Raw genomic sequence first — 49,448 nt, 5'->3', positions numbered from 1 at the left:
CCGTGCGGGGGCCCGTGCGGGGCCTGTGTGGGGGCCGTGTGGGGGCCGTGTGGCGCAAGCCTCACCCTTGCGTGCAGGAGGCCGGAACCGCGCGCGGCGCGGGTCGCGTCTAGGGGGGCGTGCAGCGTCATGGGTTCCTCGGCGGCAGCGCCGTGCTCCGCATCCGTGCGACAGGAAGTGTGCTCCTGGTCGCGCATCTCGCTTTCGTCGCCTGGTACACGCTGCGTCCGCTGGACGTGCCCTGGGTACTGCCGCCCAATCTGCAGCCGTTCGCCGGCATCCGCGCCGACCTGGCGCTGGGCTGGCCCGAGGCGGCCCGCTCGCTCGGCGGGTCGCTCGCCCTGCTGGCGCCGCTCGGGGTCCTGCTGCCGATGGCCGGCGGACGGCCGGTCGTCTCGCCGCTGGCCTCCCTGCTGCGCACCCTCGCCGCCACCGCGCTGCTGTCCCTGGGTATCGAGATGCTCCAGACCGGGGTTCCCGGGCAGGTCGTCGACGTCGACTCGCTGCTGCTGAACACGGTCGGCGCGGCCCTCGTGCACCTCGCCGTCGTCCCCGCCGGCCGGGCCCGGCTACACCGCAGGTACCAGCAGGACATCCCCCAGGAGGAGCCCTCTCAGGGACGGACCCCGACGATTACCAGGGTCGGTGTAGCTCCCTAGGGCGACGTAATGTCCGGCTCGTCCTCGTAGCGTGGAGGGCAGATGAAGGGGAAGCCGAACGGCGACCCGTCCACACGCTCACGAAGGAGCCGCGATGTCCAGCCTCGCCCGCCCCACCCACGGCCGCATGATCGGCGGAGTGTGCGCCGCGCTGGCACGGCGCTTCGGCACCTCCGCCGGCACGATGCGGGTGATCTTCCTGGTCTCCTGCCTGCTGCCCGGCCCGCAGTTCCTGCTCTACCTGGCCCTGTGGATCCTCCTCCCCTCCGAGGAGAAGGCGGCCCGCACGGCCTGGTGACACCCGTACCTCCCCCTCTGGTACGACGGCGGGGCGCACCCGGCGACACCGGGTGCGCCCCGTCGGCGCGTGGGAGGGGTGGGGCGGGGCTCAGCCGCCGAGCGGGAGGCCGTTGACCCCGAGGCCCTGGGTGGGCAGTCCCTGCGTGGGCAGGCCGCCGAGCAGCTTGGCGGCCGGCTCGGTCGGCCCCTCGTTCAGCTGCTCCGCGACCAGCTGCTCGACGACCGGCTGGGCGGCGGTCAGACCCGTGTGGGAGATGCGACGGCCCTGCTCCAGCACGTTGCCCGCGCCGGGCGCCACCTGGGAGACCGTCTCCGCGGGGAGCGTCCGCGCGACGGAGTCCACCGTCTGCGCGGTGTCGGGGAGCTCGGGGGCCGCGGAGGCCGCGCCCGCACCGGCGGCGGCGAAGGCTGCGCCGAGGGCGGCGACACCGAGGGTCTTGGCAGCAGAGTGCTTCATGGAAATGCGTCCTCGTAATGGGGTGAGGGGGATGTGAGCGGTGCTCGACCGTAAACACGCCCCGCCCTCCGCGGCAAACATCGAAATGCGGACGGATTGTGAAAGCCGACCCGCACCACGTATTACCGTCACACCTCACTCACTCCTTGCCGCCCGCATCACCGCTGGTGGAAGCCGTCTGCTGGAACAGCCATTCGGACTTCAGCTCGGCATATCCGGGTTTGATCACGTCATTGATCATGGCGAGTCTTTCATCGAAAGGAATGAACGCTGATTTCATCGCATTGACAGAGAACCACTGCATGTCGTCGAGCGTGTAACCGAACGCCTCGACAAGGTGCTCGAATTCCCGGCTCATGCCGGTGTGGGACATCAGGCGGTTGTCGGTGTTGACGGTGGCCCGGAAGTGCAGCCGGCGCAGCAGCCCGATGGGGTGCTCGGCGTAGGAGTCGGCGGCGCCGGTCTGGAGGTTGGAGCTGGGGCACAGTTCCAGCGGGATCCGCTTGTCCCGGACGTACGAGGCGAGCCGGCCGAGCTTGACCGTGCCGTCCTCCTGGACCTGGATGTCGTCGATGATGCGCACCCCGTGCCCGAGCCGGTCGGCGCCGCACCACTGCAGGGCCTGCCAGATGGACGGGAGGCCGAAGGCTTCACCGGCGTGGATCGTGAAGTGGTTGTTCTCCCGCTTCAGGTACTCGAAGGCGTCCAGGTGGCGGGTGGGCGGGTACCCGGCCTCGGCGCCCGCGATGTCGAAGCCGACCACGCCGAGGTCGCGGTAGCGGTTGGCGAGTTCGGCGATCTCCAGGGCGCGGGCGGCGTGCCGCATGGCGGTGAGCAGGGCGCCGACCCGGATGCGGTGGCCGTTCTCCCGGGCGCGCCGCTCGCCTTCCCGGAAGCCCTCGTTGACGGCCTCGACGACCTCTTCGAGGGTGAGCCCCTTCTCGAGGTGCTGCTCGGGGGCGTACCGCACCTCGGCGTAGACGACGCCGTCCTCGGCGAGGTCCTCGGCGCACTCGGCGGCGACCCGGACGAGCGCCTCGCGGGTCTGCATGACGCCGACGGTGTGGGAGAAGGTCTCCAGGTAGCGCTCCAGCGACCCCGAGTCGGCGGCCTGCCGGAACCAGGCGCCGAGCCGGTCGGCGTCGGCCGCGGGCAGTCCCGCGTAGCCGGTCTCACGGGCGAGTTCCACGACCGTGCCCGGGCGCAGTCCGCCGTCGAGGTGGTCATGCAGCAGGACCTTCGGCGCCCGGCGGATCCGGTCGGGCGTCAGGGCCCTCGCGGAGTTCGTCATGGTGCTCGGGGTGCTCGGGGTGTTGGGGGTGTTGGGGGTGTTCGTCGTGGTGCTCCGGCTCGTCGTCTCCGCTGGGCTCGTCATTTCCGCACTCTAACTCCTACGCGCGTAGAACACCGGGCGAACGCACGAATCCGCAGCCGTGGCCGCGACCGCGGAGGGACGGCCGCACGGTTCGGCGGGAGCGCGGCGGTGTACGGATCCGCCGATATGTAACGGTGATTGCGCGGACAGGTGGCGTACACCCGGTCTTCTGAGAATGTTCTGCCATGGCACAGCAAGCGACGCCGGTCCGTCGGGCCCGGCTGGGGCGAACGCTCGGTCCGGAGGGGACGGCGGTGAGCGGCGTGGTGCTGCTGCTCCCCGGCGGCGACGAGGTGTCCAGCCGCAGACCGTCGCCGCTGCTGGCGACCGGGTCCGTACGGGCGCTGGGTCGCCGGATGGCGCGCGCGGGGCGGGACGAGGGGCTGGCGGCGCATGTCGTGCACTACCGCTACCGCGGCTGGAACGGCTCCGAGGCGCACCTCGCGCGGGACGCCGAGTGGGCGGCCGACGAGGCGGTACGGCGCTACGGCGACGTACCCGTCTGCCTGGCCGGCACCGGCATGGGCGGGCGGGCCGCGCTGCGCGCCGCCGGGCACGAGGCCGTCAACTCCGTGCTGGCGATCGCTCCCTGGCTGCCGGAGGACGACGTGGCGGCGCCGACCGAACCGGTGCGGCAGCTCGCCGGGCGGCAGGTGCTGATCGTGCACGGCACGAACGACGAGCGCAGCGACCCGGAGTTGTCGTTCCGGCTGGCGGCACGGGCGAAGAAGGCGAACCGCGCCGTGTGCCGCTTCGAAGTGCACTCGGACGGCCACGGGTTACGGCAGTACCGGGAGGAAGTCACCGCGCTGGCCGAGGATTTCGTGATGGGCGCGCTGTTCGGGCAGTCCTTCTCGCGCCCGGTGGAGGACGCGCTGGCCGCGCCGCCGCCGCTGGGACTGCGGATGCCGCTGGCGGCGGGGTTCGGTAAGTCGCTGCGGCGGTAACGACGCGAGGGGGACACGGGGTGCCGGGGGCAATGGGCGCCAGGGACCCGGGACGCGGGGACCCGAGGGCCCGGGGACGCGAGGGCCCGGGGACGCGAGGGCCCGGGGACGCGAGGGCCCGGGAGCCCGGGAACCCGCGGGGGGGGACGTGAGGGCCCGGGAGCCCAGCGATGCGCGGGTCAGGACGGCAGCAGGCTCCCCCTCCTCGACAGCAGGAACCTCTTGAACGCCGCCACGGGCGGCGTGTCCGTCCGCCCCGCGAGCCAGGCGACGCCGATCTCCCGGGCCGCGCGCGGGGCGGTGACCGTCAGTTCGACTACGCCGGGGCGGGGCACGGCGGGCGGGGGCAGCAGGGCGACACCGAGTCCCGCGGCGACCAGGCCGCGCAGGGTCTCCGCCTCCTCCCCCTCGAAGGCGACCCTGGGCCGGAACCCGGCCTGCCGGCACAGGGCGTCGGTGATGCGGCGCAGCCCGTAACCCGGCTCCAGGGTCACGAAGTTCTCGTCGGCGGCCTCGGCGAGGCGGATGCGTCTGCGCCCGGCCAGGGGGTGGTCGGCCGGAACGACCAGGCGCAGCTTCTGCTCGTCGAGCCGGCGGGCGACCAGGTCGGGGGCGTCGGGGACCGGCGAGGTCAGGCAGAGGTCGAGCTCGCCGGCGCGCAGGCGTTCCAGCATGGCCTCGCCGTAGTTCTGGACGAGACTGAAGCGGACGCGGGGGTGGTCGGCGCGGAAGGCGTGCAGCAGACCGGGGACGGTCTCGGCACCCATGGTGTGCAGGAACCCGAAGGCGACCTTGCCGGTGGTCGGGTCGGCGTCGGCGCGGACCTCGTCGGCGGCCCGCTCGACCTCGGCGAGGGCGCGTTCGACGGAGCCGAGGAAGGTGCGTCCGGCGACGGTCAGCGCGAGGGTCCGGCCGCGGCGCACGAACAGGTCGACGCCGAGGTCCTCCTCCAGGCGGACCAGGGCGCGCGAGAGGGTCGACTGGGGGACGTTCATCTCCTGGGCGGCCCGGGTGACGTGCTCGGTGCGGGCCACGCCGGCGAAGTGCGCGAGGCGGGGGGCGAGCAGCGCGACGATGTCTTCCGTGTCACCGGACGGTGACAGGCGGGGCCGTGAGCTTGACTGATGCACCATGGGAACGATTATGGCCATTCCATGCATTGGACGGATGAGTAAGGGGCTCCGTACCTTCGAGACATGACTCCCGCCGATACCGGGGCGTCCACGACCGTGGACGCCGCCCCAGCCGCTCCCTCGGACCCCTCGGACCCCTCGGACGCCGCGGACCCCTCGGCCCCCTCCGCCCTCCCGGCCCCTTCCGTCCCCGAGCCCTCCGACTCGCGCATGGCCCCGGGCGGCCCCGGTTACCGCCGGATGAGCCTCGCCCTCTTCCTGGCGGGCGTCGCGACCTTCGCGCTCCTCTACTCCACCCAGGCCCTGCTGCCGCTGATCTCGGGCGACATGGGCGGCACGGCGAGCGACGCGAGCTGGACGGTGGCCGCGGCGACCGGTGGCCTCGCGGTGTTCGTGCTGCCGATGAGCGCGCTGTCGGAGCGCTTCGGACGGCGTACGGTCATGACGGCGTCGCTGGCGGTCGCGGTGACCGTCGGGCTGCTGGTGCCCTTCGCGCCGTCGCTGCCGGTGCTGGTCGCGCTGCGGGCGGTCCAGGGCGCGGCACTGGCCGGGCTGCCGGCCTCGGCGACGGCCTACCTCGCGGAGGAGGTCACACCGCGGGCGCTGGTCACGGCGATCGGTCTGTTCGTGGCGGGCAACAGTGTCGGCGGCATGAGTGGCCGGGTCATCACCGGCTGGGTCGCCCAGGAGTGGGGCTGGCGGGTCGCCGTCGGGGTGATCGGCCTCGTGGCGGTCGGGTGCGCGGTGGCCTTCCGGCTGCTGCTGCCCGCGCCGACGCACTTCACGGCGGGCTCGCTGCGGCCGCGCGTCCTGGTCCGCACGGTCCGCGACCACCTGGCCAACCCGCTGCTGCGCCGCCTGTACGCGATCGGCGCGCTGTTCATGACGGTCTTCGGCGGCGTCTACACGGTGATCGGCTACCGGCTGTCCGAGGCGCCGTTCTCGCTGCCGCAGGGTCTCATCGGCTCGATCTTCCTGGTGTACCTGGTCGGCACGGTCTCGTCGGCGACGGCGGGCCGGCTGGTGAGCCGCCTCGGCCGCCGCGGCGCGCTCTACCTGGGCGCCGGTACGACGGCGGCGGGCCTGCTGCTCTCCCTGGCCCCCTCGCTGCCGACGGTCCTGCTGGGCCTGGTGCTGATCACGGCGGGCTTCTTCGCCGGACACGCGGTGGCGTCGTCGGCGGTCGGCAAGACCGCGCAGCACGGCCGTGCCCAGGCCGCGGCGCTGTACCAGTCCGCCTACTACGTCGGCTCCAGCGCGGGCAGCACGGTCGGCGCGGTGGCCTTCCACTCCGGCGGCTGGGCGAGCACGGTCGGGGTCGGGCTGCTGGCGGTGGCGGGAGTCGTGACGATCACGGTGGCCGGCACCCTGGCCGCCGCCCGCCACCGGGCCGACGACGCCCCGGCGCGGACGCCGGGCGTGTCCCACTGACGGGGCGTACGGGCGTACGGGCGTACAGGCGTACGGGCGCCGGGCCCGGCGTTCCGCCGACGGCACGGGGCCGGTGTCCCGCCAACGGCACGGGGCCGGTGTCCCGCCGACATCGGGAGGGCCGGTGTCCGACCGACGGCGCGGGGGCCGGTCCGCCAACGCCACGGGGCGACGTCCCACCGACGGCCCACGACCCGCATCCCACCGACGCGCGAGCGACGTCCCACCGACGGCGAGGGCCGGTGTCCCACCGACGGCGCGAGGCCGGAAGGGCGCCCCTGACCTGCGCCTTTTTTGACTGCACAGGCCATTGTCAGTCCCCTGCGGTAGCTTCCGAAGTGCGGGGTGCGAAGACGCGCCCGACGGGACGGCCACAGGGGTGGGTGGACGATGACCAACGGCACCGTGACGACGGAGCTGGACGCGGCGCTGGAGAAGCACCGGACCGAGCTGACGGGGTACTGCTACCGGATGCTCGGCTCCTCCTTCGAGGCCGAGGACGCGGTGCAGGACACCCTGGTCCGCGCCTGGCGGAGCTACGAGAAGTTCGAGGGCCGCTCCAGTCTCCGCTCCTGGCTCTACCGCATCGCGACCAACGTCTGCCTGGACATGTTGTCCGCGGGCAACAAACGGGCCCGTCCGATGGATCTCACCGAGGCGACGCCGCTCGCCCGGGCCGCCCTGTCGCCCCGCCCGGACCACACCTGGCTGGAGCCGATGCCGGACGCCCGTGTGCTGCCCTCGACCGCCGACCCCGCCGAGGCCGCGGTCGCCAAGGAGTCGGTGCGGCTCGCCTTCATGGCCGCCCTGCAGCAGCTGCCGCCCAAGCAGCGGGCGGTGCTGATCCTGCGCGAGGTGCTGGCCTGGCGGGCGAGCGAGGTCGCCGAGCTGCTCGGCACATCGGTCGCGTCGGTCAACAGCGCCCTGCAGCGCGCCCGCGCCACCCTGGCGGAGCGGTCGGACCGGGGCGAGGACGCGGCGGTGTCGGACCCGCTGGACGAGGAGCAGCAGAAGCTCCTGGAGCGCTACGTCGCGGCCTTCGAGGGCTACGACATGACGGCGCTGACCGCGCTGCTGCACGAGGACGCGATCATGACGATGCCGCCGTTCGACCTGTGGCTGGCGGGCCCGGCCGACATCACGGGCTTCATGACGACGCTCGGCGCGGGGTGCGCGGGATCCCGGCTGCGGCGGGTGGAGGCCAACGGGCTGCCGGCCTTCGCGCACTACAAGCCGGACCCGGAGGCGGGCGGTTTCGCGCCGTGGGCGGTCCAGGTGCTGGAGATCTCAGACGGCCGCATCACCGGGTTCCACTGCTTCCTCGACACCAAGCGGTGGTTCCCGCTGTTCGACCTGCCGCTCCGTCTCGAAGCGGAGGCCGACTAGGTCGAGCAGCGCGTGCAGGGCGGGGTCGGGGTCGCGCAGCCGGATGCGGCCACCGGCCCGCCGGGCGGCCAGCTCCAGCCGGGCCAGCAGGTCGACGACGGCGAGCCCCGGCGGTCCCAGACCGCCGACGTCGCACACGACCACCCCGGCCCGGGTGGTTTCCAGCAGCGCGCGCACCTCGTCGCAGAGCCGGGGCGTCTCCCCGCGGGAGACGGGCCCCGGCAGCACGAGTACAGCGGGTGTCACGGCGTCCACGTGCGGTAGACCCGGTGCGCGGCGGGAACTCATCGGTGTCCGCGTCATCGGTGTCTGCGTCATCGGTGTCCGCGATCAGAGATCACATTGACCTGCGCATGCCCTCCACCGGAGGGTTTGCTGTATGCCCCACCTACCGTCTCCTCCCTCCGTGCGGCCGCACATCACCGACCTCACCGGGGAGGCGACGCCGTGCAGGGGGTGCTGACCGGTTTCGCGGTGATCGCGGTGGTCATCGCCGTGGGGTACGTGCTCGGGCTGCGGGGCCACCTCGGCCCTCAGGGGCGCGAGGTACTGACGAAGCTCGCCTTCCACGTGGCCTCCCCCGCCCTGCTGTTCACGACCCTCGCGGAGGCCGACCTGTCGGTGGTCTTCTCCAGCCGCCTGCTGGTGACGGCGCTGTCCACGGTCGCGGTCGCCGGCGTCTTCGTCGCGGTGGGCGTCGTACGGGGCTGGGGCGTGGGCCGTACGACGATCGGCGCGCTCTGCTCCGGCTACGTCAACTCCGGCAACCTCGGCATCCCGATCGCCGTCTACGTGCTGGGCGACGCCTCGCTGGTGGCGCCGGTGCTGCTGTTCCAGCTGGTGCTGGTCACACCGGTGGCGGTGACGATCCTGGACCTGTCGGGCGGTGGCGCGCAGGGCCGTCCGCTGTGGCGGCGGCTGCTGACACCGCTGCGCAATCCGATAGCCCTGGGCTCGCTCGCCGGGGTCGCGGTCGCCGCGAGCGGTCTGCGGGTGCCGGCCCCGGTCATGGACCCGCTGACCCTCATCGGCAACATGTCCGTCCCGGCGGTGCTGCTGGCCTTCGGCATCTCCCTGTGTGGTTCGACGGTGCCGATGCGGGGCGCGGACCGGGAGCCGGTGCTGCTTGCGGTGGTGCTCAAGGCGGTGGGGCAGCCCGCGGTGGCCTGGGCCCTCGCCTCGGGCGTCTTCGGCCTGCGGGGCGCGCAACTCCTTGACGTGGTGGTGACGTCGGCACTGCCAGCCGCGCAGAACCTGTACACGTACGCGTCGACGTACGAGGTGGGCGAGCGGCTGGCGCGGGACGCGATCCTGGTGTCGACGGTGGTGTCCGTGCCGGTGCTGGTGGCGGTGGCGGCGGTGCTCGGGTGACGCCGGGGAGGTGAAGGCCCGCCGCCCACCACCTGACGTCGAGGCGCCGGGCGGTGGGCGATGGACGGCGGACGGCGCCCCGCTCAGCCGCTGTTGCCGACGGTCCGGCCGGGTCCGGTCGCCGGCAGGTCCGGCCCGGGGCTCGTATCCGTACCCGCGCCCGTCCCCGCGCCCTTGCCCGTGGGACCGGTGTGCCGGTCGGTGTCCCGGACGCCCTGCTGGTAGCGCATGAGCGCGCATCCGGCCAGCGCCACCAGGCAGATGACCGCGACGATCAGCAGGGCGTTGTCGACGCTGCCGGTCCGCTGCTCGACCTGGCCGAGGAGCGTGGGCGCGACGAACCCGCCGAGGTTGCCGACGGAGTTGATCAGCGCGATACCGGGGGCGACCATCGCGCCGACCAGGTACTGCTGGGGGATGACGTAGAACGAGGAGGCCGCCACCTTGAAGCCGACCGTCGCGACGATCAGCATGACGACGGCCAGTACCGGGGAGGCGAGGGCGGCGGCGGTCAGGCCGACGGCGGCGAGCACGAACCCGGAGCCGAGGACGGTGCGGCGCAGCCCGGTGCGGTCGGAGATCTGGCCGGCGGCCAGCACCGCGAAGAACGCCACGGCGAACGGCACCACGGAGATCACACCGATCGTGAACTCGCTGAGCCCGCCGATGTCGCGCACGAAGTCCGGCAGCCAGAAGGTGACGGCGTACTGGGCGAGCTGGGCGGCGAAGTACACGAAACAGAAGAGCAGCATCTGCGGGTCGCGCAGCATCGACCAGCGGGAGGGGGCCTTGTCGGCCTTGGTCGCGACCCGCTCGGCCTCCTCGGCGGCCAGCCGGTCGATCAGGGCCGTCTTCTCCTCCTGGGAGAGCCAGGGCGCCTCGGACGGGTGGGAGACCAGCCGGGTCCACACCACCAGGCCGATGAAAACCGCGGCGAGCCCCTCGATGAGGAACATCCACTGCCAGCCGTGCAGCCCGAGGGTGTCGTCCATGCTCAGCAGGGCGCCGGAGAGCGGCCCCGCGATGACCGCGGCGAGCGCCGACGCGGAGAACAGGGCGGCGTTGGCCCGGCCGCGGGCGGCGTTGGGGAACCACTGGGTGAAGTAGAAGATGACGCCGGCGAAGAACCCGGCCTCGGCGGCGCCCAGGGCCATGCGCAGCACGTAGAAGATGGTCTCGTTGTGCGCGAACATCATCAGCGCCGAGACCATGCCCCAGCTGATCATGATGCGGGTCAGCCAGAACTTCGCGCCGTAGCGTTCGAGCAGGATGTTGCTCGGGATCTCGAAGACGGCGTAGGTGATGAAGAACAGGCCGGCGCCGAGGCCGTAGGCGGCCGCGCCGATGCCCGAGTCCGACTCCAGTGCGTCCTTGGCGAAGCCGATGTTGACCCTGTCGATGTAGTTCACGACGAACATCAGCATGGTCAGCGGGACCAGGCGCCAGTAGGCCTTCTTCGTGGCGGCGGTGAGCGCCGGCGGGTCGGTGACGGCTGCGGGAGAGTGCTTCATCGCACCTGCCTTGGGGCGAGTAGGGGCAGTGACTGGCGCTGCGGCGCCGGGGAGGAGGGGCGTGCCCACCGGGCAGCCGGGCAGCCGGGCAGCCGGGCGACGGGGCGCGCGGCGGAGCGAGGCTCGGGAGGGATCACGAAGGACAGCAAGGACAGGAAGGACAGCAAGGACAGCAGGGATCAGGAGCGCGGGCACGGGGCCGGGGGAAGGCTCGTGCGGGCCGCCCGGCGCGCGGGAGGCGTGGTGAGGCTGCGCGGGGAAGCCGGGGCGCGTTGTTCTGTTCGTGCGGCCCGGCGGACCGCGGGGACTCGGTACGGACCGGGCGCGGAGCCGGTACGGGACTCGGCTCCCGCTCCGGCCGAGGGGCTCAGTGCGAGCGGTCCGCCGCCGGTGCGGGGTCGACCTGCCCGTCGAGAGCGGGCAGCACCCGCTGGATGAAGCCGGAGATGTGGGCGGCGAGCAGCTGCGCGGCCCGGTTGGCGTCGCCCGCCTGGGCGGCGGCGAGGATGTCCTCGTGCTCCTCCGCCTCGTCGCAGGGCCCGCCGGCGGACCGCCAGCCGGACACGCTGACCAGCGCCGCCTGGTCCCGCAGGTCGTCCAGGGTGCGGACGAGGATCGGGTTGCCGCAGGCCATGTAGAGGGCCTGGTGGAACTCGCGGTTGTGCAGGCTCATCTCCGCGGTGTCGCCGGCCCTGCCCGCCTCGGCGGCCAGGTCGAGCGAGCGGCGGGCCGCGCCGAGGTCACCGCCGTTGCGCACCGAGCGGCGGACGCCCTCGGGTTCGAGCAGCAGGCGCATGTCGTACACCGCGGCGGCCGCCGCGCTGTCCATCGCCCGGACGCTGGCGCCCCGGTAGGCGCTCAGCACCACGAGCCCGGAGCCGACGAGGGTCTTGAGGGCTTCACGGATCGGGGTCTTGGACATGCCGAGGGAGGCCGCGATGTCGGACTCGACGAGTGGCTGCCCCGGGCGCAGCCGGCCGGTCAGGATCGCCCGCCGGATGACGGACGCCGCCTGTTCGGTACGGTTGGCCAGCGGATCGACGTGTGCGAGGGAGAGTTCGACCGGCGCGAATTCCTCGCCCGTCGTGCGACGGTTGCTCACCGACTCTCCTCTCGCGTATGAGATACGATCCTACGGGCCTGCGACCGGCCGGGTCAACGCCCGGAGACCCGGAACAAACGGGACGCCTGCCCCTTCGCGGCTGCCGGCTCCGCCTCAGGCGACGCCGTCGGCGGTGACGGTCCAGGTGTGCACGGCCTGCTTCCTGATCAGGTCCAGGTCGTAGCTCACACCCACCCCGTGGCCGGAGGGGACCGGCAGCGTGCCGTCCTCGCCGATGCTCGTCCAGTCGTCGGTGTAGCCGCAGGTGTAGATGTGCGGCGAGGGGTTCGAGTGGTGCGGGGAGACGTTGGCGACCTCGTACATCGAGGTGCCCTGCAGTGAGGCGACGAGGTGCCGGTGGACGGGGCTGGGGCCGTGCACCTCGACGTTCACGCCCAGGGACTGCGCGAACTTGATGGTGGTGAGGGACCCGGTGACGCCGAGGTCGTAGTGCGCGTCCACGCGCAGCAGGTCGGTGCCGCCGGCCAGCAGGAAGTCGGCCTTGGCCTCGGGACCGGGCACGTGCTCGGTCTGCAGGATGGGGATGTCGAGCGCGTCCCTGAGCTGCCGGTGCTGGTGGACGCCGACGCCGATGGGCCGCAGCGGGTCCTCGTACCAGCGGAAGGCGGCCTCCTGACAGGCCTTGCCGACGAAGATCGCGTCGCTGAGCGAGTCGAAGACGCAGGCCGGGTCCAGCATCAGCTCGGCCCGCTCGCCCAGGGCCTCGCGCATCCGCGTGACGTTGCGGGCCTCCTCCCACTTGTCGCCCTCGTGCCAGCTGTGCATCTTGAACCCGCGCCAGCCGGCCTGCTGGAGCTGCCCGAAGAACTCGACGACCTGCTCGGAGGAGGACAGGCTGCCCGCCCGGTCGCCGTTGACGGTGGAGGCGTAGGCCGGCACGCGGTCGCGCCAACCGCCGAGCAGCTCGGTCAGGGAGGCGCCGTAGGCCTTGCCGGCCAGGTCCCACAGGGCGTTGTCGACGAAGGAGAGGCCGTAGTTGTGCATCGGCCGCGCCATGCGCCGGGCGGTGCGGAACAGCCGCTCGCGGTGCTGCCAGTCCCGCCCGACGAGGACGCGGGCGACGTCCACCGCCTGGAGCGCGGCCGCGCCGGCCGTGGCGTGGTAGGCGTACTCGCCGGTCAGCCCGTCGGCGGTGTGCACGCGCACCATCAGGTGGCCGCGCTGCCCGACGCTGCCGGGGCTGTAGTACCACGAGCCCGCCCGGTCCTCGGAGTCGAAGGTCCGGAGGTAGTCCGGCTCGTCCTCGTTGAACTGGATGATCTCGACCTTCTCGACGAGTGACATGGCGTTCCTCTCGTGTCCCGCGCTGGTGCCTGCCGGTTCGGGCCCGGCCGATCCGCTCGTATATCTCGTATACGAATGCCGAACCTAAGCAGCACACCTCGACACGTCAAGACTTCCGAACCGGAAACCTGACAGAAGCCCCCGGACGACTCCCGACCACGACGTCCGCTTTACGGTGACACGGGCGCCCGACGACACACCTGGCCCCTTGACCGCTCCCTCTCTCCTCTCTACTTTCATATCTCGTATATCAATAGGTGCCCTGCTTGAGGCGCCCTGATCGGAGGAGAGCATGGACCCCTCGCACCTGCGGTCCCGACTGGCCACCGTCGTCGCGATCACACCGACCCCCTTCACCGACGAGGACGAGGTGGACCGGCCCGTCCTCGAACGTGTGGTGGCCCGCCTGGTCGAGGGCCGGGTCGGCGTCGTCACCGTCAACGGCAACACGGGTGAGTTCTACTGCCTGACCCCGGCCGAGCGCCGCACCGCGGTCGACGTGGTGGCCGCCGGTGCCGCCGACCGCGCCCTGCTGCTGGCCGGTGTCGGGTTCGACGTCGCGACCGCGGTCGACGACGCGCGTTACGCCCGCGACCGGGGCGCCGAGGCGATCATGGTGCACCAGCCCGTGCACCCCTACGTCTCCGCCGAGGGCTGGGTCGACTACCACCGCCGCATCGCCGCGGCCGTCCCCGATCTCGGCATCGTGCCCTACGTCAAGAACCCGGCGATCGGCCCCGGCGAGTTCCGGGAACTGGCCGACGCCTGCCCCAACGTGGTCGCCGTGAAGTACGCGCTGCCGGACACGGCCGCCTTCGCCGTCGTCGCACGTCAGGCCGGTCTGGAGCGGTTCACCTGGATCGCGGGCCTGGCCGAACTCACCGCCCCCGGCTACGCGGCCGTCGGCGCGCAGGGCTTCACCTCGGGGCTCGCCGCCATCGCCCCGCACCTGTCGACGGGCCTGCAGGACGCCCTGACCGCCGGGGACTTCGACAGCGCGATGAAGACGTGGGACAGCGTGCGCGAGTTCGAGGAACTGCGGCTGGCGCGCAACAGTGCGGACAACGTCAGCGTGGTCAAGGAGGCCCTGCACCAGATCGGTCTGGGCGGCTCCTGGGTCCGCCCGCCGTCCGCTCGGCCCGCGCCGCAGGTCCGTGAGCGGATCGGCGCCATCCTGGAAACCTGGGGGGTCAAGTGACGACCACCGGCGAAACCATCACCACGGCGGACCCGAGCACCGGGACCGTCACCGGCACCGGCCTGCGCACCAGTACCGACGCCGAGGTCGCGGCGGCCTGCGAGCGGGCCGCCCGGGCCAGTGCCGAACTGGCCGCGCGCGGCCGGTCCTTCCGCAGCGCGCTGCTGCGCCGCATGGCCGAGGCCCTGGAGGCCGAGGGGCCCGAGGTCGTGGCCGCGGCCGACCGGGAGACCGCGCTCGGCGCCGGCCGACTGCAAGGCGAACTGGCGCGTACCGTCTATCAGTTCAGGCTGTTCGCCGACGTCGTCGACGAGGGCGGCTACCTGGAGGCGACGGTCGACCACGCGGGCGACACCCCGATGGGTCCCCGCCCCGACCTGCGCAGGATGCTGGTCCCGCTGGGGCCGGTGGCGGTCTTCGGGGCGAGCAACTTCCCGCTGGCCTTCTCCGTGCCGGGCGGCGACACCGCCGCCGCGCTGGCCGCGGGCTGCGCCGTGGTCGTCAAGGCGCACAGCAGCCATCCGCTCACGTCGGCCCTGTGCGGGCGGATCCTCGAGGACGCCGTGCGAGCGCACGGGGCGCCCGAGGGCACGGTGTCCCTCGTCCACGGCACCGACGCCGGTCTGACCCTCGTCGCCGACCCGCGCATCACGGCCGTCGCCTTCACGGGCGGCCACGCGGGAGCGGCGGCGCTGAAGACGGTGATCGCCGCGCGTGACGTGCCGGTCCCCTTCTACGGCGAACTCGGCGGCGTCAACCCGCTGGTGGTCACGGTGCGCGCGGCCGAGGAGCGTGCCGAGTCGATCGCCGAGGGGCTGGTGGACTCCTTCACCCTGGGCGGCGGCCAGTTCTGCACCAAGCCCGGCCTCGTCCTGGTGCCGCGCACCCCGGCCGGTGACGGCCTGGTCGACGCCGTACGCCGACGGGTCGCGGACCGCCCGCTCCCGGCCATGCTGAACGACCGGATCGCCGCCTCCTACGCCGGCGGCCTCGACCGCCTGGCCGCAACCGCGGACCTGACCCGCTCGGCGGAGCCGGACCGCGAGGGCTACCGCACCCGGCCGGCGGTCGCGGTGCTGGACGCCGAGCAGTTCGACGCGGCGGGCGTCGCAGAAGTCTTCGGTCCGGTGGCTCTCCTCGTCCGCTACAGCCCCGAAGCCCTGGAGCCGCTGCTCCGGCGGCTGCCCGGCGCCCTGGTCGGCACGGTCCACGGCGGCAGCGGCGACGACCCGGTACGCGACGGCGCCGCCGCGGCGCTCGCCGGGCGGAGCGGCCGGGTGCTCTTCGACGGCTATCCCACGGGGGTGGCGGTCAGCTGGGCCCAGCAGCACGGCGGCCCGTGGCCGGCCACCGACAACCAGCACACGTCCGTGGGCCCGGCCGGTCTCCGCCGCTTCCTGCGGCCCCTGGCCTGGCAGAACAGCCCGGCCCACCTGCTGCCGCCCGAGTTGCGGGAGGGGGACGCCTCGGTTCCGCGCCGGGTCGACGGCCGGCTGCGGCTGCCGGGGTGACCGGACCGACCAACCGGAACGGGGCGCCGCCCTTTGCCACCCGGCGGCGCCCTTCCGGTGTCAGGCCTCGGGGAACTCGCCGGTGTCGATGACGAGGTCGAAGGGGGCGGGGACCTTGAGGGGGTCGCCGAACTTCGCAGCGCTCAGCAGGCGGTAGACGTCGCCCTTCGGCTCGCCGTACAGCGTCGCCGTGGGTCCGCCCGGGGCCCAGCGGTCGACGAGGAGGTAGAGCGGGATGCCGGCGGTGGCGCAGGCCGCGGGCTTGGTGATGCGGTCGTGCCGGGCGTTGGACCGGGAGGTGATCTCGACGACGAGTTCTGCGAGGGCGGCGGAGACATGGCTGGTCTCTTCGCCCCGCTCCTCATCGACCGGTGTCACCAAGAGATCTGGGACGAACATTCCCAGCCGGGAGGGCACAGCGATGGACAGAGTCTGGAAAATCGCCCAATCCTCGGGGATCGCTGAGTAGAGACGGCGTCTGAATGCGATCCGCGATCACATTGTGGCGGTACGCGGGAGTGGGTGACACGGTGATGATCCCCTCGATAATCTCCACCTTGCTGCCCTCGGGCCACTCCATCTCCTCCCAGAACCGGACAAGCTCGTCCCAGCTCTGTTCGGGATCCTGGCTCACGGTGAGTGCGCTCATGGCGGTTCTCCCATCGGTGCGTCACCGATCCCAGCATGCCGAACGGGACCGGTACTGGTCTACCGATCCCGTTCACCCGAATGGGGAAACTGCAGGTCAGGCGATACGCTCCAGCACCACCGGCGAGGCCGTGAAGTCCGTGCCGGCCGGGGCCACGTCGTACGCGTCCTCCACCGCCGCGAGGGCGTACGCGAAGCGGTCCGGGGTGTCGGTGTGGAGGGTGAGCAGGGGCTGGCCGGCGGCGACGGTGTCGCCGGGGCGGGCGTGCAGCTCGACGCCCGCGGCGGCCTGCACCGGGTCCTCCTTGCGGGCGCGCCCCGCGCCCAGCCGCCAGGCGGCGACGCCGACGTCGTAGGCGTCGAGGCGGGTCAGGACGCCGGAGGAGGGCGCCTTGACGACGTGCTGCTCCTTCGACGTGGGCAGCGGCGCGTCCGGGTCGCCGCCCTGGGCCGTGATCATGCGGCGCCATACGTCCATGGCCGAGCCGTCGGCCAGCGCCTTCGCCGGGTCGGCGTCCTTCAGCCCCGCGGCGTCGAGCATCTCGCGGGCCAGGGCGAGGGTCAGCTCGACCACGTCGGAGGGGCCGCCGCCCGCCAGGACCTCGACGGACTCGCGGACCTCCAGGGCGTTGCCCGCCGTGAGGCCCAGCGGGGTGGCCATGTCGGTGAGGAGGGCGACGGTCTTCACGCCGTGGTCGGTGCCGAGGCCGACCATCGTGGAGGCCAGCTCCCGCGCGTCCTCGACCGTCTTCATGAAGGCACCCGAGCCGACCTTCACGTCCAGGACCAGCGAGCCGGTGCCCTCGGCGATCTTCTTCGACATGATGGAGGAGGCGATCAGCGGGATCGCCTCGACCGTGCCGGTGACGTCGCGCAGCGCGTAGAGCTTCTTGTCGGCGGGCGCGAGGCCGTCGCCCGCCGCGCAGATCACCGCGCCGGTGGTGTCGAGGACGTCCAGCATCTCCTCGTTGGACAGGAGCGCGCGCCAGCCCGGGATCGACTCCAGCTTGTCCAGGGTGCCGCCGGTGTGGCCGAGGCCGCGGCCGGAGAGCTGCGGGACGGCCGCGCCGCACGCCGCCACCAGGGGTGCCAGCGGCAGGGTGATCTTGTCGCCGACGCCGCCCGTGGAGTGCTTGTCGGCGGTCGGGCGGGACAGGGACGAGAAGTCCATGCGTTCGCCCGACGCGATCATCGCGGCCGTCCAGCGGGCGATCTCGCCACGGTTCATGCCGTTGAGGAGGATCGCCATCGCGAGGGACGACATCTGCTCGTCGGCCACCTCGCCGCGGGTGTAGGCGTCGACGACCCAGTCGATCTGCTCGCCGCTGAGTTCGCCGCGGTCCCGCTTGGTGCGGATGACGGAGATGACGTCCATGGCCATGTCTGGCTTTCCTAACGCGAGTTGCTACTTGGTGAGGTACTCGGGCCCGAAGGCCTGCGGGAGCATCCGGGACAGGGGGAGGATTCCCTCCGGGGTCTCCAGGAGCAGGTCCGGGCCGCCGAACTCGTACAGGAGCTGCCGGCAGCGGCCGCACGGCACCAGGACCTCGCCCTCGCCGTCGACGCACACGAAGTGCGTCAGCCGGCCGCCGCCGGTCAGCCGGAGCTGGGAGACGAGCCCGCACTCGGCGCACAGGCCGATGCCGTAGCTGGCGTTCTCCACGTTGCAGCCGGTGACCGTGCGGCCGTCGTCGACCAGGGCGGCGGCGCCGACGGCGTAACCGGAGTACGGGGCGTAGGCGTGGGCCATCGCCTCGCGGGCGGCGGTGCGCAGCGCGCCCCAGTCGACGTCGGTCACTTGCCCTGCCCCTTCCGGTACGGCATGCCGTCCGCCTTCGGCATCCGCAGCCGTTGCGCGGACAGCGCGAGGACGACGAGGGTGACGACGTACGGCGTGGCGGAGACGACCTGGTTGGGGACCTCGTTGGTACCGGCGTACCAGGCCGTCATCCCGGCAGCCGCGAGCAGGAGCACTCCTGCGGCGTATCGCTTCACGACCAGCAGACAGAGTCCTCCGACGACGAGCAGGACCGCGACGTAGGGCAGGGCCGAGTCGAGCCGGGACTGCATGTGGCCGTCGGCCTTCTCCCAGACCGCCATCACCGCCGCGAAGACCAGCGCCACCGCGCCGACCATGTACTTCTTCTTGAGCAGCACGCCGACGGCGGCGATCACCAGCAGCAGCGCCACCAGCAGCAGCAGCGCGTGCACGTTGGCCGAGCCGCCGCGCAGGTTGAGGCTGTCGGTGTAGCCGAAGAGGCCGGCGCCGATGGCGAGGCCGCCGGGCATCCAGTTGCCGAAGATCATCGCGGCGAGGCCGATGTAGCCGCGGCCGCTGGTCTGGCCCTCCAGGTAGAAGGGGTTGGCGACGATGGAGAGGAAGACGCCGCCGAGTCCGGCCAGGCCGCCGGAGATGATCACGGCGAGGTACTTGTACTTGTAGACGTTGACGCCGAGGGACTCGGCCGCGATCGGATTCTCGCCGCAGGAGCGCAGGCGGAGGCCGAACGGGGTGCGCCACAGGATGTACCAGCTGGCCGGGACCAGCGCGACGGCGATCAGGGTCAGCCAGGAGACGTCGGTGACCAGGCCGCCGAGCAGGCCGGCGAGGTCGGAGACGAAGAACCAGTGCTGGTTGTTGAGGCTGTCCAGGCCGCTGGAGAGGCCCGGGACCGAGAAGTGGCCGAGCGAGTCGACCGGCGGGGACTGCTTGGCGGAGCCGCCCTGGTGGCCCTCGAAGGCGAGCGGCGCGAGGTAGCGGGTGGCGCCGAGGGCGAGGATGTTGATGGCGACGCCGGAGACGATGTGGTTGACGTTGAAGGCGATCGTCACGACGGCGTGCAGCAGGCCGCCGAGCGCGCCGCCGACGATGCCGACGAGGACGCCGGTCCACGGGCCCCACTGGAAGCCGGCCCAGGCACCGAACCAGGTGCCGAGGATCATCATGCCCTCGAGGCCGATGTTGACGACGCCCGCGCGCTCCGCCCACAGGCCGCCGAGACCGGCGAGGCCGATCGGCACGGCGAGCTGGAGCGCGGTGGACATCTGGCTGACGTTGGTGATGCCGTTGGCGCCGGTGACGAGGCGGACGAGGGAGGTCAGCGCCAGGGCTCCGGCGATGACCAGCATCAGGACGGGCAGGGACATCCGGCGGCCGGTGGGCGCCGTGGGCTGCAGCGACGGCTGGTTGACGTCGGTCGCTGTGGTCGGGGCGGTCATCGGCCGGCCACCTCCTTCTCGGTGTTGTCGGTGGCGCCGAGGACGTGTCCGGCGGCCAGCTCGGCGCCCACCCGGCGCTGCTGGCGGCGCAGGCCCCACTCGCGGACGGCCTCGTAGGAGACGACCACCGCGAGGACGATCAGGCCCTGCATGATGACCGCGATCTCCTTGTCGTAGCCGTGGAAGTCCAGCTCGGGCGAGGCCTTGTCGAGCCAGGCCCACAGCAGGGCGGCGAAGGCGATGCCGACCGGGCTGTTGCGGCCGAGCAGGGCGATGCCGATACCGAGGAAGCCGATGCCGGTGGGGAAGTTGAGGCTGTAGGTGTGGGTGTCGCCGAGCAGGATCGGCAGGCCCGCGAGTCCGGCGAGTCCGCCGGAGATCAGCATCGCGGTGAGCACCATCCGCTTGGGGTTGACGCCGCTGGCCGCGGCGGCGGACTCGGAGGCGCCGGAGGCGCGCAGGTCGAAGCCGAAGCGGGTGCGGTTGAGGACGAGCCAGTAGCCGATGCCGAGGACGACGGCGAGGATCACCAGGCCGTAGATCTCGCCGGCGGCGCCCATGTCGATGCCGGGGACCCAGCCGGACTCGTGCATCTCGCCGGTGGTGTTGTTGTTGCCGATCTTGACGCCGAAGACGTCGGGCAGCCACAGGTAGCCGATGACGGCGGTGGCGATGGAGTTGAGCATGATCGTCGCGACGACCTCGCTGACCCCGCGGGTCATCTTCAGGACACCGGCGATGCCGGACCAGAAGGCACCGGTGAGCACCGCGGTCAGCAGGAGCAGCGGGATCTGCAGGGCGGCCGGCAGGTCGGCGTGGGCGCCGACGATCGCGGCCGTCATGGCGGCGAGCTGGTACTGGCCGTCGACGCCGATGTTGAAGAGGTTCATCCGGAAGCCGATGGCCACCGCGAGGGCGGCGATGTAGTACATCGACGCCTGGTTGACGATCAGGACCTGGATGTCGGAGAACCCGGCCTGCTCGAACATCAGGGCGAACGGTTCGACCGGGTTCTTGCCCGACGCGATCAGGACGATCGCGCTGAGCACGAAGGCCACGGCGAGCGCGATGACCGGTCCGGCCACCGCGAGGAGCACGCGCTCCTTGTCGAACTTCTTCATCAGCGGGCCTCGCCTTCCGCACCGGAGCCGGCATCGCCCGGGGTCTTGTCCACGCCCCGGCCGGCGTCGCCCGGGATCTTCTCCGCACCGGGGCCGCCGTCGCCCCCGGCCTCTCCCGCACCGGAGCCGTCGCCGTCCTCGGCCCCTCCCGCACCGGAGCCGTCGTCGTCCTCGGCCCCTCCCGCACCGGAGCCGTCGTCGCCCGGAGGCTCCTCGTGCTCCAGGTGGCCGCTGGCGGCGCCGGTCATCGCCGAGCCCAGTTCCTCGGGCGTGACGGCGGCCGGGTCGGCGTCCGCGACCAGCCTGCCGTCGTAGATCACCCGGAGGGTGTCGGACAGGCCGATCAGCTCGTCCAGGTCGGCGGAGATCAGCAGCACCGCCAGACCCTCGCGGCGGGCCTCGCGGATGTGGTCCCAGATCGCGGCCTGCGCGCCGACGTCCACGCCGCGGGTGGGATGGGCGGCGATCAGGAAGCGCGGCTTGTGGCTCATCTCGCGGCCGACGATCAGCTTCTGCTGGTTGCCGCCGGACAGCGAGGCGGCGGTGACGTCGATGCCGGGGGTGCGCACGTCGTACGTCTCCACGATGCGCCGGGTGTCCTCCTGGGAGCCCTTCGGGTCCAGCCAGACGCCCTTGCTGTTGGGCTTCTCGGTGACGTGGCCGAGTATGCGGTTCTCCCACAGGGGCGCCTCCAGGAGGAGCCCGTGGCGGTGGCGGTCCTCGGGGATGTAGCCGACGCCCTGCTCGCGGCGCTTGCGGGTGGGCAGCGCGGTGATGTCCTGGTCGAGGAAGCGGATGGTGCCGGAGTCCGCGTGGCGCAGGCCGATCAGCGCGTCGACCAGCTCGGTCTGGCCGTTGCCCTCGACGCCGGCGATGCCGAGGACCTCCCCCGCGTGGATGGTGAAGGAGATGTCGTCCAGGAGGGCCTTGCCGCCGGGGGCGGCGAGGCGCAGCGTGTCGACGGTGAGGACCGCGCGGTCGGTGACCGTCGACTCCGCCGTCTCCGGCGTCGGGAGTTCGCTGCCGACCATCAGCTCGGCGAGCTGGCGGGGCGTCGTCTCGGCGGGGACGGCGGTGCCGACCGTGGTGCCGCGGCGGATGACGGTGATCTCGTCGGCGACGGAGAGGACCTCGCCGAGCTTGTGGGAGATGAAGATGACCGACAGGCCCTCCGACTTGAGCTCGCGGAGGTTGTCGAAGAGGGCGTCGACCTCCTGCGGAACGAGGACCGCCGTCGGCTCGTCCAGGATCAGGGTGCGGGCGCCCCGGTAGAGGACCTTGAGGATCTCCACGCGCTGGCGGGCGGCGACGCCCAGCTCCTCGACCAGGACGTCGGGGCGTACGCCCAGGCCGTACCGCTCGGAGATCTCCTTGATCCTGCGGCGGGCCCGCGCGCCGATGCCGTACAGCTTCTCGCTGCCGAGGACCACGTTCTCCAGGACCGTGAGGTTGTCGGCGAGCATGAAGTGCTGGTGGACCATGCCGATGCCGCGGGCGATGGCGTCGGCGGGCGAGGAGAAGGTCACCTGCTCGCCGTCGGTCGCGATGGTGCCCTCGTCCGGTTTCTGCATGCCGTAGAGGATCTTCATCAGCGTCGACTTGCCGGCGCCGTTCTCGCCGACGAGGGCGTGGACGGTGCCCTTGCGGACGGTGAGGTGGATGTCGTGGTTGGCCACGACGCCGGGGAACCGCTTGGTGATCCCGGCGAGTTCGACGGCGGTCACCGATTCGTTGACCGCCGCTTTCGCCGGAGGGCTGCTGGACGCGTTGATGGCGCACTCTCCTGGGGACGGGGGCCGTCTACGCGCGTAGCGCCCCTACGGCATCTCAAAGCGGCGGCGGCACATCGACACGACGGGGTACGAGGAGGAGACCCGCAGGCTCCTCTCCGTACCCCGCCGAGCGGCGCAACCGGCGCGGTTACACGCAGTTCGAGGTGGTGCTGGTGGTGCTCAGCTGCTCTTGACCTTGATCTCGCCGCTGATGATCTTCTCCTTGGCCGTCTTGATGGCTGCCTGGAGCTCGGCGTCGTCCGCGAACTTCGGGTTGGAGTCCGAGAGGCCGATCTCGCCGGACTTCAGATCGCCCCGAACGATACCGGTCTCCGGCTTGCCGTCCTCGACCGACTTCGCGAGGCTGTACACCGCCGACGCGACGTCCTTGGTGGCCGAAGTCAGGATGGAGTCCTTGTACTTGGCGAGGGCTTCCTGCTTGTACTGGTCGGAGTCGACGCCGATCGCCCAGATCTTGTTGGCGGCGGCGGCCTCGATCACGCCCTGGCCGGAGAGTCCCGCGGCCGCGTACACGACGTCGGCCTTCTTCTCGATCTGGCCCTCGGCGGCGGTCTTGCCCTTGTCGGGGCTGGCGAAGCCGCCCTCCTCCGCGGTCTGCGTGAGGTACTGGGCGACGACCTTGACCTTCGGGTCGGTGTCCTTGACGCCCTGCTCGTAGCCGGCCTGGAACTTGTGGATCAGCGGGTTGTCCACACCGCCCACGAAACCGACCGTCTTCGTCTTGGTGCTCTTGGCGGCGGCGACACCGGCGAGGTAGGAGGCCTGCTCCTCGTTGTAGACCAGGTCGGCGACGTTCTCCGCCTCGATGGTGGCGTCGTCGACGATGCCGAACGTGGTGTCCGGGTACCGCTCCGCTGCCGCCTTCAGGGGCGCGGCGTAGGCGTAGCCGACCCCGACGACCGGGTTGTAGCCCTGCTTGGCCAGCGACACGAGCCGCTGCTCCTTGTCGGCGTTGGTCTCGCCGTCGGTGGGCTCGATGGCGGCGGTCTTGTACCCGAACTCCTTCTCCGCGCGCTGGAGTCCGGCGTGCGCGGCGTCGTTGAAGGACTGGTCGCCCTCGCCGCCGACGTCGTACGCGATGGCGAGACCCTTGTCGCCGTCGTCCGACCCGGAGGAGGTCGAGGTGCCACCGCAGGCGGAGAGGGCGAGGGCCAGGGAGGCGGTCGCTGCGCCTGCGACCGTGATCCGGGAAATCCGGCGCATGTCTGGTGCTCCTGTCGTACAAGCGCCGGGGACGGTTCGGCTGCGGCGCTGGCTTCGCCGCAGATTAACGCGCGTAGACCTGCCTGAAAACCCCTTCTGTCCACCTTGTTATAGGGCCGTGAGCAAGGCGGCGCGGACGGGCCCGGAAGGCTCGCCGGGCGCAAACGAAAGGTGGCGGAGGGTGACCCTCGGGGCTCGGGAGCGGAGGCGATTGGACACTTCGGCCCGGGCGACACGCCGCGCGGACGGCGCGTCGCCCGGGACAAAGTGCCCAGTCCCGGTTCTACTCCGTCTTCACCTTGATAGTGCCGTCGACGATGGCCGCCTTGGCCTTGTCCACGGCCTCCTTGGCACCCGGCACCTCGGCGAACTTCGGGTTGCTGTCGGACAGGCCCACGCCGTCGGACTTCAGGTCGAAGGTCCTGGTGCCGGTCAGCGGCTTGCCGTCCTCGACCGACTGGGCCAGGGCGAAGACCGCGCCGTCGATGTCCTTGAGGGCGGAGGTCAGGATGTAGTCCTTGTACGCCGCCAGGGCTTCCTGCTGGTACTGGTCGGAGTCGACGCCGATCGCCCAGATCTTCGCCTTCGCGGCGGCCTCGATCACGCCCTGGCCGGAGAGGCCCGCCGCCTGGTAGACGACGTCGGCCTTCTTCTCTATCTGGCCCTCGGCGGCGGCGCGCCCCTTGTCCGGGCTGGAGAAGCCGCCCTCCTCGGCGGTCTGCGTGAGGTACTGGGCGACGACCTTGACCTTCGGGTCGGTGTCCTTGACGCCCTGCGTGTAGCCGGCCTCGAACTTGTGGATCAGCGGGTTGTCCACACCGCCCACGAAACCGACCGTCTTCGTCTTGGTGGCCTTGGCCGCGGCGACACCGGCGAGGTAGGAGGCCTCGTTCTCGGCGAAGACGAGGGAGGCCACGTTGTCGCCCTCGACCACGGAGTCGACGATGCCGAAGGAGGTGTCCGGGAACTCGGCCACAACGGCCTTCATCGCCGGGGCGTAGGCGAAGCCCACGCCGATGACCGGGTTGTAGCCCTGCTTGGCCAGGGAGGTCAGGCGCTGTTCCTTGTCGGCGTCGGTCTCGCCGTCGGTGGGCTCGATGGCGGCGGTCTTGTACCCGAACTCCTTCTCGGCCCGCTGGAGACCGGCGTGCGCGGCATCGTTGAAGGACTGGTCGCCCTCGCCGCCGACGTCGTACGCGATGGCAAGCCCCTTGTCGCCGTCGCCGTCACCGCCGCCGCTCTCGCTGCTGGTGCCGCCGCAGGCCGTGGCGGCGAGTGCGAGCGACGCGGCCCCCACCGCGACGCGGGCCAGTCTCGATGTCCGACGCATCTGAAGTTCCCCATTCTCCAAAGCCCCCAGCGGGCGCTCGGTTCGGCGCACATTAACGCGCGTAGAAACCCTTGGGAACGGGGTCGTGCGGGGCCGTTATCCATTCGTGCCGATGGCCGGTTACGCCCTTGTGAACCATCGTTTCGAAGGGGCGCGAAAGGGGTGCGAAGGGAATGCGGACGAGGGTGAACGGAGTCGAACGGAGGCGAACAGAGGTGTACGGGCGGGTACGGGTGTCCGAGGGCGCACGGGCGGGTACGGCCTGCCGCGGACGGGCCGCGGCAGGCTCGGGAGCGGCCGGGTCACGGGCCCGGGGCGGTCACTGCACCGCGTCGATGAGTACCGCCGCGGTGAACATCTCCACGCCGACCGTGATCGCGCGCTCGTCGACGTCGAAGTCGCCCTGGTGCAGGTCGCGGACCGTGCGTTCGCCGGGCGGGCGGACGCCGAGGCGGGCCATCGCGCCGGGCACGTGCTCCAGGTACCAGGAGAAGTCCTCGCCGCCGAGGCTCTGCTCGGTGCCCTCGACGGAGTCGGTGCCGCGCCGGGCGGCCATCGCGGCCTGGAGGAGTTCCGTGCTGGTGACCTCGTTGACGACCGGGGGGACGCCGCGGACGTAGGTGATCTCGGACTTGGCCCGGTACAGGTTGGCGATCTCGTCGATGGCGCCCACCACGAGGTCGGGCGCCTGTCGCCAGGAGTCGAGGTCGAGGCAGCGCACGGTCCCGGCGAGTTCGGCGTGCTGCGGGATGACGTTCGGGGCGTGCCCGGACTCGATACGGCCCCAGGTCAGGGCGAGTCCGCTGCGGCTGTCGACGCGCCGGGCGACGAGCGGGGGCACGTCGGTGACCACGCGGGCGGCGGCGGTGACCAGGTCGGTGGTGAGGTGCGGGCGGGCGGTGTGGCCGCCGGGGCCGTCGAGGGCGACCTCCAGCCGGTCGCAGGCGGAGGTGATGGGGCCGACCCGCAGCCCGATCCTCCCGGCGTCCACGCGGGGGTCGCAGTGCACGGCAAGGATGCGGCGCACCCCGTCGAGTGCGCCGCCCTCGATGGCGTCGGCCGCGCCGCCGGGCAGCACCTCCTCGGCGGGCTGGAAGAGCAGCCGCACGGGCCGGGGCAGCAGGCCCTGCTCGTGCAGGGCGGCGAGGACGAGGCCGGCGCCGAGGACGACGGTGGTGTGCACGTCGTGTCCGCAGGCGTGGGCGCGGTCCGGCACCCGCGAGCGGTACGCGCACTCGCTCTTGGTGTCCGGGATGGGCAGGGCGTCGATGTCGGCCCGCAGGGCGAGCATGCGCGGTCCGCCGGACCACTGTCCGGAGTCGGTGCCGGTGCCGATGTCGCAGACGAGCCCCGTTCCGATGGGAAGCACGCGGGGCTTCAGGCCGGCCCGCTCCAGCCGTTCCTTGATCGCGGCGGTGGTGCGGAACTCCTGGTTGCCCAGCTCGGGATGCATGTGGAGGTCGTGGCGGAAGGCCACGAGCTCCGCGCGCAGCGCCTCCGGCAAGGTGCCGGGCAGCGTGGGTTCACCGGGAGTGTCGGCCTCGGACTCTGGGGACATCAACACGTTCACCCTCTGAAGGGTAGGACGCCGGGGTGGCCAACTGTCCCTCGATCAACAAAATTTCAGCCCGTCAGGGGAAGAAAGTTGGCCGCTCGGCGCATGGCTCTCAACGGGGGTGGGTACACTCACCCGTTTTGTGGCCTCGGCACCCGGCTCCGTCTTCCTGTTCACTTGCTCCCCTCACGCATACCACGCTACGGCTGGGCCACGCCGGAGCCGTCCGCATGGCGGCCCTCCGCGCCGGGGCCCGGGGCCCACGCCAGGGGCCGTTGCCCTCAACGGCTGTGGCGGGCCGGACCCGCACCGGCCCTTTCCGGTTCCGCCGCCCCTCAGCCTCTTCCGGCAATCGCTCGGAATACAAGCACCGGGCCCTGGACAGCTACAGGTGGGACGTGCCTCCGAGCGCACCGTCGGAAGGGGCAGAAAAATGGCAGACCCGAGTCGGCAGGTGGTCCGTGAACTGGTCGCACGCTACTCCGCCAAGATCATTTCGGGAGAGCTGGAGGCCGGAAGCGAGATGCCGGCACGGCGCGAGGCCATGCATCGGCACGAGACATCCCGGCAGACCATCGACAAGGTGTTCAGCACGTTGAGCGAGCGAGGCCTGATCGATGTGCTGCCCGGGCCACGCCGGGCCCGCGTCGCCGACATCCGTGGCTCGCACTGCCTGGAGGGAGTCCGTCACCGCCGGGCCGCGTTCCGCCTGCACGCCGCGTTGGACGCCGCGGCCCGCGCCGCCGGCGCACCGGTGGAGGTCCTGGGAGACGTGAACATCGTCCTGCCGTCCCGGCTGGTCGTGCCCGACCTGGTCGTGGCCGACGCCCACGCGGCCTCCGAGGATCCGGCCACGATCGACGTCGAGGCGGTCCGGCTCGTCGTCGAACTCGCCGCCCCGGGCGACCGCACCGTGGAGCGCAAGGGCAGTCGCGCACTGTACGCGGAGGCCGCCGTCCCGCATTTCTGGTGTCTGAAGACCGAGTCGGCGCCGACACTCACCGTCTACGAGCTGAAGGGCGACCAGTACGTGGAGCGCTCCGTCGCCTCCGCGGGCGCGACCGCTCATCTGGACGCGCCCTTCCCCCTCTCCGTCGATCCGCTCGGGCTCGTGCGCCAGTAGCCGGCAGCGCCGGGCGCGGCTCCCGTCGGCTACCCCGCCCCCGTCACCGCCGAGAGCCGGTGGACGTCGCGGGCCGAGCCCGTCACGCCGGACAGGAAGCCCCGGGCCCGCGGGGAGGCGGTCTCGGTGAGCCAGGCGGGGTCGATGTCGCAGACGGCGACGCGGACCTCGGTACCGGCCAGGGCCAGCGGGAGGGTGTGGACGACGGTGGAGGGGAAGCTGAGGACGGTGCGGCCGACCGGGCCGCGGCGGGCGATCAGTTCGAGGGGCAGGTCGGGGCGGACGATCTGCAGCCCCGTCTCGACGGCCAGCCGGTGCAGCTTCTCGGCGCTCTCGCGGCGGTGGGCGAAGTAGCGGGCCGCACCGTGGGCCTTCGCCAGGCCCCGCACGGCGTCCACGTACCGGTCGGCGTCGACGACTCCGGTCTCGACCAGGGAGGTGCCGACCATGTCGGCGCCCTGGGTGACGCGGGGCGGGCCGAAGCGGGCGCGGGTCCAGCCGAAGTCGTTGGCGGTGACGGTGACGCCGTCGGGGACGTCCTCGATGGGCATGGAGGAGAAGACGGAGACCTCGCGGTCCGCGGCCGGGGTCAGCCGGTGCCGGGCGGAGCGGGACACCGGGGCGAAGAGCAGGTCGCGCGGGCCGGGGCGGCTGCCCTTGCGGTGCCAGCGGACCAGGCGTTCGCCGTGGGCCAGCTGGGTGACGAACTCCATCGTGGCCGTGCCGTCGTCGACGACGACGAGGTCGTGGGCGCGGGTGATGGTCAGCAGCAGCTGCACGTAGCGGGAGAAGGGGTCGCCCATGACGATCCGTTCCGCCCGGCGCAGTTCGGTGGTGAGGCCGCCGACCGTGCGGAAGGGGGCGGTCGCCCCTCCTCTGGCCTCCTCCCAGCGGATCTCGTGGCCCTCCTGGCGGGCCAGTTCCGCCATGCGGCGCAGCTGGCCGCGGGTCATCGGGTCGACGGGCGAGAGGACCACGAGGGTGAGCTCCGCGCCGGGTGCGCGGGTGTGCGCCCACTCCAGCACGTTCAGCAGTTGTACCGGGCTCTCGACGAAGGCGAGAGTGCGGGGGCCGGCATTCCCGGCGCGGGGGCTCATCGGCGTAGGACCGTCCCGTGGTGAGGGCCTGATGGGGGTGTCGAGACCCGGCGCCGGACAGGGCGTCCGGCCCCGGGTGTCGTACTGGGGTCAGACCGTGACCGGCTCGCCCGCGGCGGCGGCGATCTCCGCCTCGGCGACGACACCGGTGACGCGGCGCAGCTTCTTCATCGGGCCGAGCTCCGAGTCGTAGACCTTCTTGACGCCGTCGCCGAGGGAGGCCTCGATGGTGCGGATGTCGCGCACCAGGCGGGTCAGGCCCTGCGGCTCGACGGAGGCGGCCTGGTCGGAGCCCCACATGGCGCGGTCGAGGGTGATGTGGCGCTCGACGAAGGTGGCGCCGAGGGCGACGGCGGCGAGCGTGGTCTGCAGGCCGGTCTCGTGGCCGGAGTAGCCGATCGGGACGTTGGGGAACTCCTGCTGGAGGGTGTTGATGACCCGCAGGTTCAGCTCCTCGGCCTGCGCCGGGTACGTCGACGTGGCGTGGCACATCAGGATGTTGTCCGAGCCGAGCACCTCGACCGCGTGGCGGATCTGCTTCGGGGTGGACATGCCGGTGGAGAGGATGATGGTGCGGCCGGTGGCGCGCAGGGCGCGCAGCAGCTCGTCGTCGGTCAGCGAGGCGGAGGCGACCTTGTGGGCGGGGACGTCGAACTTCTCCAGGAAGGCGACGGCCTCGGTGTCCCACGGGGAGGCGAACCAGTCGATGTTCTTGGTCTTGCAGTACTCGTCGATCTGGCGGTACTCGTCCTCGCCGAACTCCACGCGGTGGCGGTAGTCGATGTAGGTCATGCGGCCCCAGGGGGTGTCCCGCTCGATGTCCCACTGGTCGCGCGGGGTGCAGATCTCCGGGGTGCGCTTCTGGAACTTGACGGCGTCGCAGCCCGCCTCGGCGGCGGCGTCGATCAGCTTGAAGGCGTTCTCCAGCTCGCCGTTGTGGTTGATGCCGATCTCACCGGTGACGTAGACGGGGCGGCCGGGGCCGGCCTCGCGGGTGCCGAAGCTGCGGATGCGGGAGTTCGTGCTCATGCTGGGGTTCCTTACTTGGACTGGGTGAGCGTGGGGGTGGTTTCGACAGGGGGGTCGAGGGCGTCCAGGGACGGGCCCAGGAGCCAGGTCGCGACCTCGCGGATCGCGCCCTCGCCGCCGGGGACGGTGGTGACCGCGCGGGCCGCGCCGCGTACGGCGTCGTGGGCGCTCGCGACCGCCACGGGCCAGCCGACGAGGGCGAAGCACGGGAGGTCGTTGACGTCGTTGCCGACGTAGAGCACGCGTTCGGGCGCGATGCCCTGTTCCTCGCACCACTGCTTGAGGGCGAGGTCCTTGCGGTCGATGCCGTGCAGCACGGGGAGCTTGAGCTTGCGCGCGCGGGCGGCGACGACCGGGTTCACCTCCGTGGACAGGATCAGCATCGTCAGTCCGCTGCGGCGCAGGGCGGCGATGCCGAGTCCGTCGCCGCGGTGGACGGAGACGAACTCGCGTCCGTCGGAGTCGATCAGCACCCGGTCGTCGGTCTGGGTGCCGTCGAAGTCGAGGACGACCGCGTCGACGTCGTCGGCGGTCGGCAGGGCGCCGGGCCGGGCGGCGTCGAAGTGCGGCGCCAGGGCGCGGGCGCGGGCCAGGTCGTGCGGGTCGTCGACCTCCAGGACACGGGCCGGGTCGGTGCGGACCAGTTCGGTGCGGCCGAAGAAGCGGTGCCCGTGCTCGCGGAAGCCGGGGGCGGCCATGGCGTAGGCGGCGCCGGTCTCCAGGAGGTCCTGGGGGCGGTCCTGGCGGCGGGGGCGGTACGACTTGTCGTGGTTGACGCCGTAACCGCCGGAGTCCCGGCCCGCGCCGTCCTCGGACGCCTCGTCCGTGCCGTCGCGCCACACGAAGCCGTGGAACGCCGCCACCGTCACCGCGGTGTCCGCGCCGCCCTCGGCGACCGCGCCGGCCACGCCGTCGATGTCCTCGCGGACGATGAAGGGGCTGGTGCACTGCACGAGCAGCACCACGTCGACGGCGGCGCCGTGCAGGGCCTCGTGGGTGTCCATGGCGTGCAGCACCGCGGCCTCGGAGGTGGCCGTGTCCCCGGCGATGGCGGCGGGCCGCAGCACGACCTCGGCGCCGGCCTCGCGGGCCGCGGCGGCGATGGCCTGGTCGTCGGTGGAGACGACGACGTCCGTCACGAGGCGGGTGGCCCGGCACTCGCGCACCGCGCGGACCACCAGGGGGACGCCGCCGACGGGGGCGAGGTTCTTCGCGGGCACTCCCTTGGAGCCGCCGCGGGCGGGGATGACGGCGAGCACCCGGCGCACCGAGGCGCCCTGGCCCGCTTCCGGGTGGGTCATGGGGTCTGCTCCTTGCGCAGGGGACTGCGGAGAGTTCGGGGTTCGCGGGGAGTCCGGGCCGTGCGGGGCGTCCGGGGTTCGCGGGGAGGCCGGGCCACGCCGGGAGTCCGGGGTCCGCGGGGAGGCCGCGCCGTGCGAGGCGTTCCGGGTTCGCGGAGAGACCGGGCCACGCGGGGAGTCCGGCGCCCCCGAAGAGACCGCACCGTGTGAAACGTCCGGGGTTCCCTGAGAGGCCGGGCCACGCGGGGCGTCCGGCGTCCCCGGAGAGGCCGCTCCACGCGGAGAGTCCGGCGCCCCCGAAGAGACCGCACCGTGCGAGGCGTCCGGCGTCCGCGCGGTGGTCGTGCTCGCGGGTGTCGGGCGGCCGGTCACAGCTCCCCCATGCGGCGGATCACCGGGGCGACGCGCTGGACGCCGTGGCGGTAGGCGCCGCGGGCCGCCCGGCGGACGACCTGGCGGACGGGTCCCGGGGCCCGGTCGGCCGCGGGGGCGCCGGGCAGCGGGGTGCCGTCGGGGGCGAGATGGTGGCGGGCGAGGATGCCGGGGAGGTAGCCGGGCGCGGTGACCAGCGTGTAGTAGGGGGCGAGCGGGGGCAGGCCGCCGGGCCGGGCGAGGAGGGCGGCGATGCGCGCCCGGGCCTCGTCGAAGGCGGTCTCGTAGCCGCCGTCCGCCGCCACGCCCTGCCGGGCGACCCACTCGGGGTCGGGCGCCGGGCGGTGGCCCTCGTCGAGCTGGTCCCAGGAGGCGAGGCAGCCGGAGCCCACGAAGTGGTGGTTGCCGAGCGCCTCGCGCACCCCGAGGTCGCTCAGGACGACGGTGGGGATGCGGCGGTGCAGGGATTCGAGGGCCGCCGTGGAGCTGACGGTGACCAGCAGGTCGGTGCGGTCGAGGACCTCGCCCATGTGCCCGTAGACCAGGCGGAAGTTGGCCGGCGGGTCGGCTCGCTGCACCAGCTTCTGGTAGGGCAGTTCCTCGATGTGCGTGGTGTGCTCGCCGGGCCTGGAGCGCAGCTTGAGCAGGACCTCGCGCTCGGGGTGCCGGCGGGCGTGGCGGATCAGCCGTTCGAGGAGGTACGTACGGTCCCGGCGGCTGTCGGGCACGGAGGGCTGGGCCGCGAAGACGACCGTGTAGGGGCGCTCCCCGCCGCGCTCCCCGTCCCCCTCGCCGTCCGGTTCGCCCGCGTAGGTGGCGCCGCCCAGGAAGGGCAGGGCGACCTCGGTCACGGCGGACGCGTCGGCGCCGACCCCCTCGTACACGGTGCGGAACCGGTCCGCGTCCTGGCGTGAGTTGGCGAGGACGAGGTCGGCGCCGTGCCGCAGCAGCAGGCCGTCGGCAAGCTTCTCGTAGACGACGCCGACGTAGCCCGTGACGACCGCGGGCCGGTCGGGGCGGTCCTGCCAGATCCGGGCCAGTCCGTGCAGCATCGCCTGGACGCCGCCGCCGACGAGGGCGAGGACGAGGACGTCGTACGACTCCTCGCCGTGCGCCTCGTCCATGGCGCGCAGGAACTCGACGGCGGTCACCTCGCGGAGCGAGTCCGCGTCGACGCCGACTTCCCGCAGCTGGCGGGCGGTGGGGGTGGCTCGGCCGCGCAGGAGGTAGCCGTCGAGCCGGACGTCCGCGTCGCCGAGGGTCTCGGGAGAGACGCGGGACGCGGTGAGCGCGCCCCATTTCCACCGGGTGTCGGAGTCCGCCAGTACGGCGACTCGCAGGGCCTTCGTTGCACTTGCTGGCACGTCGTAGACGCTAGGAAGGCATTTCTAGGAACCGCCCAACCGGAATCCAACAAAGGGTGAACAGAACATCGCCGAATGGGGAATCGGATCGCCCCGCCATCCTGAACAGGCGCACTTCACGGCTTCGCCACGCCTCGTTCACCGCGTGTCAAGGTTCAGGTAAAGCACGATGCCGGGCTGCCGCCTAGCGTCATTGTCGTGCCCAAGCTCTCCGTCATCGTGCCGTTCTACAACGTGCGGCAATACGCACCCGACACCCTGCGGAGTCTGCGCGCGAACGCGCGGGACGACTTCGAATTCATTCTCGTCGACGACTGCTCGTCCGACGGGACCGCGGACCTGCTCGCGCGCGCCGAGTCCGAGCTGCCGGGGGCGGTGCTGGTCAGACACGAACGCAACGGCGGCCTGGCCACCGCCCGCAACACCGGCATCGACCGGGCGCGCGGCGAGTACCTGACCTTCCTGGACGGCGACGACTGGCTGGCCCCCGGGTACTACGACCGGCTCGTGGCCGCGGTCGAGGGCCTGGGCTGCGACTTCGTGCGCACCGACCACGTCCAGTGCACGGCACGGGCGCGGCTGGTGCACCGGGTGCCGCACGGCCGCCGCAACGTGCGGCTGAACCCGCGCGACGCGATCCTGCCCGCCCACCGCTCCACCTCGGTCGACTACGCCTACGCGTGGGCCGGTGTCTACCACCGCCGGCTGGCCGAGCGCGGGCTGCTGCACTTCACCGACGGGCTGCGCACGGCCGAGGACCGGCCGTGGATCTGGAAGCTGCACCGGGAGGCGGAGTCGTTCGCGGTGACCGGGCTGCTCGGTGTCTTCTACCGGCGCGGGGTGGCGTCCTCGCTCACCCAGATCGGCGACGTCCGCCAGCTCGACTTCATCCGGGCCTTCGACGAGGTCGTGGCGGGTGCGGCCGGGGACGCCGACGCCGCGCGGCTGCTGCCGAAGGCCGTGCGCACGTACTGCGCGATCATCTCCCACCATCTCGGTTCCGTCGAAAGGTTCGAGCCTGCCGTGGCCCGCAAACTGAAGGCGATGAGCGCCGCCGCGCTGCGGCGGATGCCGCAGGACGCGCTCGACGACGTACTCGGGTCGATGGACGCCGAGCGGGCCACCCGGCTGCGCAGGCTGCGCCGCCGCGCGGGTGCGGAGGTGGCGGCGTGAGTACGCAGATCTTCATGGCGTCGACGCTGTACGGCGCGGCCACGCTGGCCGCCGCCCTGGACAGCGGCTGCTTCGACGCGGCCGACCGGCGGATCCTGCTGGTCTCCAACAACGCGGCGACGCCCGAGACGACGCCGTCCCTGGACACGATGCCGGGCTTCGAGCAGCTGCGGACGCGCTTCGACGACGTGCTGTCCTGGAACGAGACGATCTTCCCCTTCCATCCCGGCGGCTGGTCCCCGCGGGTGGAGGACGCGCCGATGTGGGAGCGGTATCTGCGGCTGGCCTGGGGGCTCGGCGACGACGAGGTGGCGCTGGCCGTGGAGTCGATCCAGGTGCACCCCGCGCTGGGCGTCGCGCAGATCTTCACGGACGCGCCGCTCACCGTCTACGCCGACGGCCTGATGAGCTACGGCCCCACCCGCAACAAGCTCGACCCGCTGGTCGGCACGCGTGTGGAGCGGCTGCTCCACCTGGACCTGGTGCCGGGGCTGAGGCCGCTGCTGCTGACCGAGTTCGAGGTCGAGGCCGAGGTCGTGCCGACGGAGGCGTTCACCAAGGTGCTGGCCGGGCTCGCGGACACCGGCGCCGGTCTGCCGGACGTGGAGCGGCCCGCGGTGCTGCTCGGGCAGTACCTGTCGGCGCTGGGCATCCTGAGTGCCGAGGAGGAGGAGAACCTGCACGTGCGGATGCTGACGGGCGCAGTGGGCCTCGGGCACACCCGCGTGGTGTTCAAGCCGCATCCCACGGCACCGGCCCGGTACACCAGCACCCTGGAGCAGGAGGCGGAGCGGCTCGGCGTGGAGCTGACCGTGGTGGACACGCCGGTCCTCGCCGAGGTGCTGTACCGGCGGATGCGCCCGGCGCTGGTGGTGGGCTGCTTCTCCACGGCCCTGGTCACCGCCTCCGCGCTGTACGGCCTGCCGGTGGCCCGGGTGGGCACCGAACTGCTCCTCGAGCGGCTGACGCCGTACGAGAACAGCAACCGGGTCCCGGTCACCATCGTCGACGCGCTGCTGCCGGAGCCGTCCGAGTCGGCCGCCGTCGCCGAGCGCCGGCCGGGCACCGGCACCGACGACCTCGCCGCGCTGGTGCGGGCCGTCGGGTTCGCGATGCAGCCCAAGATCCTGCCCGAGCTGCAGCCGGCGGCCGAGGAGTACCTGCGGGCCCACCTGGACACCGGCACCCGCCGGTACTTCAAGAAGCGCCGCCTGACCTCCCTGGGTCTGCCCGGCGGTGTCCCCTCCCAGCTGGCCTTCCTGCCGCGCAACGCGACGGCACGGCGGGTGGTGCGCACGGCCCGCGGGCTGAAGCGCCGGGTGGGGCGCCGCTGATCCCCCGCACGTCCGCGCGCCGCTGATCCCCGCACGTCCGGGCGCCGCTGCCCCCTCGCACGTCCCTCTGACCTCCGCGCCACCGATCCCGTGAGATCCCGTGAGATCCCGTGAGGCATGACATGACGCACATCGGCCGGCTCTACGACCTCCTCGACGACGTCCGCCTGCCGGACGACGCGATCCCCTACTCGCAGGTCAGCCCCTGGGAGTTGCGGTTCCTCCACCTGCTGGGCCGCCACCACCTGACCGGCGAGGGCCGGATCGTGGAGCTGGGCTCGGGCGGCGGCGGATCGACGTACGCGCTGGCGCTCGGCCTCAGGGAGAGTCCCGTCTTCGACGAGCGGACGGGGCGGCTGCACGCCTACGACTTCTTCCGGGTGGGCAAGGGCACGTTCGCCACCGAGAAGTTCTTCACCTCGGGGAGCAGGCCCGAGGGCGACGACTCCTTCCTGGAGGACTTCCGCTCCCGGCTGGAGCCGTTCCTGCCGTTCCTGGAGATACACGCCGGCGACCTGTGGCAGACCTCGGACCCGCTGGACACCAGCCCGGTGGAGTTCCTGCACGTCGACATCGCCAAGACCGCCCGGGTCTTCCGCTGTGTCAGCGAGCGGTTCCTCACCCGGCTGCGGCCCGGCTCGGTGGTGCTGCACCAGGACTTCGCCGGTCCCCGGCTGCCGTGGCTGCACCACAGCACCGGCGCGCTGCTGCCCTACGTCGAGATCGCCGGTCCGCCGATCCGCTCCACGCTCGCCTTCGAGGTGGTCCGGCCGATCCCCGAGGACGTGCTGAAGCGGATCTCCGAGGACGCCTACACCGTCGACGAGAAGCTGGCGCTGATCACCGCCGTGCAGGACCGCGTCGACCGGGACCACACGGGCGGCATCCCCTTCAAGTCGGTCCTGGAGTTCGCCAAGGCCTACGTCGCGCACTACGCGGGCGACCACCGGCGGGCCTGGTCGATCGCGAAGCCGCTGACGTCGGACGAGTACCTGAGCCGCACCCGGGCCGACCACTTCGCGCAGGTGCGGAAGGCGTACGAGCAGGACCGGGAGCAGAACGGGAGCGGTTCGCGGCTGGGGCGCCTGGTGAGGAGGGCGGTCGGCCGCTGACACGGCGCCGTCGGCCCTCCCCGGCAGCGCGGGGGCGGGCCAACGGCGCCGGCGTCAGGCGCCGAGGATCGCCCTGATGTCGGCGGCGTTGGCCTCGGTGACCTTCCACAGCTCCCGCTGGCGGTCGTGGACGTCGGCGACCGTGGCCGCGTGGTCGTCCAGGATGCCGAGGGCCCGCTCGGTGAGGACGGCGCCCAGGTTCCTGTCGTGGACGGACACGCCCCACTCGGGGCGCTCGATGTCGGCCAGGAAGTACGCCATCTTCGGGTGCGAGATCAGGCTGACGATCGGCGTGCCGACGCCGAACGGGATCATGCCGGCGTGGCCGCGCATGCCGACGACCAGGCGGGTCCTGGCGTACAGGTCGCGGATCTCGTCGTTGCCGAAGTCGTACATCGGGATGACCGGCAGCGAGATGCCGTGCTCGCGCCGCAGGTCGAAGGCGATCTTCTCGTCGTCGAGCGAGTGCGCCACGCACCGGACCTCGGTGTGCGCGCCGATGCGGCGCACGGCCTCGGCGATCTCGCCGAGGAAGTGCCCGTAGTCGTGGCCGAAGCGCAGGCCCGCGCGGTCGTAGGCCGCGTTGAGCAGGACGGTGTCCTCGCGGTCGGCCGGGTCGGTCCAGCCGGGGACCAGTTGCCGGCTGACGGTGGTGGGGCAGGGCTGGAAGCGGATCCGGTCGTGCAGGTGGGCGGGGAGCATCGCCCGGACCTTGGCGATCGAGCCGTGGTTGCGCAGCCCGAAGAAGGAGGACTTCTCCACCAGCAGGCGCAGGCTCTCGCGGAACCGGCCGGCCCGGTAGGACTGGCCGTCGAACGCGTTGAACCCGACCGCGTACACCATGATCGGCACGTCGACGGCGCGCAGGTGCTCGTCGGGGACGTTCCACTGCCAGGCGCTGTTGCCGTTGGGCATGGTGTCCGGGATGAACAGTCCGCCGCCGCCGATGACCAGGCCGCGCCGGGCGTTGACCCGTTCCACGGCCGCCTCGTCGAAGTAGCGGTGGGCGTGCACGGAGTGCCAGCGCCGGCTGCTGGTGTCCGTCCCGAAGCCGAGCCGCACGGTCTCGGGCAGCAGCTTGTCGCCGGCGTTGCCCTGCCGGTCCATGTAGAAGGCGACGTGCGCGAGCTGGTCCTCGGGGGCGCCGAGCTCCTGGGCGGGCACGGTGGCCGCGCGCTCGGCCCACAGGCGGCTGGAGCGGTGGGTGATGTCGACGGAGAGCCCGGCCGTGGCGTGCCGCAGCGCTCCGACGTTGTCGCCGTGCACCCAGGCCAGCTGGGCGAGCCGGGCGTGGGCGGTGGCGGCCCGGTTCGGCGCGGCGGTGGCGAGGAGCAGCCGGGCCCTGGCCTCGTCGTTGCGGGAGACGCTCATCAGGGCGTGGCCGAGGACCTCGTGCGGCCAGGCCTCGTCGAGCGGGATGCGCACGCCGGAGAGGATGTCGACGGCGTCCTGGTAGTCGCCGGCCGCGATGTGCGCGGCGGCCACCTTGCGGGCGTACTCGACGTTGCCGGTGCGCCTGACGTGCGGGGTGCCGAAGTGCACGAGCAGGTCGTGGTGGAGGGCGCCCGGGGAGTTCAGCCAGGCGGCGTGGAACTCGGCGTCCGGCAGGTCGAACTCGCGCCAGCGCTCCTCGGCCAGCGCGTATCCGGCCTCGCCGCCCTGCCAGGGCTTGTGCCGCCCGGTGAAGTGCAGGATCGCGGTGTCCTCGGGGACCGGCAGGTCGCCGGACAGGCGCCGCTTGACGAAGTTGTAGCGGGCGTCGAGGCGCACGAAGTCGCCGTCCAGGACGGCGTTGAGGATGCCCTGGTCGTGCTTGTCCAGCTCGTAGTCGCCGCTGCGTCCGGTGGCGTCGAGCCGGGCGCAGAACGCGTCGGACAGGTACTCGCGCTGGATGACGAGGAGCCCCGAGTTGAGCTTGTGCTGCCCGTAGAAGAACTGCGGGACGGCCGCCAGGCCTTCGCGCAGGCGCAGCAGTTCGCCGAGGTCGCCGAGGACGACCATGTCGGTGTCCAGGGTGATGACGGTGTCGTAGTCGCGGATGCGGAAGACGTCCAGGATGAAGTACGCCTTGCGGACCAGGTAGTTGTCCTGGTCGCCCTTCCGGTACGCGTCGTAGCGCCCGGTGTCGACGCGGCGCAGCACGATGCGGGGGTGCAGGGCGCGGATCTTCGCGATCGAGCCGGGGCGCAGGTCGTCGTGGAGGACGACGAAGTCCTCGCACACGCCGGGGTTGGACAGGGCGAGGCTGCGCAGCAGGGCGAGGAAGCCGGGGAGGTAGTTCTCGTCGACGTAGGAGGCGAAGGCGACGCGGCGCTTGCCGGTGAGGTCGTGGGCGGCGGTCACCGGGGCCTGGGACGCGGCGGCCGGTGCCGGGGAGGTCGTCGTCATCGCAGGGATATCCTCGTGTCGGTCACGTGCTGGGCCCGCTGCATGACCCATTCCTTCTCGCTGGTGTATTCGTGCACGGACGTGATGGCCAGCTTCATCGCCTCCGGCACGCGGTAGGCGCCGCTCTCGTAGAAGTCGAAGCCGATCAGGTCGAGCTTGGGGCTGACGTCGAGGAAGTCCAGCAGGAACAGCATGTTGAAGCCGGTGGTCGGGATGCCCGACCAGACGTCGGAGCCGAGCCTGCCGATGTTGCGGACGGGCCAGCGCAGCGACTCGTCGCCGAGGCAGTCCTGGGCGCCGGGGACGAGGCGGTTGCGCAGGGACCACTTCCAGTCGCCGGAGACCCCGCCGAAGACCAGGCGGGTGTCGACCTTCTGGTCCCAGTTGAAGGCGTGCTTGTGGATCGTGGCGTGGATGTCGGTGCGGCTGCCGGTGTGCCGCGGGTCGATCCGGTACGAGTTGAAGCGCACGACGAGGTCGTAGGCGTCGATCTCGGCGCCCAGGGAACTGGTGCCGACCCGGCCGGAGTTGGCGATCAGGCAGACGGACTTGCCGGCGATCCGGTTGCGGAACTCGCCGAGGGAGATCCAGCGCACGCCGCCGACGGTGGGGTCGGCGACGGGGCCGCGCATCCGGTTGCGGCGCTGTTCGGCGTAGAGCGCGAGGACCTCGGTGAGGGCCGGCAGGTCGTCGTCGACGGGGATGCGCAGGTCCAGGTACTGGTCGAGCAGTTCCCGCAGGTCGGTGGCGGGTGCCTGTTCCTCGGCCAGGGTCAGGAGCGCTCCCACCAGCCGTGGCTCGGCCGCCGCCCAGTCCCCGGCGTCGTGCGCGGCCAGTCCCTCGGCCCACACGTCGGTGGCCGGGCCGCGGGCGTGGTCGCGGGCGCGGGGGCACTGCCGGGCCAGCAGCGCGAGCAGTTCGCGCTCCTTGTCCGCCGCGCCGCGCAGGCCGGCGATGCGGGAGCGGACGCCGAAGCCGTCGGTGTCGGTGAGCGCGACGTACTTCTCGTACGCCTCGACGGCACCGGCCTCGTCGCCGAGCGCCTCCAGGAGCCGGGCGCGCAGCCGCCAGCCGGCGCGGGAGTTCTTCCGCTGGGCGAGGACGGTGTCGCTGATGTTCAGGGCGAGGTCCAGCTCGTCGTCGTAGCCGCACTGGAGGGCCTTGTTGGCGACGGCGAGCAGCGCGTCGAGCAGGTCGCCCGGGATGGCGGGGGCCGGGGCGGCCGAGCCCCTGACGGCGCGCTTGAGCAGGGCGGTGGCACCGGACGGGGCCGCGGCGGGCTCCTCGGTGCGGTGTGTCCCCCAGACGACGAGCAGTTTGCGCAGTTCCTCGGCGAGTTCCGCGCGGCGCCGGTCGAGGCTGCCCACGAGCTTGCCGCTGTGCACCGCGCAGGCGCGCAGGCAGGTGTCCAGCTCACCCCCGGGCGCACGTCTGTTCTGGACCCTCGTCATGCCACTCCTGGTCTTCTTCTTCGTCTTTTTTTCGCTTCTTTGCCACAGCGGTTTCGCCGGCTGCGGGATGAGGGGATGCCGGGCGAATTTAGAAAGCAATAACGACGCAGAGGTGAACGGCCCGGGTCCAGGGGGCGAATCGTTGCCGCATCGAACAATCTCGTGTGTGAATCGGACTGACGTACTGGTTACCGTGCTCCGGTACCTCACAGCGGAGTCACCGCTGCCAGAGATCCGCCCAGCCGTCAGACATCCGCCTAGGAGAATTCCGTGACCAGCGCGCCCGTCCGACCGGTGGCCGAGGGGGCGCCCGCGCCGGACTCCGCGCCGGCGCCCACTTCAAAATCCGCTCCCCCGCCGCGCCGGGTGTCCCGGCTGCGCGCCCTGGACGGGCTGCGGCTGCTGGCGGCGCTGATGGTGGCCGCGTACCACTACGGGGGACGCGGCGGCGAGGTCACCGGAGCCTGGGGGTCGTCGGCCGAGGTCCAGTTCCCCACGCTGCACACGCTGTTCGCGTACGGCTGCCTGGGTGTCCAGGTGTTCTTCGTGATCAGTGGCTTCGTCATCTGCATGAGCGGGTGGGGGCGGTCCCTGCGGTCCTTCTTCGCCTCCCGCGCCGCCCGCCTGCTGCCGGCCTACTGGGCCGCGGTGATCCTGGTGACGCTCGTGTTCGCCCTGCCGTCGGTCGCCTACGCGACGGTGTCGCCGAGCGACGGCCTGGCGAACCTGACGCTGCTGCACGAGTCCACCGGCGCGGACCGCGTCCTCGGCGTGGACTGGACGCTGTGGGTGGAGATCCGCTTCTACGCCCTCTTCGCCCTCTGCGTCGTCCTGCCGGGCGCGACCCGGCAGCGGGTGATCCTCTTCTGCGCCTGCTGGACGCTGGCCGCGGTGATCGCCCAGGCGGCGGACGAGCCGCTGCTCAAGCTGACCCTGATGCCCGAGTACGCCCCGTACTTCATCGGCGGCATCGGCCTGTACCTGGTGCACCGGGACCGGCGCGACGTGTACGCCTGGGGCATCGTCGCCGTGAGCTGGCTGCTCGGGCAGCACGCCACCGTGCAGAGCCTGTGGCGCCCTCCGTCCCCGGACGCCTTCGCCAACCGCTCGTCCGTCGGCATCATCCTCGTCGTCACCCTGGGCTTCGCCCTGGTCGCCGTCATCGCGCTCGGCTGGCTGCACTGGGCGAACTGGCGCTGGCTGACGGTCGCGGGCGCGCTGACCTACCCCTTCTACCTCGTCCACGAGCACCTGGGCTGGGTCGTCATCGAGGCGCTCCACCAGGACCTGGGCATCCCCTCGTACGCCACGTTCCTGCTGACCGTCGTGGCGATGCTCGCGCTGGCCTGGCTGCTGAACCGGTACGTCGAGGACACGCTGACCCCGCGGCTGCGGACCGCGCTGTCCAGACCGCGCTGAGCCACGGGGCCGGCGCGCGGCCGTTCCGGCATCGGCCCCCGCGCGGCCCGCCTCCGTCGGCGCGACGCACCACGTCCGGCTCCACCAGGTGCAACTCCACGTTCGGCTCCACCACGTTCGGCTCCACAACGGATTCTCCACAACGGATCGAGGTCCCTGGACATGAACAGCCGTGCCCTTCTCCGCAGTTCGGCCTCCCGGCGGCTGCTGCGCCCGGTGGCCGACCTGATCGACCAGCGCATCGAACGGCAGGTCAGGTCGGCGATCCGGCGCGCGTCCGGCCCGGCGGCGGGCGGCGGGGACACCGAGCGGCTGGCCCGCGAGGTCGACCGGCTCAGGGAGCGCCAGCTCTCCTTCGAACTGCTCGTCGGCCCGCAGGGGCGCCGCAACTCCCGCATCCTGGCGGGCGGCGCGCTGGAGCGGCTCTACGGCGAGGTCGCGGCCCTGGCGGACGACCGCGCCGCGGCGGAGCGCAACGTCGCCGCCGCCTACCGGCTGCTGGTCGCGCTGGAGTCCCTGGGTGTCGGGCGGATCGCGGGCGGCACCATGAACATCTGCGGCAAGCTCGCCACGGTCCCGCTGCTCGACCCGCCGAACGACGACGTCCTGGAGATCGGCACGCTGTACGGCCTGTTCTCCGCCGGACTGCTGCGGATGATGGAGCGCGACGGCCGCAGCCCCGGCCTGACGATCGTCGACCCCTTCGCCGGCATCCAGCTCCAGCCGGGCACCGGCCAGGCCGCCGACCCCACCGGAGCCCCGGTCGACGAGCACGCCGTACGCACCAACCTCGGCCTGGCCGGTGCGGCCGGTGCGGCGGCACGGATCCAGCGGGGCTACTCCGAGGACCCGGAGACCCGTGCGGCCGTCTCGGACCGGCGCTACGGAGTGATCGTCGTGGACGGCGACCACTCGGCCAAGGGTGTCGCGCAGGACCTGGAGTGGGCCGAGGAGATCGCCGCGCCCGGCGCGATCGTGGTCCTGGACGACTACGGGGACCCGCAGTGGCCGGGGATCAAGGAAGCCATGGACGACCACCTGAAGGGTGAGAGCCGCTTCAGGTATCTGGGGAGGACGGCCCGCTCGGCCTACCTCCGGGCCTCCTGACCCGGGTGCGGGAACGCCCCGGAGCCGGGCCGTCTCCGGGTCCGGCAGGGGCGTGTGGGCACAGCCGGCAGGGACGTGCGGGCACAGTCGGCAGGGGCGTGTGGGCACAGTGGGTGACGGCGTTAACCCGTTGAGCGATTTCTGGGATCTTCCGCCCATAAGATTGTGCGGAAAGGCTGATTCCAAGCGGTCGCGGGTGCATCCTCTTCCCCATGGCGACTGCTCAAGAGACGCACAAGTACCCCGGCGAGCTGAACGACGTCCCGGGCTGGTTCTGGCCGCTCGACCAGATGCTGTTCTCCTGGTTCCTGGAACGCCAGGAACGGCTGGACACCCACGGAGACCTGCTGGAGCTGGGCGCCTACCTGGGCAAGAGCGCCATCCTGCTGGGAGACCGGCTGCGGGACGACGAGAAGCTCACCGTCTGCGACCTGTTCGGGGCGGAGCCGCCGGACGACGCCAACCGGGCGGAGGCCGCGAAGTCGTACGCGTCGCTGACCCGGCAGGCCTTCGAGCGCAACTACCTCTCCTTCCACGAGAGCCTGCCGACGGTCATCCAGGCGCCGAGTTCCGCGGTCCTCGACGAGGTCGCCCCCGGCTCCTGCCGCTTCGTCCACGTCGACGCCTCGCACCTGTACGAGCACGTCGAGGGCGACATCGGCGCCGCGGAGAAGCTGCTGGTGTCCGAGGGGATCGTCGTCCTCGACGACTTCCGCAGCGAGCACACGCCGGGCGTGGCGGTCGCCGCCTGGGAGGCGGTGCTCAACCGCGGGCTGCGCCCGGTCTGTCTGAGCAGCCAGAAGCTCTACGCCACCTGGGGCGATCCCGAGCCGGTCCAGGAGGAGCTGCTGGCCGCCCTGGGCGAGCGCGAGGACATCGCGGTGACCGTGGAGCAGGCGGCGGGGCACCGGCTGGTGCGGACCCGCGCGCGGGTCAAACGGCTGTCGCCGGCGCCCTCGCTCCCCGCCTCCCGGCACCCCGCGCCCGCTCCGGAACCCGCGCCGAAGCCCGCGCCCGCACCGGCGGCGCCCGCGGCGAGCCGCCCGGGCACCGCGGGCACGGCGGGCCGGACCGCGTCCCGGCCGCCGAAGCCGCGCTCGCTCCCCCGCCGGGTCGCGATCGACCTGCTGCCGCCGGTCGTCACCCGCACGGTGCGCCGGTATCTGGCGGCGCAGCGGGCCAGGGCGGCCGGGCCCGGCAAGGCGGCGGGGGCCGCTCAGTCGAGGCCGTAGGTGGCCGCGACGCCCTCGACCACCAGGGCCAGCGACTCCTCGAAGTGCTTCTCGTAGTCCGTGAAGATCTCCGCGCCCGCCGCGGCCGACAGGGGGTAGTCGGCCAGCAGGCGGGCGCGTTCGTCCACGTCGAAGCCCTCCCGGCGCTCCCCGGGCAGAGGCTCGACACCTTGCTCCTCGGTGACGAAGCCGAGCGTGAACATGTACGTCGTCGTGGCCGCCCGCACCGCTTGGGCGAGGGTGAGCCCGGTGGCGACGAGCAGCCGCAGCGTCTCCTCCATGTGCTGGGCGTGCACCGCGCCGGTGAAGCGTGAACCGCTGAACACCTTGGCGCCGTCCCGGTAGCCCAGCAGCGACGCCCGCAGGCCGCGGTTGACGGTGAGCAGCCGCTCCCGCCAGGTGTCGGCCGGGTCGAGCGGGGTCCCGGCGACCATCCGCCGGTACATCTCGGTGGCCATCTCGTCGAGCAGGGCCTGCTTGTCCTTGAAGTGCCAGTAGAGGGCGGGCGCCTTGACGTCCAGCTCCCTGGCGATGGCGCGCAGGGTCAGGCCGTCGAGGCCCACCTCGTTCAGCAGCTTCAGCGCCGTGTCCGCGACCCGTCGGCGGTCGAGGGGGGCGCGTCGTTCCGTACTCACGCTTGACAGCTTAACGCCGTTAAGGCCATCCTCGGACCCAAGCGGCACTTAACGACGTTAAGGAGATACGCATGAACACGGATGTTCTGGTCGTCGGCGCGGGCCCCACCGGCCTCACGCTCGGAATCGACCTGGCCCGGCGCGGTGTGGACGCACTGATCCTGGAGCGCGCGGACGAACTGTTCCCCGGCTCACGGGGCAAGGGCTTCCAGCCCCGCACGATGGAGGTGTTCGACGACCTCGGGGTCCTCGACGCGATCCACGCGGCGGGCGGCACCTACCCGGTCTGCATGATCTGGCGGAACGGCGAGCGGGTCGGCGAGCAGCACCTGTTCGGCCCGGCGCTGACGCCCAGCGAGGACTCGCCGTACAACAGGCAGTGGATGGTGCCGCAGTGGCGGACGCAGGAGATCCTGGCGGCGCGGCTGGCCGAACTGGGCGGCGAGGTCGCCTTCGGCCAGGAGGTCGCCGGTCTCGACCAGGACGCGGACGGTGTCACCGCGCACCTCTCCTCGGGCGGCACGGTGCGCGCCCGCTACCTGGTCGCCGCCGACGGCGGCCGCTCGGCCGTGCGCCGCGCGCTGGGCATCGGCATGACCGGCGAGACCGTCGACCCGCACCCGATGCTGGTCGCGGACGTCCGGGTCGCCGGTCTCGACCGGGACAACTGGCACGTCTTCCCGCCCGCCGGCGGTGTCGGCCTGCTCACCCTCTGCCCGCTGGCCGGCACCGAGGACTTCCAGCTGATCGCGCAGTTCCTGGACGAGGACGCGGAGGTCGACCTCAGCCCGGACGCCGTCCGCAAGGTCGTCGCGGAACGCTCGCACCTCGCCGCCGAGAACGTGACCGAGGTGCGCTGGGCCACGGACTTCCGTCCGCGCGCCGCCCTGGCCGACCGCTTCCGCGCGGGCCGGGTCTTCATCGCGGGGGACGCGGCGCACGTGCACTCACCGGCGGGCGGCCAGGGCCTGAACACCAGCGTCCAGGACGCCTACAACCTGGGCTGGAAGCTGGGCACGGTCCTGGCGGGCGACGCCCCGGCCGCGCTCCTGGACAGCTACGAGGAGGAACGGCGCCCGGTCGCAGCGCAGATGATCGAGCTGTCGACCGACGTCCACCACGGCAAGGTGCAGCGCGGCGGGGCGACCCGGCAGATGGGGCTCGGGTACCGGGAGTCGCCGCTGACGGTGGAGACACGGGCGTCGGTCGCGGAGGGCGCGGTACGGGCCGGGGACCGGGCCCCCGACGGCCGGGTGGGCGGCGTACGGCTCTTCGACGCCTTCCGGGGGCCGCACTGGACCCTGCTGGCCCTGGGCGCCGACGCGCCCGCCGGCGTGGGCGCGGCGGTGCGGGTGGTGCACGGACAGGCGCACGGGGCGTACGGCGCGGGGCTGTTCCTCGTACGGCCGGACGGGTACGTGGGGTGGGCCGGGGACACGCCGGACGGGCTGGCGGCCTACCTGGGCCGGTTCGGGCTGACCGGCTGACGGGCCGTACGCCTCCCGCCCCCGGCCCCCGTCCCTCCGGGGCGGCGCCCCGGCCCGGCGCCCCGGCGCCCGGCGGCCGGGGCCGTGCCGTCAGAAGACGTCCGAGGGCACATAGGCGCCCCAGACCTCGCGCAGGGTGTTGCAGACCTCGCCGACGGTGGCGCGGGCGCGCAGGGCGTCCTTCATGGGGTAGAGGACGTTGTCGTCGCCCTCGGCGGCCTTCTTCAGGGCCGTCAGGGCGGAGTCCACGGCCTGCTGGTCGCGTTCCGCGCGGAGCCCGGCCAGGCGTTCGGCCTGCTGGGCCTCGATGGCCGGGTCGACGCGCAGCGGCTCGTAGGGCTCCTCCTCGTCGAGCTGGAAGCGGTTGACCCCGACCACGACCCGCTCGCCCGAGTCCGTCTCCTGCGCGATGCGGTACGCCGAACGCTCGATCTCGTTCTTCTGGAACCCGTGCTCGATGGCGCTGACCGCGCCGCCCAGGTCCTCGACCTTGCCCATCAGCTCCAGCGCCGCCGCCTCGACGTCGTCGGTCATCCGTTCCACCACGTACGACCCGGCGAACGGGTCGACCGTCGCCGTCACGTCCGTCTCGTACGCCAGCACCTGCTGCGTCCGCAGCGCCAGCCGCGCGCTCTTGTCGGTGGGCAGCGCGATCGCCTCGTCGAAGGAGTTCGTGTGCAGGGACTGCGTGCCGCCCAGAACCGCGCCCAGCCCCTGCACGGCCACCCGCACCAGGTTGACCTCGGGCTGCTGGGCGGTCAGCTGCACGCCGGCGGTCTGGGTGTGGAAGCGCAGCATCAGCGACTTGGGGTTCTCGGCGCCGAACTCCTCCTTCATCACCCGCGCCCAGATCCTGCGGGCCGCACGGAACTTGGCGACCTCCTCCAGGATCGTCGTACGCGCCACGAAGAAGAAGGAGAGGCGCGGCGCGAAGTCGTCCACGTCCATGCCGGCCGCGACCGCCGTGCGCACGTACTCGATGCCGTCCGCGAGCGTGAAGGCGATCTCCTGCGCGGGAGAGGCACCCGCCTCGGCCATGTGGTAGCCGGAGATGGAGATGGTGTTCCACTTCGGGATCTCGGCCCGGCAGTACTTGAAGATGTCCGCGATCAGCCGGAGCGAGGGCTTCGGCGGGAAGATGTACGTCCCCCGCGCGATGTACTCCTTCAGCACGTCGTTCTGGATCGTGCCGGTGAGCTTGTCGGCGCCCACGCCCTGCTCCTCGGCGACCAGTTGGTAGAGCAGGAGCAGCAGCGCGGCGGGTGCGTTGATCGTCATCGACGTCGAGACCTTGTCCAGCGGAATCCCGCCGAACAGCACCCGCATGTCGTCGATCGAGTCGATCGCCACACCCACCTTGCCGACCTCGCCCGACGCGATCGGCGCGTCGGAGTCGTGCCCCATCTGGGTCGGCAGGTCGAACGCGACCGACAACCCCATCGTCCCGTTCGCGATCAGCTGCTTGTACCGGGCGTTGGACTCCGTCGCCGTGCCAAAACCCGCGTACTGACGCATCGTCCACGGCCGGCCCGTGTACATCGACGGATACACACCCCGCGTGTACGGGTACGCCCCCGGCTCCCCCAGCTTCTCCGCCGGGTCCCAGTCGCCCAGGGCCTCGGGCCCGTAGACCGGTTCGATGGGCAGCCCGGACTCGGACTCGCGCGTCATGGTGTGATGCCTCCCGCTGAGTACTGCTCGAAGCTACCCGTCTGCCTGCCCGCAGTGCGGGCCGATTCTTCAACGGACTGTATCCGCGCGCCTGCACCCGGTGGAGCAGCCCGCGCTGGGACCTTGCTCACAAGCTCCCTGCGGTCCCGCTCACAACCATGCCGTGCCGTTCGTACGGCGTCGTCCGCGGGGAACATCTCAGGGGACATCCGTGCAAGGCCGTGAGAGGGCGGGGGGCCGTGATGCGTATGAGGGGCATGGGGCACAGGAGCATGGGGAACAGGGGCACGGGGAACACCGGACGGGCGGTCGTCCTCGCCCTGGGGGCCGCGCTGGTGGTGGGCGGCTGCACCGTGCAGGGCACCGGCGTGGACGGCAAGGGGCGCACGCCGGTGCACATAGACGTCTCCGGCGCCCCGTCCGAGCACCGCCCGGCCGACCGCGGGCCGTCGAGCGCCCCGCCGCCGGTCCGTTCGCAGGCGAGAGTGCTGTGGAAGGGCGGCGACACCGGCCGGGACGTGCGCGAACTCCAGGCGCGGCTGCGTCAGGTCGAGTGGCTCGACGACGGGCCCACCGGGACGTACGACGACCTGACCGAGCAGGCGGTGAGCGGCTTCCAGGGCAAGCGCGGGCTGCCGAGGACCGGCAGTACGGACACGGCGACCTGGCAGCGACTGCTGGACATGACACACGAACCGGGCAAGTGGGAGCTGTACCTGATGGGCGGGCAGCCGGCCGCCGCGCCCGACCCGCGCTGTCTGACCGGACGGGTGCTGTGCATCAGCAAGACCAGCCGGACCCTGCGCTGGATGGTCGACGGCCGGACCGTGTCGACGACGGCGGTGCGTTTCGGCTCGCAGCACACGCCCACCCGCGAGGGCGTCTTCGAGGTCTACTGGAAGTCCCGCAACCACTGGTCGACGCTCTACGACTCGGCCATGCCCTACGCCATGTTCTTCAGCGGCGGCCAGGCCGTGCACTACTCCTACGACTTCGCGGCCCACGGCTACGCGGGCGCCTCGCACGGCTGCGTCAACGTACGGGACGAGGGCGCGATCGCGGACCTGTACGCGCAGGTGCGGAACGGCGACAAGGTCGTCGTGTACCAGTGACGTCGTGCACGAGTCAGGTCGTGTACGAGTGAGGTCGTGTACGAGTGAGGTCGTGGACCCGGTGGGAGCGGGTACGGCGCTCGGGGGCGCGGGCGGGACCGGGGGAACGTGTCCCGCCCGCGCCGAGGTGCACGAGCCGTAGGTACGGGGGGAACCCCGGCTCGGTGCGGAAGCCGATGACCAGTCGGCTCACTCATTACTGCGCGCGGGCGGCCGAAAGTGTCACACCTGCGGCGGATGGTTCTTCGGAGCGCACGAAGCCGCAGGTCAGGGGGTGTCCGTGACGCCGGTGCCGCCGGTGGCACCGGTGCTGTCGGCGGTGGCCGTGGCGTGCGGCGCGTATGCGGGTTGCGAGTGAGGGGCGTGACGGGAGTGGCGTGGGTGGTGCGGGTGGTCCGGGTGGTCCGGGTGCTCCGGGTGCTCCGGGTGCTCCGGGTGCTCCGGGTGCTGAGGATGGTGGGAGGGCTGGTGGGGGTGGCGTACGGG

The 49,448-nt window shown here is 72.2% G+C and carries 40 protein-coding genes and 1 pseudogene; 17 read left to right on the top strand and 24 right to left on the bottom strand.

The features are described 5' to 3' along the window. The first annotated feature begins 119 nt into the window (after nucleotides 1-119). Both HZS56_RS21715 and HZS56_RS21710 read left to right on the top strand, forming a co-directional pair. On the top strand, nucleotides 120-659 hold the full coding sequence (locus tag HZS56_RS21715; RefSeq protein WP_216722422.1) for a VanZ family protein: 540 nt from the start codon (nucleotides 120-122) through the stop codon (nucleotides 657-659). Between the two features lie 94 nt (nucleotides 660-753). After that, entirely contained in the window at nucleotides 754-957 is a 204-nt protein-coding gene (locus HZS56_RS21710; RefSeq protein WP_003974070.1) for a PspC domain-containing protein, read from the top strand. 90 nt (nucleotides 958-1,047) lie between these two features. Here HZS56_RS21710 and HZS56_RS21705 read toward each other — a convergent pair whose 3' ends face one another. Both HZS56_RS21705 and HZS56_RS21700 read right to left on the bottom strand, forming a co-directional pair. Further along, entirely contained in the window at nucleotides 1,048-1,416 is a 369-nt protein-coding gene (locus HZS56_RS21705) for an ATP-binding protein (protein ID WP_216722421.1), read from the bottom strand. Between the two features lie 139 nt (nucleotides 1,417-1,555). Beyond that, on the bottom strand, nucleotides 1,556-2,791 hold the full coding sequence (locus tag HZS56_RS21700) for an adenosine deaminase (protein WP_374201191.1): 1,236 nt from the start codon (nucleotides 2,789-2,791) through the stop codon (nucleotides 1,556-1,558). Nucleotides 2,792-2,976: 185 nt separating this feature from the next. Between HZS56_RS21700 and HZS56_RS21695 the strand changes: the two genes are divergently transcribed. Continuing rightward, entirely contained in the window at nucleotides 2,977-3,738 is a 762-nt protein-coding gene (locus tag HZS56_RS21695; protein WP_216722420.1) for an alpha/beta fold hydrolase, read from the top strand. Nucleotides 3,739-3,917: 179 nt separating this feature from the next. On the opposite strand, the gene HZS56_RS21690 is transcribed toward HZS56_RS21695, so the two are convergent. Beyond that, on the bottom strand, nucleotides 3,918-4,871 hold the full coding sequence (locus HZS56_RS21690) for a LysR family transcriptional regulator (protein ID WP_216722419.1): 954 nt from the start codon (nucleotides 4,869-4,871) through the stop codon (nucleotides 3,918-3,920). Between the two features lie 63 nt (nucleotides 4,872-4,934). Here HZS56_RS21690 and HZS56_RS21685 point away from each other — a divergent pair, with 63 nt between their 5' ends. Both HZS56_RS21685 and HZS56_RS21680 read left to right on the top strand, forming a co-directional pair. Next, a complete protein-coding gene (locus tag HZS56_RS21685) occupies nucleotides 4,935-6,302 on the top strand; it encodes an MFS transporter (RefSeq protein WP_216722418.1) in 1,368 nt (455 codons plus the stop codon). Between the two features lie 390 nt (nucleotides 6,303-6,692). After that, nucleotides 6,693-7,688 carry a sigma-70 family RNA polymerase sigma factor gene (locus HZS56_RS21680; RefSeq protein WP_216722417.1) on the top strand — a complete coding sequence of 332 codons (996 nt, stop codon included), beginning with the start codon at nucleotides 6,693-6,695 and terminating at the stop codon, nucleotides 7,686-7,688. Here the strand turns inward: HZS56_RS21680 and HZS56_RS21675 are convergent. After that, nucleotides 7,590-7,976, bottom strand: a complete 387-nt coding sequence (locus HZS56_RS21675) for an STAS domain-containing protein (protein WP_216722426.1) — start codon at nucleotides 7,974-7,976, stop codon at nucleotides 7,590-7,592. The genes HZS56_RS21680 and HZS56_RS21675 overlap by 99 nt on opposite strands. A 159-nt stretch (nucleotides 7,977-8,135) precedes the next feature. Between HZS56_RS21675 and HZS56_RS21670 the strand changes: the two genes are divergently transcribed. Then, complete coding sequence (locus tag HZS56_RS21670; RefSeq protein ID WP_216722416.1) at nucleotides 8,136-9,059, top strand: AEC family transporter; 924 nt, start codon at nucleotides 8,136-8,138, stop codon at nucleotides 9,057-9,059. An 83-nt stretch (nucleotides 9,060-9,142) separates the two neighbouring features. Here the strand turns inward: HZS56_RS21670 and HZS56_RS21665 are convergent, their stop codons facing one another. The 3 genes from HZS56_RS21665 to HZS56_RS21655 all read right to left on the bottom strand — a co-directional run bounded on the left by HZS56_RS21665 (nucleotide 9,143) and on the right by HZS56_RS21655 (nucleotide 12,977). Then, the gene (locus tag HZS56_RS21665; RefSeq protein ID WP_216722415.1) at nucleotides 9,143-10,570 is read right to left on the bottom strand and encodes an MFS transporter; all 1,428 of its coding nucleotides are present in this window, start codon (nucleotides 10,568-10,570) and stop codon (nucleotides 9,143-9,145) included. A 367-nt stretch (nucleotides 10,571-10,937) separates the two neighbouring features. Continuing rightward, the gene (locus HZS56_RS21660) at nucleotides 10,938-11,603 is read right to left on the bottom strand and encodes a GntR family transcriptional regulator (RefSeq protein WP_253914632.1); all 666 of its coding nucleotides are present in this window, start codon (nucleotides 11,601-11,603) and stop codon (nucleotides 10,938-10,940) included. Between the two features lie 183 nt (nucleotides 11,604-11,786). Next, nucleotides 11,787-12,977: an enolase C-terminal domain-like protein gene (locus HZS56_RS21655; RefSeq protein ID WP_216722413.1), complete on the bottom strand. Its 1,191-nt coding sequence runs from the start codon at nucleotides 12,975-12,977 to the stop codon at nucleotides 11,787-11,789. Between the two features lie 292 nt (nucleotides 12,978-13,269). On the opposite strand from HZS56_RS21655, the gene HZS56_RS21650 reads away from it, so the two are divergent. Both HZS56_RS21650 and HZS56_RS21645 read left to right on the top strand, forming a co-directional pair. Beyond that, nucleotides 13,270-14,175 carry a dihydrodipicolinate synthase family protein gene (locus tag HZS56_RS21650; protein ID WP_216722412.1) on the top strand — a complete coding sequence of 302 codons (906 nt, stop codon included), beginning with the start codon at nucleotides 13,270-13,272 and terminating at the stop codon, nucleotides 14,173-14,175. Beyond that, the gene (locus HZS56_RS21645; RefSeq protein ID WP_308408121.1) at nucleotides 14,172-15,686 is read left to right on the top strand and encodes an aldehyde dehydrogenase family protein; all 1,515 of its coding nucleotides are present in this window, start codon (nucleotides 14,172-14,174) and stop codon (nucleotides 15,684-15,686) included. The genes HZS56_RS21650 and HZS56_RS21645 overlap by 4 nt, the downstream gene beginning before the upstream one ends. A 60-nt stretch (nucleotides 15,687-15,746) precedes the next feature. Here HZS56_RS21645 and HZS56_RS21640 read toward each other — a convergent pair. The 9 genes and pseudogenes from HZS56_RS21640 to HZS56_RS21600 all read right to left on the bottom strand — a co-directional run bounded on the left by HZS56_RS21640 (nucleotide 15,747) and on the right by HZS56_RS21600 (nucleotide 26,558). Continuing rightward, nucleotides 15,747-16,335: pseudogene (locus HZS56_RS21640) on the bottom strand (Uma2 family endonuclease). A 96-nt stretch (nucleotides 16,336-16,431) separates the two neighbouring features. Next, complete coding sequence (locus HZS56_RS21635) at nucleotides 16,432-17,709, bottom strand: thymidine phosphorylase (protein ID WP_216722424.1); 1,278 nt, start codon at nucleotides 17,707-17,709, stop codon at nucleotides 16,432-16,434. 30 nt (nucleotides 17,710-17,739) lie between these two features. Then, the gene (locus tag HZS56_RS21630) at nucleotides 17,740-18,132 is read right to left on the bottom strand and encodes a cytidine deaminase (protein WP_216722411.1); all 393 of its coding nucleotides are present in this window, start codon (nucleotides 18,130-18,132) and stop codon (nucleotides 17,740-17,742) included. After that, nucleotides 18,129-19,553, bottom strand: coding sequence for an ABC transporter permease (locus tag HZS56_RS21625; protein ID WP_374201190.1), 1,425 nt, complete (start codon nucleotides 19,551-19,553; stop codon nucleotides 18,129-18,131). Before HZS56_RS21625 ends, HZS56_RS21630 begins: the two co-directional genes overlap by 4 nt. After that, nucleotides 19,550-20,674, bottom strand: a complete 1,125-nt coding sequence (locus HZS56_RS21620; RefSeq protein WP_216722410.1) for an ABC transporter permease — start codon at nucleotides 20,672-20,674, stop codon at nucleotides 19,550-19,552. The genes HZS56_RS21625 and HZS56_RS21620 overlap by 4 nt, the downstream gene beginning before the upstream one ends. Further along, nucleotides 20,674-22,398 (bottom strand): ABC transporter ATP-binding protein, encoded by a 1,725-nt coding sequence (locus tag HZS56_RS21615; protein ID WP_308408120.1) that lies wholly within the window; start codon nucleotides 22,396-22,398, stop codon nucleotides 20,674-20,676. Before HZS56_RS21615 ends, HZS56_RS21620 begins: the two co-directional genes overlap by 1 nt. A gap of 228 nt (nucleotides 22,399-22,626) precedes the next feature. Continuing rightward, nucleotides 22,627-23,670 (bottom strand): BMP family lipoprotein, encoded by a 1,044-nt coding sequence (locus HZS56_RS21610; protein WP_216722409.1) that lies wholly within the window; start codon nucleotides 23,668-23,670, stop codon nucleotides 22,627-22,629. Between the two features lie 283 nt (nucleotides 23,671-23,953). Next, nucleotides 23,954-25,000, bottom strand: coding sequence for a BMP family lipoprotein (locus tag HZS56_RS21605; RefSeq protein WP_216722408.1), 1,047 nt, complete (start codon nucleotides 24,998-25,000; stop codon nucleotides 23,954-23,956). Between the two features lie 319 nt (nucleotides 25,001-25,319). Next, the gene (locus tag HZS56_RS21600; protein WP_216722407.1) at nucleotides 25,320-26,558 is read right to left on the bottom strand and encodes a M20 family metallopeptidase; all 1,239 of its coding nucleotides are present in this window, start codon (nucleotides 26,556-26,558) and stop codon (nucleotides 25,320-25,322) included. A 430-nt stretch (nucleotides 26,559-26,988) separates the two neighbouring features. Here HZS56_RS21600 and HZS56_RS21595 point away from each other — a divergent pair, with 430 nt between their 5' ends. Continuing rightward, nucleotides 26,989-27,678, top strand: coding sequence for a Uma2 family endonuclease (locus HZS56_RS21595; protein ID WP_253914624.1), 690 nt, complete (start codon nucleotides 26,989-26,991; stop codon nucleotides 27,676-27,678). A 29-nt stretch (nucleotides 27,679-27,707) separates the two neighbouring features. Here the strand turns inward: HZS56_RS21595 and HZS56_RS21590 are convergent, their stop codons facing one another. The 4 genes from HZS56_RS21590 to HZS56_RS21575 form a co-directional block, all read right to left on the bottom strand. Then, nucleotides 27,708-28,775, bottom strand: coding sequence for a hypothetical protein (locus HZS56_RS21590; protein WP_216722406.1), 1,068 nt, complete (start codon nucleotides 28,773-28,775; stop codon nucleotides 27,708-27,710). A 90-nt stretch (nucleotides 28,776-28,865) separates the two neighbouring features. After that, complete coding sequence (locus HZS56_RS21585; protein WP_216722405.1) at nucleotides 28,866-29,804, bottom strand: N-acetylneuraminate synthase family protein; 939 nt, start codon at nucleotides 29,802-29,804, stop codon at nucleotides 28,866-28,868. Nucleotides 29,805-29,815: 11 nt separating this feature from the next. Next, nucleotides 29,816-31,105: an N-acylneuraminate cytidylyltransferase gene (locus tag HZS56_RS21580; protein ID WP_216722404.1), complete on the bottom strand. Its 1,290-nt coding sequence runs from the start codon at nucleotides 31,103-31,105 to the stop codon at nucleotides 29,816-29,818. Nucleotides 31,106-31,473: 368 nt separating this feature from the next. Further along, nucleotides 31,474-32,841: a DUF6716 putative glycosyltransferase gene (locus tag HZS56_RS21575; RefSeq protein ID WP_216722403.1), complete on the bottom strand. Its 1,368-nt coding sequence runs from the start codon at nucleotides 32,839-32,841 to the stop codon at nucleotides 31,474-31,476. Nucleotides 32,842-33,039: 198 nt separating this feature from the next. On the opposite strand from HZS56_RS21575, the gene HZS56_RS21570 reads away from it, so the two are divergent. The 3 genes from HZS56_RS21570 to HZS56_RS21560 all read left to right on the top strand — a co-directional run bounded on the left by HZS56_RS21570 (nucleotide 33,040) and on the right by HZS56_RS21560 (nucleotide 36,460). Then, entirely contained in the window at nucleotides 33,040-34,014 is a 975-nt protein-coding gene (locus HZS56_RS21570; RefSeq protein ID WP_216722402.1) for a glycosyltransferase family 2 protein, read from the top strand. Beyond that, on the top strand, nucleotides 34,011-35,348 hold the full coding sequence (locus HZS56_RS21565) for a polysialyltransferase family glycosyltransferase (protein WP_216722401.1): 1,338 nt from the start codon (nucleotides 34,011-34,013) through the stop codon (nucleotides 35,346-35,348). Before HZS56_RS21570 ends, HZS56_RS21565 begins: the two co-directional genes overlap by 4 nt. Before the next feature lie 122 nt (nucleotides 35,349-35,470). Continuing rightward, on the top strand, nucleotides 35,471-36,460 hold the full coding sequence (locus tag HZS56_RS21560; protein ID WP_216722400.1) for a class I SAM-dependent methyltransferase: 990 nt from the start codon (nucleotides 35,471-35,473) through the stop codon (nucleotides 36,458-36,460). Between the two features lie 54 nt (nucleotides 36,461-36,514). Here HZS56_RS21560 and HZS56_RS21555 read toward each other — a convergent pair whose 3' ends face one another. After that, on the bottom strand, nucleotides 36,515-38,848 hold the full coding sequence (locus tag HZS56_RS21555; protein WP_216722399.1) for a glycosyltransferase: 2,334 nt from the start codon (nucleotides 38,846-38,848) through the stop codon (nucleotides 36,515-36,517). Then, nucleotides 38,845-40,299, bottom strand: coding sequence for a glycosyltransferase family 29 protein (locus HZS56_RS21550; RefSeq protein WP_216722398.1), 1,455 nt, complete (start codon nucleotides 40,297-40,299; stop codon nucleotides 38,845-38,847). The genes HZS56_RS21555 and HZS56_RS21550 overlap by 4 nt, the downstream gene beginning before the upstream one ends. Before the next feature lie 294 nt (nucleotides 40,300-40,593). Here HZS56_RS21550 and HZS56_RS21545 point away from each other — a divergent pair, with 294 nt between their 5' ends. The 3 genes from HZS56_RS21545 (at nucleotide 40,594) to HZS56_RS21535 (ending at nucleotide 44,057) form a co-directional block, all read left to right on the top strand. After that, the gene (locus HZS56_RS21545) at nucleotides 40,594-41,718 is read left to right on the top strand and encodes an acyltransferase family protein (protein ID WP_374201192.1); all 1,125 of its coding nucleotides are present in this window, start codon (nucleotides 40,594-40,596) and stop codon (nucleotides 41,716-41,718) included. A 162-nt stretch (nucleotides 41,719-41,880) separates the two neighbouring features. Beyond that, entirely contained in the window at nucleotides 41,881-42,825 is a 945-nt protein-coding gene (locus HZS56_RS21540; protein ID WP_216722396.1) for a class I SAM-dependent methyltransferase, read from the top strand. Between the two features lie 212 nt (nucleotides 42,826-43,037). After that, complete coding sequence (locus tag HZS56_RS21535; RefSeq protein ID WP_216722395.1) at nucleotides 43,038-44,057, top strand: class I SAM-dependent methyltransferase; 1,020 nt, start codon at nucleotides 43,038-43,040, stop codon at nucleotides 44,055-44,057. On the opposite strand, the gene HZS56_RS21530 is transcribed toward HZS56_RS21535, so the two are convergent. Beyond that, complete coding sequence (locus HZS56_RS21530; protein ID WP_216722394.1) at nucleotides 44,042-44,692, bottom strand: TetR/AcrR family transcriptional regulator; 651 nt, start codon at nucleotides 44,690-44,692, stop codon at nucleotides 44,042-44,044. The two genes, HZS56_RS21535 and HZS56_RS21530, sit on opposite strands and share 16 nt — an antisense overlap. 71 nt (nucleotides 44,693-44,763) lie before the next feature. Here HZS56_RS21530 and HZS56_RS21525 point away from each other — a divergent pair, with 71 nt between their 5' ends. Continuing rightward, on the top strand, nucleotides 44,764-46,179 hold the full coding sequence (locus HZS56_RS21525) for an FAD-dependent oxidoreductase (protein ID WP_216722393.1): 1,416 nt from the start codon (nucleotides 44,764-44,766) through the stop codon (nucleotides 46,177-46,179). A 90-nt stretch (nucleotides 46,180-46,269) separates the two neighbouring features. On the opposite strand, the gene HZS56_RS21520 is transcribed toward HZS56_RS21525, so the two are convergent. Further along, entirely contained in the window at nucleotides 46,270-47,850 is a 1,581-nt protein-coding gene (locus HZS56_RS21520; protein ID WP_216722392.1) for an acyl-CoA mutase large subunit family protein, read from the bottom strand. A 272-nt stretch (nucleotides 47,851-48,122) separates the two neighbouring features. Here HZS56_RS21520 and HZS56_RS21515 point away from each other — a divergent pair, with 272 nt between their 5' ends. After that, a complete protein-coding gene (locus tag HZS56_RS21515; protein ID WP_216722391.1) occupies nucleotides 48,123-48,962 on the top strand; it encodes a L,D-transpeptidase family protein in 840 nt (279 codons plus the stop codon). The last annotated feature ends 486 nt before the right edge of the window (nucleotides 48,963-49,448 follow it).

The organism is Streptomyces mayonensis, from assembly GCF_018982965.1.
Classification (GTDB): Bacteria; Actinomycetota; Actinomycetes; order Streptomycetales; family Streptomycetaceae; genus Streptomyces; species Streptomyces mayonensis.
This window is presented reverse-complemented; position numbering and strand designations above follow the sequence as displayed.

Coding starts and splice junctions, on each gene's coding strand:
- HZS56_RS21710 (WP_003974070.1), top strand. CDS start 754: ATGTCCAGCCTCGCCCGCCCCACCCACGGCCGCATGATCGGCGGAGTG.
- HZS56_RS21705 (WP_216722421.1), bottom strand. CDS start 1,416: ATGAAGCACTCTGCTGCCAAGACCCTCGGTGTCGCCGCCCTCGGCGCA.
- HZS56_RS21700 (WP_374201191.1), bottom strand. CDS start 2,791: ATGACGAGCCCAGCGGAGACGACGAGCCGGAGCACCACGACGAACACC.
- HZS56_RS21695 (WP_216722420.1), top strand. CDS start 2,977: ATGGCACAGCAAGCGACGCCGGTCCGTCGGGCCCGGCTGGGGCGAACG.
- HZS56_RS21690 (WP_216722419.1), bottom strand. CDS start 4,871: ATGGTGCATCAGTCAAGCTCACGGCCCCGCCTGTCACCGTCCGGTGAC.
- HZS56_RS21685 (WP_216722418.1), top strand. CDS start 4,935: ATGACTCCCGCCGATACCGGGGCGTCCACGACCGTGGACGCCGCCCCA.
- HZS56_RS21680 (WP_216722417.1), top strand. CDS start 6,693: ATGACCAACGGCACCGTGACGACGGAGCTGGACGCGGCGCTGGAGAAG.
- HZS56_RS21675 (WP_216722426.1), bottom strand. CDS start 7,976: ATGAGTTCCCGCCGCGCACCGGGTCTACCGCACGTGGACGCCGTGACA.
- HZS56_RS21665 (WP_216722415.1), bottom strand. CDS start 10,570: ATGAAGCACTCTCCCGCAGCCGTCACCGACCCGCCGGCGCTCACCGCC.
- HZS56_RS21655 (WP_216722413.1), bottom strand. CDS start 12,977: ATGTCACTCGTCGAGAAGGTCGAGATCATCCAGTTCAACGAGGACGAG.
- HZS56_RS21650 (WP_216722412.1), top strand. CDS start 13,270: ATGGACCCCTCGCACCTGCGGTCCCGACTGGCCACCGTCGTCGCGATC.
- HZS56_RS21635 (WP_216722424.1), bottom strand. CDS start 17,709: ATGGACGTCATCTCCGTCATCCGCACCAAGCGGGACCGCGGCGAACTC.
- HZS56_RS21625 (WP_374201190.1), bottom strand. CDS start 19,553: ATGACCGCCCCGACCACAGCGACCGACGTCAACCAGCCGTCGCTGCAG.
- HZS56_RS21620 (WP_216722410.1), bottom strand. CDS start 20,674: ATGAAGAAGTTCGACAAGGAGCGCGTGCTCCTCGCGGTGGCCGGACCG.
- HZS56_RS21610 (WP_216722409.1), bottom strand. CDS start 23,670: ATGCGCCGGATTTCCCGGATCACGGTCGCAGGCGCAGCGACCGCCTCC.
- HZS56_RS21605 (WP_216722408.1), bottom strand. CDS start 25,000: ATGCGTCGGACATCGAGACTGGCCCGCGTCGCGGTGGGGGCCGCGTCG.
- HZS56_RS21600 (WP_216722407.1), bottom strand. CDS start 26,558: ATGTCCCCAGAGTCCGAGGCCGACACTCCCGGTGAACCCACGCTGCCC.
- HZS56_RS21595 (WP_253914624.1), top strand. CDS start 26,989: ATGGCAGACCCGAGTCGGCAGGTGGTCCGTGAACTGGTCGCACGCTAC.
- HZS56_RS21590 (WP_216722406.1), bottom strand. CDS start 28,775: ATGAGCCCCCGCGCCGGGAATGCCGGCCCCCGCACTCTCGCCTTCGTC.
- HZS56_RS21585 (WP_216722405.1), bottom strand. CDS start 29,804: ATGAGCACGAACTCCCGCATCCGCAGCTTCGGCACCCGCGAGGCCGGC.
- HZS56_RS21580 (WP_216722404.1), bottom strand. CDS start 31,105: ATGACCCACCCGGAAGCGGGCCAGGGCGCCTCGGTGCGCCGGGTGCTC.
- HZS56_RS21560 (WP_216722400.1), top strand. CDS start 35,471: ATGACGCACATCGGCCGGCTCTACGACCTCCTCGACGACGTCCGCCTG.
- HZS56_RS21555 (WP_216722399.1), bottom strand. CDS start 38,848: ATGACGACGACCTCCCCGGCACCGGCCGCCGCGTCCCAGGCCCCGGTG.
- HZS56_RS21550 (WP_216722398.1), bottom strand. CDS start 40,299: ATGACGAGGGTCCAGAACAGACGTGCGCCCGGGGGTGAGCTGGACACC.
- HZS56_RS21540 (WP_216722396.1), top strand. CDS start 41,881: ATGAACAGCCGTGCCCTTCTCCGCAGTTCGGCCTCCCGGCGGCTGCTG.
- HZS56_RS21535 (WP_216722395.1), top strand. CDS start 43,038: ATGGCGACTGCTCAAGAGACGCACAAGTACCCCGGCGAGCTGAACGAC.
- HZS56_RS21525 (WP_216722393.1), top strand. CDS start 44,764: ATGAACACGGATGTTCTGGTCGTCGGCGCGGGCCCCACCGGCCTCACG.
- HZS56_RS21520 (WP_216722392.1), bottom strand. CDS start 47,850: ATGACGCGCGAGTCCGAGTCCGGGCTGCCCATCGAACCGGTCTACGGG.
- HZS56_RS21515 (WP_216722391.1), top strand. CDS start 48,123: ATGGGGAACAGGGGCACGGGGAACACCGGACGGGCGGTCGTCCTCGCC.